The 55,930-nt window shown below is 67.6% G+C and carries 50 protein-coding genes (2 of these 50 only partly in view); 37 read left to right on the forward strand and 13 right to left on the reverse strand.

What is annotated here, in order from left to right:
* The 12 genes from aspS to AM586_RS17880 form a co-directional block, all read left to right on the forward strand.
* Positions 1 to 1,005 carry the 3' portion of an aspartate--tRNA ligase gene (gene aspS, locus AM586_RS17830; protein ID WP_047826884.1) on the forward strand. Its footprint begins 801 nt before the window's first position, so only the last 1,005 of its 1,806 coding nucleotides appear in the window; its start codon lies beyond the left edge, outside the window; the stop codon is at positions 1,003 to 1,005.
* Positions 1,006 to 1,065: 60 nt separating this feature from the next.
* Positions 1,066 to 1,527: a dihydroneopterin triphosphate diphosphatase gene (gene nudB, locus AM586_RS17835; RefSeq protein ID WP_047826883.1), complete on the forward strand. Its 462-nt coding sequence runs from the start codon at positions 1,066 to 1,068 to the stop codon at positions 1,525 to 1,527.
* A gap of 118 nt (positions 1,528 to 1,645) precedes the next feature.
* Positions 1,646 to 3,343, forward strand: coding sequence for a diguanylate cyclase (locus tag AM586_RS17840; RefSeq protein WP_052234495.1), 1,698 nt, complete (start codon positions 1,646 to 1,648; stop codon positions 3,341 to 3,343).
* 301 nt (positions 3,344 to 3,644) lie between these two features.
* The gene (locus tag AM586_RS28185; protein ID WP_156328281.1) at positions 3,645 to 3,830 is read left to right on the forward strand and encodes a hypothetical protein; all 186 of its coding nucleotides are present in this window, start codon (positions 3,645 to 3,647) and stop codon (positions 3,828 to 3,830) included.
* Between the two features lie 104 nt (positions 3,831 to 3,934).
* The gene (locus tag AM586_RS17845; RefSeq protein ID WP_047826881.1) at positions 3,935 to 4,753 is read left to right on the forward strand and encodes an endonuclease/exonuclease/phosphatase family protein; all 819 of its coding nucleotides are present in this window, start codon (positions 3,935 to 3,937) and stop codon (positions 4,751 to 4,753) included.
* 8 nt (positions 4,754 to 4,761) lie between these two features.
* Complete coding sequence (locus AM586_RS17850; RefSeq protein ID WP_047826880.1) at positions 4,762 to 5,919, forward strand: phosphatidylserine/phosphatidylglycerophosphate/cardiolipin synthase family protein; 1,158 nt, start codon at positions 4,762 to 4,764, stop codon at positions 5,917 to 5,919.
* An 18-nt stretch (positions 5,920 to 5,937) separates the two neighbouring features.
* Positions 5,938 to 6,324, forward strand: coding sequence for an RNA-binding S4 domain-containing protein (locus AM586_RS17855; RefSeq protein WP_047826879.1), 387 nt, complete (start codon positions 5,938 to 5,940; stop codon positions 6,322 to 6,324).
* A 188-nt stretch (positions 6,325 to 6,512) separates the two neighbouring features.
* On the forward strand, positions 6,513 to 7,109 hold the full coding sequence (locus AM586_RS17860) for a TetR/AcrR family transcriptional regulator (protein WP_047826982.1): 597 nt from the start codon (positions 6,513 to 6,515) through the stop codon (positions 7,107 to 7,109).
* Between the two features lie 36 nt (positions 7,110 to 7,145).
* On the forward strand, positions 7,146 to 8,936 hold the full coding sequence (locus AM586_RS17865) for an acyl-CoA dehydrogenase C-terminal domain-containing protein (protein WP_047826878.1): 1,791 nt from the start codon (positions 7,146 to 7,148) through the stop codon (positions 8,934 to 8,936).
* 73 nt (positions 8,937 to 9,009) lie between these two features.
* Positions 9,010 to 11,406: a 3-hydroxyacyl-CoA dehydrogenase/enoyl-CoA hydratase family protein gene (locus tag AM586_RS17870; protein WP_047826877.1), complete on the forward strand. Its 2,397-nt coding sequence runs from the start codon at positions 9,010 to 9,012 to the stop codon at positions 11,404 to 11,406.
* Positions 11,407 to 11,435: 29 nt separating this feature from the next.
* Entirely contained in the window at positions 11,436 to 12,632 is a 1,197-nt protein-coding gene (locus AM586_RS17875) for an acetyl-CoA C-acyltransferase (RefSeq protein WP_047826876.1), read from the forward strand.
* 73 nt (positions 12,633 to 12,705) lie between these two features.
* Positions 12,706 to 13,479 carry an enoyl-CoA hydratase gene (locus tag AM586_RS17880; RefSeq protein ID WP_047826875.1) on the forward strand — a complete coding sequence of 258 codons (774 nt, stop codon included), beginning with the start codon at positions 12,706 to 12,708 and terminating at the stop codon, positions 13,477 to 13,479.
* A gap of 3 nt (positions 13,480 to 13,482) precedes the next feature.
* Here AM586_RS17880 and AM586_RS17885 read toward each other — a convergent pair whose 3' ends face one another.
* The gene (locus tag AM586_RS17885) at positions 13,483 to 13,890 is read right to left on the reverse strand and encodes a hypothetical protein (protein ID WP_047826874.1); all 408 of its coding nucleotides are present in this window, start codon (positions 13,888 to 13,890) and stop codon (positions 13,483 to 13,485) included.
* A 112-nt stretch (positions 13,891 to 14,002) separates the two neighbouring features.
* On the opposite strand from AM586_RS17885, the gene AM586_RS17890 reads away from it, so the two are divergent.
* The 3 genes from AM586_RS17890 to AM586_RS17900 all read left to right on the forward strand — a co-directional run bounded on the left by AM586_RS17890 (position 14,003) and on the right by AM586_RS17900 (position 17,189).
* Positions 14,003 to 14,905: a LysR substrate-binding domain-containing protein gene (locus tag AM586_RS17890; RefSeq protein WP_047826981.1), complete on the forward strand. Its 903-nt coding sequence runs from the start codon at positions 14,003 to 14,005 to the stop codon at positions 14,903 to 14,905.
* Between the two features lie 101 nt (positions 14,906 to 15,006).
* A complete protein-coding gene (locus tag AM586_RS17895; protein ID WP_307165650.1) occupies positions 15,007 to 16,206 on the forward strand; it encodes a CaiB/BaiF CoA-transferase family protein in 1,200 nt (399 codons plus the stop codon).
* Positions 16,203 to 17,189, forward strand: a complete 987-nt coding sequence (locus AM586_RS17900) for a hydroxymethylglutaryl-CoA lyase (protein ID WP_229411293.1) — start codon at positions 16,203 to 16,205, stop codon at positions 17,187 to 17,189. The genes AM586_RS17895 and AM586_RS17900 overlap by 4 nt, the downstream gene beginning before the upstream one ends.
* Here the strand turns inward: AM586_RS17900 and AM586_RS17905 are convergent.
* Positions 17,146 to 19,626, reverse strand: a complete 2,481-nt coding sequence (locus tag AM586_RS17905; RefSeq protein WP_047826871.1) for a TonB-dependent siderophore receptor — start codon at positions 19,624 to 19,626, stop codon at positions 17,146 to 17,148. The genes AM586_RS17900 and AM586_RS17905 overlap by 44 nt on opposite strands.
* A 372-nt stretch (positions 19,627 to 19,998) precedes the next feature.
* On the opposite strand from AM586_RS17905, the gene modA reads away from it, so the two are divergent.
* From modA to AM586_RS17935, 6 genes are all read left to right on the forward strand, one after another.
* Positions 19,999 to 20,742 (forward strand): molybdate ABC transporter substrate-binding protein, encoded by a 744-nt coding sequence (gene modA, locus AM586_RS17910; RefSeq protein ID WP_109370483.1) that lies wholly within the window; start codon positions 19,999 to 20,001, stop codon positions 20,740 to 20,742.
* The gene (gene modB / locus AM586_RS17915; protein ID WP_047826869.1) at positions 20,739 to 21,413 is read left to right on the forward strand and encodes a molybdate ABC transporter permease subunit; all 675 of its coding nucleotides are present in this window, start codon (positions 20,739 to 20,741) and stop codon (positions 21,411 to 21,413) included. Before modA ends, modB begins: the two co-directional genes overlap by 4 nt.
* 9 nt (positions 21,414 to 21,422) lie before the next feature.
* Positions 21,423 to 22,073, forward strand: a complete 651-nt coding sequence (locus AM586_RS17920; protein WP_047826868.1) for an ABC transporter ATP-binding protein — start codon at positions 21,423 to 21,425, stop codon at positions 22,071 to 22,073.
* A 2-nt stretch (positions 22,074 to 22,075) separates the two neighbouring features.
* Entirely contained in the window at positions 22,076 to 22,894 is an 819-nt protein-coding gene (locus tag AM586_RS17925) for a TOBE domain-containing protein (protein ID WP_047826867.1), read from the forward strand.
* Positions 22,895 to 22,952: 58 nt separating this feature from the next.
* Positions 22,953 to 24,488 carry a CYTH and CHAD domain-containing protein gene (locus AM586_RS17930; protein WP_047826866.1) on the forward strand — a complete coding sequence of 512 codons (1,536 nt, stop codon included), beginning with the start codon at positions 22,953 to 22,955 and terminating at the stop codon, positions 24,486 to 24,488.
* A gap of 218 nt (positions 24,489 to 24,706) precedes the next feature.
* On the forward strand, positions 24,707 to 25,552 hold the full coding sequence (locus tag AM586_RS17935) for an alpha/beta fold hydrolase (protein ID WP_047826865.1): 846 nt from the start codon (positions 24,707 to 24,709) through the stop codon (positions 25,550 to 25,552).
* A gap of 4 nt (positions 25,553 to 25,556) precedes the next feature.
* On the opposite strand, the gene AM586_RS17940 is transcribed toward AM586_RS17935, so the two are convergent.
* Genes AM586_RS17940 through AM586_RS17950 form a run of 3 tightly spaced genes read right to left on the reverse strand, consistent with a single transcriptional unit; the run spans position 25,557 to position 28,751 of the window.
* Positions 25,557 to 26,765, reverse strand: coding sequence for an ABC transporter permease (locus AM586_RS17940; RefSeq protein ID WP_047826864.1), 1,209 nt, complete (start codon positions 26,763 to 26,765; stop codon positions 25,557 to 25,559).
* Complete coding sequence (locus tag AM586_RS17945) at positions 26,759 to 27,469, reverse strand: ABC transporter ATP-binding protein (RefSeq protein WP_047826863.1); 711 nt, start codon at positions 27,467 to 27,469, stop codon at positions 26,759 to 26,761. The genes AM586_RS17940 and AM586_RS17945 overlap by 7 nt, the downstream gene beginning before the upstream one ends.
* Positions 27,459 to 28,751: an efflux RND transporter periplasmic adaptor subunit gene (locus AM586_RS17950; protein WP_047826862.1), complete on the reverse strand. Its 1,293-nt coding sequence runs from the start codon at positions 28,749 to 28,751 to the stop codon at positions 27,459 to 27,461. The genes AM586_RS17945 and AM586_RS17950 overlap by 11 nt, the downstream gene beginning before the upstream one ends.
* Before the next feature lie 154 nt (positions 28,752 to 28,905).
* Here AM586_RS17950 and AM586_RS17955 point away from each other — a divergent pair, with 154 nt between their 5' ends.
* Positions 28,906 to 30,591 (forward strand): acid phosphatase, encoded by a 1,686-nt coding sequence (locus AM586_RS17955; RefSeq protein WP_047826861.1) that lies wholly within the window; start codon positions 28,906 to 28,908, stop codon positions 30,589 to 30,591.
* Between the two features lie 127 nt (positions 30,592 to 30,718).
* Positions 30,719 to 31,510, forward strand: coding sequence for a DUF4142 domain-containing protein (locus AM586_RS17960; protein WP_109370484.1), 792 nt, complete (start codon positions 30,719 to 30,721; stop codon positions 31,508 to 31,510).
* A 163-nt stretch (positions 31,511 to 31,673) separates the two neighbouring features.
* Here the strand turns inward: AM586_RS17960 and AM586_RS17965 are convergent, their stop codons facing one another.
* From AM586_RS17965 to AM586_RS17980, 4 genes are all read right to left on the reverse strand, one after another.
* Complete coding sequence (locus AM586_RS17965) at positions 31,674 to 32,885, reverse strand: PAS domain-containing sensor histidine kinase (protein ID WP_082439390.1); 1,212 nt, start codon at positions 32,883 to 32,885, stop codon at positions 31,674 to 31,676.
* Between the two features lie 5 nt (positions 32,886 to 32,890).
* Positions 32,891 to 33,694 (reverse strand): alpha/beta fold hydrolase, encoded by an 804-nt coding sequence (locus AM586_RS17970; RefSeq protein WP_047824226.1) that lies wholly within the window; start codon positions 33,692 to 33,694, stop codon positions 32,891 to 32,893.
* A 126-nt stretch (positions 33,695 to 33,820) separates the two neighbouring features.
* A complete protein-coding gene (locus tag AM586_RS17975) occupies positions 33,821 to 34,432 on the reverse strand; it encodes an FMN-binding negative transcriptional regulator (RefSeq protein WP_047824228.1) in 612 nt (203 codons plus the stop codon).
* A complete protein-coding gene (locus AM586_RS17980; RefSeq protein WP_047824229.1) occupies positions 34,432 to 34,893 on the reverse strand; it encodes an OsmC family protein in 462 nt (153 codons plus the stop codon). Before AM586_RS17980 ends, AM586_RS17975 begins: the two co-directional genes overlap by 1 nt.
* Positions 34,894 to 34,971: 78 nt before the next feature.
* On the opposite strand from AM586_RS17980, the gene AM586_RS17985 reads away from it, so the two are divergent.
* Entirely contained in the window at positions 34,972 to 36,462 is a 1,491-nt protein-coding gene (locus tag AM586_RS17985) for a PLP-dependent aminotransferase family protein (protein WP_047824231.1), read from the forward strand.
* Here the strand turns inward: AM586_RS17985 and AM586_RS17990 are convergent.
* Positions 36,437 to 37,318: a c-type cytochrome gene (locus AM586_RS17990; RefSeq protein ID WP_082439391.1), complete on the reverse strand. Its 882-nt coding sequence runs from the start codon at positions 37,316 to 37,318 to the stop codon at positions 36,437 to 36,439. The genes AM586_RS17985 and AM586_RS17990 overlap by 26 nt on opposite strands.
* 124 nt (positions 37,319 to 37,442) lie before the next feature.
* On the opposite strand from AM586_RS17990, the gene AM586_RS17995 reads away from it, so the two are divergent.
* The 4 genes from AM586_RS17995 to AM586_RS18010 are packed head-to-tail and all read left to right on the forward strand — an operon-like array spanning position 37,443 to position 41,597.
* Positions 37,443 to 37,820, forward strand: a complete 378-nt coding sequence (locus tag AM586_RS17995) for a cytochrome c family protein (protein ID WP_047824713.1) — start codon at positions 37,443 to 37,445, stop codon at positions 37,818 to 37,820.
* Positions 37,817 to 38,770, forward strand: coding sequence for a c-type cytochrome (locus AM586_RS18000; RefSeq protein ID WP_047824233.1), 954 nt, complete (start codon positions 37,817 to 37,819; stop codon positions 38,768 to 38,770). The genes AM586_RS17995 and AM586_RS18000 overlap by 4 nt, the downstream gene beginning before the upstream one ends.
* Positions 38,767 to 41,253, forward strand: coding sequence for a cytochrome c oxidase subunit I (gene ctaD / locus AM586_RS18005; protein WP_047824235.1), 2,487 nt, complete (start codon positions 38,767 to 38,769; stop codon positions 41,251 to 41,253). The genes AM586_RS18000 and ctaD overlap by 4 nt, the downstream gene beginning before the upstream one ends.
* Positions 41,254 to 41,255: 2 nt before the next feature.
* Positions 41,256 to 41,597 (forward strand): hypothetical protein, encoded by a 342-nt coding sequence (locus AM586_RS18010; RefSeq protein ID WP_047824236.1) that lies wholly within the window; start codon positions 41,256 to 41,258, stop codon positions 41,595 to 41,597.
* Between the two features lie 39 nt (positions 41,598 to 41,636).
* Here the strand turns inward: AM586_RS18010 and AM586_RS18015 are convergent, their stop codons facing one another.
* Complete coding sequence (locus AM586_RS18015; RefSeq protein WP_162600557.1) at positions 41,637 to 42,770, reverse strand: hypothetical protein; 1,134 nt, start codon at positions 42,768 to 42,770, stop codon at positions 41,637 to 41,639.
* Positions 42,771 to 42,941: 171 nt separating this feature from the next.
* Between AM586_RS18015 and AM586_RS18020 the strand changes: the two genes are divergently transcribed.
* The 4 genes from AM586_RS18020 (at position 42,942) to AM586_RS18035 (ending at position 47,664) form a co-directional block, all read left to right on the forward strand.
* Positions 42,942 to 43,502, forward strand: a complete 561-nt coding sequence (locus AM586_RS18020) for a DNA-3-methyladenine glycosylase I (protein ID WP_047824240.1) — start codon at positions 42,942 to 42,944, stop codon at positions 43,500 to 43,502.
* Positions 43,503 to 43,504: 2 nt separating this feature from the next.
* Positions 43,505 to 45,184: an FAD-dependent 5-carboxymethylaminomethyl-2-thiouridine(34) oxidoreductase MnmC gene (mnmC, locus tag AM586_RS18025; protein WP_047824242.1), complete on the forward strand. Its 1,680-nt coding sequence runs from the start codon at positions 43,505 to 43,507 to the stop codon at positions 45,182 to 45,184.
* A gap of 72 nt (positions 45,185 to 45,256) precedes the next feature.
* On the forward strand, positions 45,257 to 46,000 hold the full coding sequence (locus AM586_RS18030) for a sensor histidine kinase KdpD (protein WP_047824244.1): 744 nt from the start codon (positions 45,257 to 45,259) through the stop codon (positions 45,998 to 46,000).
* Entirely contained in the window at positions 45,997 to 47,664 is a 1,668-nt protein-coding gene (locus AM586_RS18035; protein ID WP_060566648.1) for a tetratricopeptide repeat-containing response regulator, read from the forward strand. The genes AM586_RS18030 and AM586_RS18035 overlap by 4 nt, the downstream gene beginning before the upstream one ends.
* A 21-nt stretch (positions 47,665 to 47,685) precedes the next feature.
* Here the strand turns inward: AM586_RS18035 and AM586_RS18040 are convergent, their stop codons facing one another.
* Positions 47,686 to 48,381 (reverse strand): PhaM family polyhydroxyalkanoate granule multifunctional regulatory protein, encoded by a 696-nt coding sequence (locus tag AM586_RS18040; RefSeq protein ID WP_060566650.1) that lies wholly within the window; start codon positions 48,379 to 48,381, stop codon positions 47,686 to 47,688.
* 76 nt (positions 48,382 to 48,457) lie between these two features.
* Here AM586_RS18040 and AM586_RS18045 point away from each other — a divergent pair, with 76 nt between their 5' ends.
* Both AM586_RS18045 and AM586_RS18050 read left to right on the forward strand, forming a co-directional pair.
* A complete protein-coding gene (locus AM586_RS18045; RefSeq protein WP_047826520.1) occupies positions 48,458 to 49,612 on the forward strand; it encodes a DUF3108 domain-containing protein in 1,155 nt (384 codons plus the stop codon).
* Between the two features lies 1 nt (position 49,613).
* The gene (locus tag AM586_RS18050; RefSeq protein ID WP_047826521.1) at positions 49,614 to 50,375 is read left to right on the forward strand and encodes a DUF3108 domain-containing protein; all 762 of its coding nucleotides are present in this window, start codon (positions 49,614 to 49,616) and stop codon (positions 50,373 to 50,375) included.
* A 21-nt stretch (positions 50,376 to 50,396) separates the two neighbouring features.
* Here the strand turns inward: AM586_RS18050 and AM586_RS18055 are convergent, their stop codons facing one another.
* On the reverse strand, positions 50,397 to 50,837 hold the full coding sequence (locus AM586_RS18055; RefSeq protein ID WP_052234451.1) for a hypothetical protein: 441 nt from the start codon (positions 50,835 to 50,837) through the stop codon (positions 50,397 to 50,399).
* Positions 50,838 to 51,121: 284 nt separating this feature from the next.
* Here AM586_RS18055 and AM586_RS18060 point away from each other — a divergent pair, with 284 nt between their 5' ends.
* The 3 genes in view from AM586_RS18060 to AM586_RS18070 are tightly spaced (at most 5 nt apart) and all read left to right on the forward strand, a layout consistent with a single transcriptional unit that may run on beyond the window.
* Complete coding sequence (locus AM586_RS18060) at positions 51,122 to 52,507, forward strand: hypothetical protein (protein ID WP_197416511.1); 1,386 nt, start codon at positions 51,122 to 51,124, stop codon at positions 52,505 to 52,507.
* Entirely contained in the window at positions 52,500 to 53,222 is a 723-nt protein-coding gene (locus AM586_RS18065) for a hypothetical protein (protein WP_047826522.1), read from the forward strand. The genes AM586_RS18060 and AM586_RS18065 overlap by 8 nt, the downstream gene beginning before the upstream one ends.
* A gap of 5 nt (positions 53,223 to 53,227) precedes the next feature.
* A protein-coding gene (locus tag AM586_RS18070; RefSeq protein WP_047826523.1) for an ATP-binding protein crosses the window boundary here: on the forward strand, positions 53,228 to 55,930 show its 5' portion. 126 nt of this gene lie beyond the right edge of the window; only the first 2,703 of its 2,829 coding nucleotides appear in the window; the start codon lies at positions 53,228 to 53,230; its stop codon lies off the right edge, out of view.

Here is a 55,930-nt window from a genome sequence, read left to right on the forward strand (position 1 = left end):
CTGCCGAACCCGTTCCCGGTGATGGACTTCGCCACCGCGATGGGTTCCTACGGTTCGGACAAGCCGGACATGCGCGTCAAGCTGCAGTTCACCGAACTGACCGAACTGATGAAGACCGTCGAATTCAAGGTCTTCAACAGCGCCGCCAACATGCCGAACGGACGCGTGGTCGGCCTGCGCGTGCCGCAGGGCGGTTCGATGCCGCGTTCGGAAATCGACGCCTACACCCAGTTCGTCGCCATCTACGGCGCCAAGGGCCTGGCCTACATCAAGGTCAACGAGAAGGCAAAGGGCCGTGACGGCCTGCAGTCGCCGATCGTGAAGAACCTCTCCGACGAGGTGCTGTCCCAGATCCTGGCCCTGACTGGCGCTGCGGATGGCGACCTGATCTTCTTCGGTGCAGATAAAGCCAAGGTCGTCAACGACGCCATGGGCGCGCTGCGCGTGAAGATCGGCCACTCGGAGTTCGGCAAGAAGGCCGGCCTGTTCGACGACGTCTGGTCGCCGCTGTGGGTGATCGATTTCCCGATGTTCGAGTACGACGACGAAGCCGACCGCTGGACCGCGACCCACCACCCGTTCACCGCGCCGAAGGACGGCCACGAGGACATGCTCGAGACCAACCCGGGCGCCTGCGTCGCCAAGGCCTACGACATGGTCCTGAACGGCTGGGAACTGGGCGGCGGCTCGATCCGTATCCACCGCGAAGAAGTCCAGAGCAAGGTGTTCCGCGCGCTGAAGATCGACGCCGAGGAAGCCCAGCTGAAGTTCGGCTTCCTGCTGGACGCCCTGCAGTACGGCGCGCCGCCGCACGGTGGCCTGGCCTTCGGCCTGGATCGCCTGATCACCCTGATGACCGGCTCGACCTCGATCCGCGACGTGATCGCCTTCCCGAAGACCCAGCGCGCGCAGGACCTGCTGACCAACGCGCCGTCGGAAGTCGACGAGAAGCAGCTGAAGGAGCTGCACATCCGTCTGCGTAACGAGCAGCCGAAGGTCGCGTAAGACCTGCCACGTCGTTCCCGCCGCCGCGGGAACGACGGCCAATAACGCTACAATGGCGTTATGCCCCACAAAATCCCCGAATCCGTCCTCGTCGTCATCCACACCGCCGACCTGGAAGTGCTGCTGATCGAGCGCGCCGACCGGCCCGGCTTCTGGCAATCCGTCACCGGTTCGCTCGACCGCGACGACGAGCCGCTGCCGGAGACCGCCGCCCGCGAGCTGTTCGAGGAAACCGGCATCGTCGCCGACGGCGAAACGATCCGGCTGCACGACTGGCATCTGTCGAACATCTACGAGATCTACCAGACCTGGCGCCATCGCTATGCGCCCGGCGTCACCCACAACACGGAACACGTGTTTTCCGTCTGCGTACCGCGCGACATCCCGATTACCCTGGCGCCGCGCGAGCACCTGCAATATGCCTGGCTGCCGCTCCTGGAAGCGGCCGACCGCTGTTTTTCCAGTTCGAACGCGGAAGCGATTTTACAATTGCCGCGCCATTTCGCCGCTTCATCCTGCTAGTTTCTGTAAACATAATCATTTCACGTAGACGATTGTGACAAGTGCGACACAGGCGCTGTTCAATATCTATGCTATGGTTGATTGCTCGTAACCAGGGTGTTTCCACCGCCCCAGCCGCATGCGCAGTCAACACCACATCAAGTTTGCTTTCCTGGCTGTGTTCCTCGTGATGGCGCTGGTGGCGGCCGTGCCGTTCTGGCTGGACCGCTCGACCACCATGATCGTCCGGCAACTGCGCGCGGAACTGGAGCAGCAGCAGCGCCTGGACAGTATCCTGGATGCCCTGCGCGACGCCGAGACCGGCCAGCGCGGCTTCATTATCACCGGCAATGAAGCCTTCCTCGAGCCGTATCAGCGGGCCCGGCAGACGCTGCCGGCCACGATCCACGAAGCCAAGGCCAGGGCGCGCAACGACGTCGAGCGCGCCGCCGTGTGGCGCATCGCCCGTGTCGCCGAACTCAAGCTTGCCGAACTCGACGACACGGTCGCCATGCGGCGCATCGGAGGCTTCGCAAAAACCGAAAAAGTGGTCGGCGCGATGCGCGGCAAAGCGTATATGGACGAGCTGCGCCGCATGATCGGCGCCCAGCAGTCGCAGGCCGAGACGCGGCGCGCGCAGTTGCGCACGGAGATGCTGGCGGCTTCGCACCGCATGTTCGCCGTCGGCCTGGCGGCGACCCTCATCAATGTCTGCGTGCTGGGCGCGCTGTTGACGGTGCTGGCGCGCATGCTGCGCGCGCGCCGCGAGATCGCCCTCCAGCTGGAGCAGAAGGCGGAACAGCTGGCCGCCGCGGTCGAGCTGACCGGCGGCCACAACCGCGAGCTCAAGGCCGTCGCCGAGATGCTGCGCGCAATCGAAGCCCTGCCATCCAGCCTGGACACCGGGCCGGTGGTGGCGCGCGGCTTCGCCAGATTGCTGCCGGGGACCGGCGGCACCTTCTTCGCGATGGGCGCCGGCGACGACCAGCCGCTGCGCCAGCTGGCGCGCTGGGGCGAGGCATCGAGCCAGCCGGCCGAGATGGCGCCCGAGGATTGCTGGGCCCTGCGCCATGGCGCGCGCTACCGGACCGTCGGCTACCACGGGCCGTCCTGTGCCCACTACCGCAGCCGCGGAAGCGACGGCGACGGCGACGGCGCCACCCGCCTGTGCATCCCGCTGGTCACGCACGACGAGCTGGTCGGCATGATCCACCTGGAAGGCATCGCATCGGAACCGGCGCAGCGCGACGAGCAGGAGCGTGTCGCCGTCACCGTCGCCGAACAGCTGGCGCTGGCGCTCGGCAACGCCAGGCTGCGCGAAGCGCTGCGCCGCCAGTCGGTGCTGGATCCGCTCACCGGCCTGTTCAATCGCCGCTACTTCGACGAGACCCTGAAGCGCGAGCTGTCGCGCTCACGCCGGATGGGCGTGCCGCTGTCGCTGGTAGTGCTCGATGTCGATCACTTCAAGCGCGTCAACGACGGCTTCGGCCATGCCACCGGGGATGCGGTCCTGCGCGCGATCGCCCAGCTGGTGCGGCAGTCGATCCGCGACTGCGACGTCGCCTGCCGCTACGGCGGCGAAGAGCTGGTCATCCTGATGCCGGACTGCGCGCAGGCGGATGCGGCCCGGCGCGCGGAAGCGCTGCGCGCCGACATCGCCGGCGCGCCGCCGATGCATGAAGGCGCCGGTCCCGCCGCCATTACCGCCTCGTTCGGCGTCGCCCAGTACCCGCTTCATGGTCCCGATGCCGAGGCCCTGTTCTGGGCTGCCGACAAGGCCCTGTACCAGGCCAAGCGGGAAGGGCGCAACCGTGTCGTTGCCGCTTCGCAAGCGTAATTGCCCGCAGTTGCCTGCACGTTCCCTGATTTTTACTGCTTTTAGGCAATAAATACCGAAAGATTGTTGGGCGAGCGTCACATTTCGATACATTTTGAGACAAATGTATGAGCATAATTCTTACGACTTTGTCAGCGAACGCCTACAGTTTTACAGGTAAATCGGAATTAAATTTGGAACAGATGAGATAACACAATAGATTACCTCGTTTGACAGTCGGAAACGATTTGATTAAGGTCAATAAATCGCCCAGAGGCGAATTATCTTTTTGCAACGTCCAACGAAGGTTACTGGAGGATTTATGAGCGAACAAAAGCACGAGCAGAAAGTAAAAGATGTCAGCGTTGACAATGATTATCTATGCATTGAATTGCTGAACGGCCTGCTCTTGACCGGTCCGCTGCGTACCAACCCGATTCACCGCGAATCCACCGAGTCTGCAAGCCAGGCACCGGCCGAACACTTCCTGCCGGCCATGAGCATCTGAGCCCTTTTGCGCCATTCCTGGCCTCAGACCGGGAATGGCGTGACGCGCCGCACGATTGGCGCGCTTAACGGAAGAACACGGAATGATGGGGTTAAAATGTTCCCATGAAAATTCGTGTTGCGACCTACAATATCCACAAAGGCGTCTCGTCCTTCCGCAGCACGCCGCGTGTGATGGCCCTGAAAAAAGCCATCGGCATGTTCGATGCGGACGTCGTGTTCCTGCAGGAAGTGCAGGGTCGGCACGACCGTTACCAGGCGCGCTACGGCGAAAAGCTGCGCAGCCCGCATCACCACTGGCCGGAAAAAGCCCAGCACGAGTTCTTCGCCGGTGAAGCGCTGCATGCCGCCTATGGCATGAACGCGGTGTATGACCACGGCCACCATGGGAATGCGCTGCTGTCCTGCTACCCGATCGCGAACCAGCACAACCATGACATATCCGATCACGCCTACGAGCAGCGTGGAATCCTGCATTGCGTGCTGGAGACGCCGGTCGGCCAGGTGCACTGTTATGTGGTGCACCTGGGTCTGTTCGAAGGCAGCCGCCGGCGCCAGACCGACGCCCTGATCAGCGCGGTCAACGAGTCGGCGTCGGACGGCGAGCCGGTCATCATCGCCGGCGACTTCAACGACTGGCGCAATACCCTGAGCGATTGCCTGCGCCTGAAGCTGGGCGTGGTCGAGGTGTTCGACGAACTGGAGCGGCGTTCTTCGCGGATCGGCGAGCTGGTGCGCAATGTGGCGGGACGCGAGCGGCGCCTGGTGCCGGCGCGGACCTTCCCGGCCGCCTTGCCCTGGTTCCGTCTCGACCGGATCTATGTACGCGGTTTCAAGGTCGAACAGGCGGAAGTCCTGCACGGGCCGCAATGGGCCCGTTTGTCGGACCATGCTCCCATCGTTGCCAACTTGCAGTTAGCTTAGCCCGGCCCATGCGTTCAGTTACTTACGTCGCCAACAACGACGTCAAGCTATTGGAAAGCGGTACTTACTTCAAAGAACTGCTGGCTGCGATCGATTCGGCGAAACACGAAATCCTCTACGAGACGTATATCTATGCCGGGGACGAGACCGCGCGCGCCGTCACCGAGGCCCTGAAGCGCGCCGCGAAACGCGAGGTCAAGGTGCGCGTGCTGGTCGACTGGTTCGGCACCGGCCGCCGCACCTGCTGCCAGCTGGGCGAGGAATTCGCCGAGGCTTGCGTGCACTACCGGATGTTCAATCCGTGGTTCCGGCGCGGCGCGGCGCGCAGCCACCGCAAGATCGCGGTGATCGACGGCGAGACCGCCTTCGTCGGCGGCATCAACACGAATGACAATTCGCTGTGCGACTACGCGCCCTATAAACCGCTGCCGGCGCCGCGCTGGGATTTCGCGGTGCGGGTGCGCGGTCCGCTGGTGGACAGCATCCACCGCGAGTCGCAGGCCCAATGGACCCGCGCCGGGCACCTGGACCTGAAGCATCGCTACCACCTGTTCCGCGAATCGCGCAGGCAGCCCGCCGGCCTGGGCGAGCGTCCGATGCGCGCCGGCTTCGTGGTGCGCGACAACCTGCGCAACCGCCGCACCATCCAGCGCGCCTACCTGCAGGCGATCGGGCGGGCCCGCAAGCGCGTGCTGATGGCCACGCCGTATTTCGCGCCGGGACGCAAATTCCGCCAGGCCCTGGCGGAGGCGGCGCGGCGCGGCGTCGACGTCTGTCTCCTGATCGGCGTGGGCGAGTTCCGCATGCAGGATGCGGTCGCGAATTCCTTCTATCCGCAGTTGCTGGCGGCCGGCGTGCGCATCGTCGAATACCGCAAGACGCAATTGCACGCCAAGGTGGCGGTGGTCGACCACGACTGGGCCACGGTCGGTTCCAGCAACTGCGACGGCCTGTCGCTGTTCGTGAACCAGGAAGCCAACGTGGTGGTGCGCGACGCGGCCTTCGCCTCCAGCATGGCGAAGCAGATCGAGGGCGGCATCGCCGACGGCATTCCGGTCGGCATGGATGACTTGAAGCAACTCAGTTGGGTGCGCCGCACCGGACACGGAATAGCCTATCTTTTGTATAAACTGACGATGCGGATCTTTACTATCGGCTATGCCTGAGCAGAAAACGTATTATTCATGAGCGAAAACGACAACGTACGGATCGACAAATGGCTGTGGGCGGCACGCTTCTTCAAGACGCGTTCGCTGGCGGCGGAGGCGGTCGACCGCGGCAGGATCAAGATCAATGCCGAGAACGTCAAGCCTGCACGTTCGGTGAAAATCAAGGACAAGATTCTCATCGACAATGGCTCGACGCGCTGGGAAGTGATCGTGCTGGGCCTGTCCGGCACGCGCGGCCCGGCGCCGGTGGCGCAGGCCCTCTACCGCGAGACCGAAGCCAGCGTCCAGAAACGCGCGAACGACCAGGAAGCGCGCCGCCTGTTCCCCGAACCCGGCAGCACGATCAAGGGACGGCCCACCAAGCGCGACCGCCGCGCGATCGAACGCGCCGGCGATTCGTAGGGTGGGGCAATCCGGGCCAGTGGCCTGAATTGCGTGCCCACGGGTGACGCACGAAAGCAGTTGGCTAGAACGCCAACTCTAAACTTCCCGTTTGACATTTCAAGGCTGGTAGATAATAGTACGAGCGTTCGGATTTTTTCTCGATCCACTGGGAGCATCGTATTAATACTTCAGCCAAATCCATGGTCATGCGCAAGGGCGAGATGACGCGTGCAGCGATTCTCGACGTTGCGCTCGAACTCGCCAGCCGCGACGGTCTCGAAGGTCTCACGATCGGCCTGCTGGCCGACCGCATGAGCATGAGCAAGTCTGGCGTCTTCGCCCACTTCGGTTCGCGTGAAGACCTGCAGATCGAAGTGCTGAAACTCTACCACCGCCGCTTCGAGCAGGACGTATTCGTCCCCAGCATCACGGAACCGCGTGGCCTGCCGCGCCTGGAAGCGATGTTCAGGCACTGGCTCAAGCGCGTCTCGGTCGAGATCGCGTCGGGCTGCATCTATATCAGCGGCGCGGTCGAATACGACGACCGTCCGGGTCCGATCCGCGACGAGCTGGTCGGCATGGTGCGGATCTGGCAGGGCGCCCTGGTGCGCTGCGCCCAGCAGGCCATCGACTGCGGCGACCTGAAGGCGGACACCGATCCGCAGCAGCTGGTGTACGAGATGTACGGCCTGGTGCTGGCGGTGCACCACGATGCGCGCTTCCTGCGCATCCCCGGCGCTCCAGACCGCGCGCACCGCGGCTTCGCACGCCTGATCGAGAACTACCGCAATCCCGCTAACTAAATCATCACCAATCATTACCTTCGTCAGGAGATCAACATGGGTCAGTACGTCGCGCCAATTCGGGATATGCAGTTCGTTCTGCACGAGTTCCTGAACGTTACCGAGGAGTTCAAGAACCTGCCGGCCTACCAGGAAATCGACGCCGACATCATCAACCAGGTGCTCGAAGAAGGTGCGAAGTTCACGCAGGAAGTGCTGTTCCCGCTGAACCACTCCGGCGACCGCGAAGGCTGCCACTACGACGCCGCGACCAAGGCCGTCACCACGCCGAAGGGCTTCAAGGAAGCCTACAAGCAGTATGTGGAAGGCGGCTGGGCCGCGCTGGCCTGCGATCCGGAATACGGCGGCCAGGGCCTGCCGGTCTCGCTGAACAACTCCTTCTACGAGATGCTGAACTCGGCCAACCAGGCCTGGACCATGTACCCGGGCCTGTCGCACGGCGCCTACGAGTGCCTGAAGGAACACGGCACCGAAGAGCAGAAGAAGTTCTACCTGCCGAAGCTGGTCTCGGGCGAATGGACCGGCACCATGTGCCTGACCGAAGCCCACTGCGGCACCGACCTCGGCCTGCTGCGCTCGAAGGCCGAGCCGCAAGCCGACGGCACCTACAAGATCACCGGCTCGAAGATCTTCATCTCGGCCGGCGAGCATGACTGCGCCGAGAACATCGTCCACCTGGTGCTGGCGCGCCTGCCGGACGCACCGGAAGGCTCGAAGGGCATCTCGCTGTTCCTGGTGCCGAAGTTCCTGCCGAACGCCGACGGTTCGATCGGCGAGCGCAACCCGATCTTCTGCGGCGCGATCGAAGAAAAGATGGGCATCCACGGCAACGCCACCTGCCAGATGAACCTGGACGGCGCGGTCGGCACCCTGATCGGCCAGCCGCACAAGGGCCTGAACGCGATGTTCGTGTTCATGAACGCCGCCCGCCTGGGCGTCGGCATGCAGTCGCTGGGCCTGACCGAAGTCGCCTACCAGAACGCGCTGGTGTATGCGAAGGACCGCATCCAGATGCGCAGCCTGTCGGGCCCGAAGGCGCCGGACAAGCCGGCCGACCCGATCATCGTGCACCCGGACGTGCGCCGGATGCTGCTGACCGCCAAGGCCTACGCAGAAGGCGCGCGCGCCCTGACCTCGTACGTGGCGCTGCAGATCGACCGCGAACTGAACCACCCGGACGAAGAAGTGCGCAAGGAAGCCGCCGGCGAAGTCGCGCTGCTGACCCCGATCGTCAAGGCCTTCATCACCGACAACGGCTGGATCGCCACCTCGGAAGCGATGCAGGTGTACGGCGGCCACGGCTACATCAGCGAGTGGGGCATGGAGCAGTACGTGCGCGACGCCCGCATCAACATGATCTACGAAGGCACCAACACCATCCAGTCGCTGGACCTGCTGGGTCGTAAGATCCTGATGGACAACGGCGCCAAGCTGCGCGCCTTCGGCGAGAAGATCAAGGCTTTCGTGGAAGACAACGGCCTGGACGAGCAACTGTCCGAGTTCGTGAGCCCGCTGGGCGAACTGGGCGAGAAGGTCGGCAAGCTGACCATGGAAATCGGCATGAAGGCCTTCCAGAACCAGGACGAAGTCGGCGCCGCCGCCGTGCCTTACCTGCGCGTGGTCGGCCACCTGGTGTTCAGCTACTTCTTCGCGCAGATGGCGAAGATCGCGCTGGCCAAGCAGGATTCCGGCGACAAGTTCTACGAAGCCAAGCTGGCCACCGCCCGCTTCTATTTTGCCCGCCTGTACCCGGAAACCGCGATGCTGATCCGCCAGGCGCGTTCGGGCGCGTCGAACCTGACGGCGCTGGATGCAGACCTGTTCTAAACACGCGCCATCACGTTGACTAACCGTCGTCCCCGCCTGCGCGGGGACGACGACCAAACAAGGAATACATTACATGTCCAACTTCATCGTCAAGAAAGTCGCCGTGCTGGGCGCCGGCGTGATGGGTGCGCAGATTGCCGCGCATTGCGTCAACGCCAAGGTCCCGGTCGTGCTGTTCGACCTGCCGGCAAAGGAAGGGAACAAGAACGGCATCGTCCTGAAGGCCATCGAGAACCTGAAAAAGCTGTCGCCGGCTCCGCTGGGCAACAAGGAAGACGCTGCCCTGATCGAAGTCGCCAACTACGAGGACAACCTCGACGTGCTGGCCGGCTGCGACCTGATCATCGAAGCCATCGCCGAGCGCATGGACTGGAAGCATGACCTGTACAAGAAGGTCGCGCCGCACATCGCGCCGAACGCGATCTTCGCATCGAACACCTCGGGCCTGTCGATCAACAAGCTGGCCGAAGGCTTCGACGAAGAACTGAAGGCGCGCTTCTGCGGCGTGCACTTCTTCAACCCGCCGCGCTACATGCACCTGGTCGAGCTGATCCCGACCACCAGCACCCGCCCGGAGATCCTGGACCAGCTGGAAACCTTCCTGACCTCGACCCTGGGCAAGGGCGTGGTGCGCGCCAAGGACACCCCGAACTTCATCGCCAACCGCGTCGGCATCTTCGGCATGCTGGCCACCATCCATGAAGCCGAGAAGTTCGGCCTGTCGGTGGACGTGGTCGACGACCTGACCGGCGCCAAGCTGGGCCGCGCCAAGTCCGGCACCTTCCGCACCGCGGACGTGGTCGGCCTGGACACCATGGGCCACGTGATCAAGACCATGCAGGACACCCTGCAGGACGATCCCTTCTTCAGCGTCTACAAGACCCCCGCGGTCCTGTCGAAGCTGATCGAGAAGGGCGCGCTGGGCCAGAAGACCGGCGCCGGCTTCTACAAGAAGGTCGGCAAGGAAATCCAGCGCCTGGACTTCGCCACCGGCGACTACGTGCCGGGCGGCGCAAAGGCCGCCGATATCGTCGGCCGCATCCTGAAAGAGAAGGACCCGGTCAAGAAATTCAAGGCGATGCGCGAGTCGACCAATCCGCAGGCGCAGTTCCTGTGGGCGATCTACCGCGACGCCTTCCACTACATCGCCTACCACCTCGATACCATCGCCGACAACGCGCGCGACGTCGACTTCGCGATGCGCTGGGGCTTCGGCTGGAGCGTCGGTCCGTTCGAGACCTGGCAAGCCGCCGGCTGGACCCAGATCGCCCAGTGGGTGAAGGAAGACATCGACGCCGGCAAGGCGCTGTCCAGCGCACCGCTGCCGGCCTGGGTGTTCGAGGCGCCGGTCGCCGAGAAAGGCGTGCACAGCGCCGAGGGTTCGTACTCGGTGACGAAGAACGCCTATGTGCCGCTGTCCGACCTGCCAGTCTACAAGCGCCAGCAGTTCCGCGCACCGGTCGCGGGCCTGGGCGGCGCCGATCCGAAAACCGCCGGCACCACCGTGTTCGAGGACGACTCGGTGCGCCTGTGGCATTCGGACGACGAAGTGCTGGTCATCTCGCTGAAGACCAAGATGCACGTGATCGGCGACGGCGTCATCAAGGGCATCAAGCGCGGCCTCGAAGAAGCGGAAAAGGGCTACAAGGGCCTGGTCATCTGGAATACCGACGCAGCCGAAGGCGGCGCCTTCTCGGCCGGTGCCGACCTGCAATCGGCCCTGCCGGCCTTCATGACCGGCGGCGCGAAGGCGATGGAGCCGATCGTGCGCGAGCTGCAGGACACCTTCATGGCCATGAAGTACTCGAACATCCCGGTGGTCGCTGCCGTGGCCGGCCTGGCCCTGGGCGGCGGCTGCGAGATGGCGCTGCACGCCTCGAAGCGCGTGGCCTCGATCGAGTCGTATATCGGCCTGGTCGAAGTCGGCGTCGGCCTGGTGCCGGCCGGCGGCGGCCTGAAGGAAGCCGCGCTGCGCGCCGCCAACGAAGCCAAGGGCAACGACATCCTGCAATTCCTCAAGGTCGGCTTCACCAACGCGGCCACCGCGCAGGTGTCGAAATCGGCGCTCGAAGCGAAGGCCATGGGCTACCTGAAGGACGACGACGTCATCGTGTTCAACCCCTACGAACTGCTGCACGTGGCGAAGGTCACCGCGCGCGCCATGTTCGACGCCGGTTACCGCGCCCCGGCGCGCCGCCCGGTCCAGGTCACCGGCCGCTACGGCTGGGCGACCATCCGCGGCCAGCTGGTCAACATGCGCGACGGCGGCTTCATCTCGGCCTACGACTACCACCTGGGCGACACCATCGCCGAGATCGTCACCGGCGGCGACATCGACCAGGGCAGCTTCGTCTCCGAGCAGTGGCTGCTGGACATGGAGCGCCGCGCCTTCATCTCGCTGCTGAACAATCCGAAGACCCAGGAACGCATCATGGGCATGATGCAGACCGGTAAGCCGGTGCGCAACTGATCGCGACGCGGACATTAAGGACTAATGACATGAGCAAACAACTTCAAGACGCATACATCGTCGCAGCGACCCGCACCCCGATCGGCAAGGCGCCGCGCGGCTTCTTCAACAAGACCCGTCCGGACGACCTGCTGATCGCCGCGATCAAGGGGGCGATGGCCGCCGTGCCGAACCTGGACCCGGCCCTGATCGTCGACGCGATCGTCGGCTGCTCCTTCCCGGAAGCCGAGCAGGGCTTCAACGTGGCGCGCCAGGCCGTCGTCATGGCCGGCCTGCCGAACACCGTCGGCGGCGTCACCGTCAACCGCTACTGCGCCTCCGGCATCACCGCCCTGGCGATGGCGGCCGACCGCATCCGCGTCGGTGAAGCCGACGTCATGATCGCCGGCGGCGTCGAGTCGATGTCGATGGTGCCGATGATGGGCCACCACCCGTCGATCAATATGCGCGTGTTCGACGACGAGAACGTCGGCCTGGCCTACGGCATGGGCCTGACCGCCGAGAAGGTCGCCGCGCAGTGGAAGATCTCGCGTGAAGACCAGGACGCCTTCGGCCTGGAATCGCACCGCCGCGCCATCGCCGCCCAGCAGGCCGGCTACTTCAAGGACGAGATCACCCCGGTCGAGATCGTGACCCGTACGCCGAACCTGGCGACCGGCGAAATCGATGTCAAGCGCCGCACCGTCGACCTGGACGAAGGCCCGCGCGCCGACGCCAGCGTGGAATCGATGGCCAAGCTGAAACCGGTGTTCGCCGCCAAGGGCAGCGTGACCGCCGCGACCTCGTCGCAGATGTCGGACGGCGCCGGCGCGCTGATCGTCGTCAGCGAGAAGATCCTGAAGGAGCACAACCTGACCCCGCTGGCCAAGTTCTCCTCCTTCGCCGTGCGCGGCGTGCCGCCGGAGATCATGGGCATCGGCCCGAAGGTCGCGATTCCCGCCGCCCTGGCCGCCGCCGGCATCACCCAGGACCAGCTGGACTGGATCGAGCTGAACGAAGCCTTCGCCGCCCAGGCGCTGGCCGTGATCCGCGACCTCGGCCTGGACACCAGCAAGGTCAACCCGATGGGCGGCGCGATCGCCCTCGGCCACCCGCTGGGCGCCACCGGCGCGATTCGCGCCGCCACCGTGGTGCACGCCCTGCGCCGTAACAACCTGAAGTACGGCATGGTCACCATGTGCGTCGGCGCCGGCATGGGCGCTGCGGGTATCATCGAACGCGTGTAATCCACACGTGTCAACGAAAGGGTGGGCGCGGCACAACCGTTCCCACCCTTTTTTTACAATAAGGAGACCCTGAATGGACATCCAGACCACCACCGCCGACGGCGTCCTGAGCATCGCATTCAACCGCCCGGAGCGCAAGAACGCCATCACCGGCGCGATGTACACCACGATGGCCGAAGCCTTGCGCAAGGCCGACCAGGACAACGCGGTGCGCGTCGTCCTCATCACCGGCCGCCCCGAGATCTTCACCGCCGGTAACGACCTCGACGACTTCCTGAATAACGTCGGCGAAGGCGCGATGACGGAAGACCGCCCGGTCTTCCAGTTCATGCAGGCGCTGGAAAGCTGCACCAAGCCCGTGATCGCGGCAGTCGCCGGCGCCGCGGTCGGCATCGGCACCACGATGCTGATGCACTGCGACCTGGTCTATGCCGCCGACACGGCGAAATTCTCGATGCCCTTCAGCCAGCTCGGCCTGTGCCCGGAATTCGCGTCGTCGCTGCTGGTCGCGCAAGCCGCCGGCTACACCCGCGCCGCCGAAAAGCTGATGCTGGGCGAAGCCTTCCCGGCCCAGGAAGCCTTCGAGATGGGCATGGTCGCGAAAGTGCTGCCGGCCGCCGAGCTGCTGGCCTTCGCGCAGGGCCAGGCGGCCAAGCTGGTCAGGCTGCCGGCCGCCTCGATCCGCACCACCAAGGCGCTGATGAAGCGTTCGCGCGCGGCGCTGGTCAAGGAGACCATTGCGGTGGAGAACGAGCGCTTTTCCGCGATGCTGGTGGGCGCCGAGGCGAAAGAGGCCTTTACCGCCTTCTTCGAGAAGCGCAAGCCGGATTTCAGCAGGTTCGACTGAGCCTCAGCGGCGGCAGGGGAAGCGCAGCGTCTCGCCTTCGCGCGCGAACGCCCGCGCCGGTTCGCTGTCGCCGCAACGGTAGACGACGCGCAGGCGCTTCTCTTCGCCGGGCGCCGGATCGCCGCACAGCTGGTTGCGGGCAACGACAGCGCCGGTGCGCTCGATCTCGTCGCGCACGCCCCGGCGCGCATCGCATACGGCGCCGCGCACGCCATATTCCGCTTCCTCGATATGCAGGCGGCCCAGGCCCGGCCGGCCGCCGTGATCGTCGCGGCCGGCGCGCAGGCCCGCTTCGTAACCCGCGTCGTAACCGCGGCGATACTCGGCGCTCTGGGCAAACGCGGACGTGGACGCGGCGGTCAAGGCCAGCACCGTGGCGATCCGGATGATGTTTTGGTGTGCGATCTTCATTTTTTCCTCCCGAGGCAGTCGATGAGCCATGCTAGCGTGCTGCCCGGCACGCTTCCGTGCGCATGCGTACATACGGCATGCTCTCTGCAAGGAAACGTGTAGCATGTCGGCCATGAACCTCCACCGCCTCGACCTCGTCTCGCTCTCGCTGTTCATGCACGTGGTGCGCTCCGGCAGCATCAGCAAGGGCGCGCAGGCGCTCAACCTGGCGGTCGGGGCGGCCAGCAAGCGGATCTCCGACCTCGAGGCGGCGGTCGGCGCCGGGCTGCTGGAGCGGCACTCGCGCGGCATCACGCCCACCGCCGCCGGCGAGGCGCTGGCCCACCACGCCCAGCGCATCCTCGGCGACGTCAACCTGCTGGCGGCCGAGCTGCGCGACCACGCCCGCGGCATCGTCGGCGTGGCGCGGCTGTGGGCGAACACCTCGGCGATCACCCAGTTCCTGCCGGCCGACATCGCCGCCTTTGCGCGCGCCACGCCGGCGATCCGCATCGAGCTGGCGGAGCTGAACAGCGGCGACATCGTGATGGGCGTGCTGGAGGGCAGGGCGGACATCGGCATCTTCGCCGACCGCACCCCGGCGCTCGGCCTGCAGCTGATGCCCTACCGCGAAGACCGGCTGGTGCTGGTGGCGCCAAGCGGGCACGCGCTGGCGCGGCGGCGCGCGCTGCGCTTCGAGGAAGCCGTCGAGTTCGATTTCGTCAGCCTGTCGCACGGCACCTCGCTGGCGCAGCGCCTGCAGGCCGAGACCGAGGCCATGGGCCAGCGCCTGAAATTGCGGATCCAGGTGCGCAGCTTCGACGCGATGTGCCAGATGGTGGCGGCCGGGCTTGGCGTGGCGGTGCTGCCGGCCGACGCCGTGCGGGCGCTGGTGCGCTCGCTGAACCTGCGCCAGATCCCGCTGCAGGATGCCTGGGCGCGCCGCCAGCTCTTGATCGGCGTGCGCGACATCGAGACCCTGCCGCGCCACGCGCGCCTGCTGGTCGAGCATCTGGCGGCATCTTCCCGGGGCTAGCTTTCGCAAACCACGAAAGCCGGGTTCCTGTCCCGGTCATTCCATGGCGCCGGCAAAAATGCCAGAATCGCAGCATGACATCGATGAATGACGGGGACAGCATGAGCACTTCACATCAGGCCCTCAAGGGCGTGCGCGTGATCGAGATGGGACAACTGATCGCCGGGCCCTTCGCCGGCAAGACCCTGGGCGAATTCGGCGCCGACGTGATCAAGATCGAGGCGCCCGGCGCGGGCGACCCGCTGCGCAACTGGCGCATGATGAAGGACGGCACCTCGGTCTGGTGGCAGGTTCAGTCGCGCAACAAGCGCTCCGTGGCGCTCGACCTGCGCAGCAGCGAAGGCCAGGAGATCGCGCGCAAGCTGATCGCCGAGGCCGATGTGCTGGTCGAGAATTTCCGGCCCGGCACCCTGGAAAGCTGGGGCATGGGCTGGGACGAGCTGTCCGCGCTGAACCCGGGCCTGGTCATGCTGCGCATTTCCGGCTACGGCCAGACCGGCCCCTACCGTGACCTGCCGGGCTTCGGCGCGATCGGCGAGGCGATGGGCGGCCTGCGCCACCTGACCGGCGAGCCGGGACGCGTCCCGGTGCGCTGCGGCGTCTCGATCGGCGACACCCTGGCCGCCCTGCACGGCACCATCGGCGTGCTGACCGCGCTCTATCACCGCAAGGTCAACGGCGGCAAAGGCCAGGTGATCGACGTGGCCCTGCACGAAGCCGTGTTCAACGTGATGGAAAGCCTGATTCCCGAGTACAGCGCGTTCGGCGCGGTGCGCGAGGCGGCCGGCAGCGCACTGCCGGGCATCGCTCCCTCCAACGCCTACCGCTGCGGCGACGGCTACGTGCTGGTGGCCGGCAACGGCGACAGCATCTTCAAGCGCCTCATGACGGCGATCGGCCGTCCCGACCTGGGCGAGGCCCCGGACCTGGGCAGCAACACCGGCCGCGTCGCACGGGTGGACGAGATCGACGCCGCCATCGGCGCCTGGACGCTCGAACGCAGCGTGGACCAGGTGCTGGCGGTGCTGGGCGAGGCGCGGGTCCCGGCCGGCAAGGTGTACACCGCGAAGGACATCGCCGAAGACCCGCACTACCGGGCGCGCGACATGATCCTGACCCAGCAGACGCGCGAGGGCTACGAGGTCGAGGTGCCGGGCATCGTGCCCAAGCTGATGGGCACGCCGGGCGCGGTGCGCTCGCCGGCCCCGCGCCTGGGCGAGGACACCGACGCGGTGCTGCGCGAGATCGGCCTCAGCGAAGAGCAGATCGCCGCGCTGCGCGCACGCAAGGTGGTCGCATGAGCGCTCCTTTGGACATGAGCGCCTGGAACGGCGCCGGCCGCCGCATCCACATCCAGGAAGTGGGGCTGCGCGACGGACTGCAGGCCGAGAGCCGTTTCGTGCCGACCGCGGACAAGATCGCACTGGCCGACATGCTGTCCGGCGCCGGCCTGGCCAAGATCGAAGCCAGCTCCTTCGTCTCGCCCAGGGCGGTGCCGGCCCTGGCCGACGCCGCCGAGGTTTTTGCAGGGATCGCACGCCAGCCGGGCGTCGTGTACAGCGCCCTGATCCCCAACCTGCGCGGCGCCGAGCGCGCCATTGGCGCCGGCGTCGGCGAGATGAACCTGGTGATGTCGGCCAGCGAAAGCCACAACCTGAGCAATCTGCGCATGACGCGCGAGCAGTCCTTCGCCGGCCTGGAGGAAGTGGCCGCGCTGGCGCATGGCCGCGGCGTGCGGGTCAACATCTCGCTGTCCTGCAGCTTCGGCTGCCCGATGGAAGGGGAGGTGGCGCAGCAGACGGTGCTGGACTGGTGCGCGCGCTATGTCGACCAGCTGAAGGTGCAGGGCATCACGCTGTGCGACACCACCGGCATGGCGTTTCCGACCCAGGTGCACGCGCTCACCCGCGAAGTGCGCGAGCGCTGGCCGGCGCTGGAACTGACCCTGCACTTCCATAACACGCGCGGCATGGGCCTGGCCAATGTGCTGGCCGCGATCGATGCCGGCGCCGACCGCTTCGATGCCTCATTGGGCGGCATCGGCGGCTGTCCGTATGCGCCCGGCGCCACCGGCAATGTCTGCACCGAGGAAGTCGTGCACGCGCTCGGGCTGATGGGCTACGAGACCGGCGTCGACCTGCCCCTGCTGCTGCAGGCGGCGCGGCGCCTGCAGGACCTGGTGGGCCACGAGGTACCCAGCCAGATCGTCAAGGCCGGGCGCCGGCTCGACCTGCACCCGCTTACAGGCTCACGTCAACCCGTGCATACCACGAACGGCCGTTGATGCCGAACGGGCAGGTCTCCCAGCAGTAGGTGAAGCCGAGCTGGGGGAAGGGCGCGGCCTTGACCGGATCCCACTTGGTCGGGAAGGTGTTGAACAGGTTGTTCGCGCCGAGCGTCACGCTGGTCGCCTTGCTGAAGTTGTAGCGCAGCGTGGCGTCGAAGATCCACTTGGCGTCCCAGGTCTGCACGAAGGGGGCCGTAAAGCCCTGGCCCTGCACTTCGCCGTAGTAGTTGGCGCGCAGGTTGCCGTTCCAGGCGCCGGTCGTGTAGTCGGCCGACAGCACGTGGTGCTGGCGCGGCTGGCCGCGTTCGATCAGGGTCACCTGGGAATCGTCGAACAGCTGGGTGCCGCTCAGGACCGGCGAATCGGAGTGGCGGCCCTTCACCTTGGTGCGGTTGAAGTCCAGCTGGCCGGACAGCACCAGGGTCGAACCCGGCAGGCGGGTGGTGTGCTCGGCCACGATGTCGAGGCCGCGCGTCTGGGTGTCGATGGCATTGGTGAAGAACTGCGCCTGGCCGACCTTCAGCGGATCGAGGATGGCCTTGATCGGGCAGGCCGCAAGGGTGGCGCAAGGGCCCGATTCCGGCGCGATGTTCGACGAGAACACGATGCGGTTGTCGATGTCGATGCCCCACAGGTCGGCCGTCAGCGAGAAGTTCGAGGCCGGACGCAGCACGATGCCGACGCTGGCGTTCTTCGACGTTTCCTCCTTCAGGTTCGGGATGCCGAAGGCCTTGGTGACGGCGCTGCCTTCGCGCGCGGTCAGGGTCTCGGTCAGCACGCCGGCCGCGTTCAGGTTGGTCGAGACCGAACTGTAGAACTTCTGCTGCACGCTCGGCGCACGGAAGCCGGTCGACACCGTGCCGCGCAGGCCCACGGTTTTCGAGGGATCGTAGCGCAGGCTCAGCTTGCCGGTGGTGGTGCTGCCGAAGTCCGAGTATTTTTCCCAGCGCACGGCCGCGCCCAGCAGCAGTTCGTTGGTCAGCTTGTGTTCGAGGTCGGCGTACAGCGCGATGTTGTGGCGGCTGTCGTCCACCGCGGTGCCGGGCGTGTAGCCGGGGAAGCCCTGGGTGCCCGAGGCCGCCGCGCCGCCGGTCTGGTCGCGGATCACGATGGCCGGATTGTTGGTGCGGCCGTACTGGTAGGAGACCGGATCGCCGGCGTCGATCGCATAGCCGTCGCGGCGGTATTCGAAGCCGGTGGCGAAGGAGATGGCGCGGCCGCCGATCTCGAGCGGGCCGCGCAAGTCGGCGTTGACGGTGGTCTGCTTGAATTTCAGCTTGCCGGTGTCGGCTTCCAGCGGCGATTCGGCGTAGATGCCGCCGCCCGGCTTCGGCTCGTACCAGTAGCTGACGTTGATGGTTTCCTTTTCGTGGAAATCGAGCTCGCTGCGGCCATGGTTGACCGAGAAGTCGACTTTCCACTGGCCGGCCAGGTCGCGCCGGTAGCCCAGGGCCAGCGAAGCATCCTTGACCGTGGTGCGGATGTTCGGCAGGAAGCCGTTCGGGTACACGGCCGGCACGTTGCGGCCGTCGCCGGCGGAGCGGAAGAAGCCGGCCGAGTCGCCGGTGCGGTGCGAGACGCCGCCGAAGGTATAGAACTCGCCGTCGTTCCCGGTCGGCAGCGCCGAGTTCCACCAGAAGTACTTGTCCTTGGCCAGGCTGTCGCCGATGCGCTGGGTCACGCGCGGCGGGTCGACCCGCAGGCTGTCCACGCCGGCGCGGTTGGTCTCGCCGCGGTGGCGGCCTTCGACGGTCAGGTTGACGTAGCCGCCGTCGCCGATCGCCCAGCCCCGGTTGGCGCTGCCGGAGTAGAGCTGGCCGCCGCCTTCGCTGGTGCCGCCGGCGGTGCCCGACAGCTGGGTTTCGCCGGTCTGCTGCTTGAGCACGATGTTGATCACGCCGGCGATCGCATCCGAGCCGTATTGCGCGGCCGCGCCGTCGCGCAGCACCTCGATGCGCTGGATCGCCGACATCGGGATCGCATTGATGTCGGTGCCGGCCGAGCCGCGGCCGATGGTCTGCTGCACGTTGACCAGCGCCTGCTGGTGGCGGCGCTTGCCGTTGACCAGCACCAGCAACTGGTCGGGTCCGAGCGAACGCAGGGTCGCCGGGCGGATGATGTCGGTGCCGTCGCTGATGAAGGTCGACGAGAAGTTGAAGGACGGGTCCAGGGTCTGCAGCAGCTTGCCGAGTTCCAGCGGCCCCGCCATCTGCATGTCCTTGGCGCTGATCAGGCCGACCGGCGCGGAGGCGTCGAGGGCCGTGCGCGCCGCGCCGCGCGAGCCGAGCACCACGACCGAGGGCGCGGTCGGATCGACGGCGGACTGGGTCGGGGCGGTGTCGGCCGTCTGCGACCAGGCGGGCGCAAAGGCAAGCAGGAGGGAAGAAGCGAGGAGGGTGCGGGTAAAGCCGGGCAAGACGGTCTGTTTGGTCATCCTGGTTCTCTCGTCGATAGGGTTCGGATACTGGCGGCGCGGGCAGGGCGCGCATCCAACCGGACGAGTCTAACGAGTCAAGATGAGTATGGACAATTGTTAACGCAAGGGATGCATACGCTATGTACCATTCCGGCAACATTGCTTGTATAGTCAGGCCGAATTCGGCTACTCTTGAGAGAGCGCCCGCGCCATCCCGGCCGGTTTTCGGGATGGCGCATCCCGGTCAATTGTGACATTTCGAGAGAATGTCCGCGCGTTCCCCTCACCCACTCTGCGGCCGGCTCCAGCCTTGCGCCGCGAAGCGTTATATATTCGTGTATATTGCGTTTTCGTTCCCAAGGATCCGGAGATGTCGTGCGCATTACTGTCATGCAAAAGGTCGCTACCGCCACCGCTTTCAGCCTGGCGGCAAGCCTGGCGCAGGCAGGCGACCTGCACGTTTCCGCCGCGGCCAGCCTGACAAATGCCTTCAAGGACATTGCCGCGAGTTATGAAGCCCGGCATGCGGGCACCAGTGTCCTGCTGAACTTCGGCGCATCCGGCGCCCTGCTGCAGCAGATGGCCAAGGGCGCGCCGGTCGACGTGCTCGCCTCCGCCGACATGGAAACGATGGACACGGCCGTGAAGCAGAAGCTGGTCGCGAACGGCGAGCGCCGCAACTTCGCGCGCAACAGCCTGGTCCTGGTCGTGCCGTACGACAGCAAACACAGCCCGAAGCGCCTGCAGGACCTCGGCCAGCCGAGCGTGCGGAAGATCGCCATCGGCAATCCGGCCAGCGTGCCCGTCGGCCGCTATACCCGGCACGCGCTCGACGCGGCGCAGCTGTGGTCCGGTGTCTCCGCCAAGGCCATCCATACCCAGAACGTGCGCCAGTCGCTCGACTACGTGGCGCGCGGCGAAGTGGATGCCGGCTTCGTCTACGGCACCGATGCCGCCCTCATGAAGGACAAGGTCAAGGTCGCGTTCGAGGTGCCGCTCGATATCGCCATCGGCTATCCGATCGCGCGTACCGCCGCCAGTACCGATCCGCTCGAGGCGCAGCGCTTCATCGATTTCGTGCTGTCGCCGGCGGGGCAGGCGGTGCTGGCGAAATACGGATTCCGGAAGCCATGAACGCGGACGCGTGGTCGGCGCTGGCGCTGTCGCTGAAGGTCGCGGGCTGCGCCACGCTGATCAATCTCGTGCTGGGCGTCGGGATCGGCTTCCTGCTGGCGCGGCGGCGCTTTCCGGGCCGTGAACTGCTGGACACCCTGCTGACCCTGCCCATGGTGATGCCGCCGACCGTGCTGGGCTACTACCTGCTGGTGCTGGTCGGCCGCCATGGCTGGCTCGGCGCCTGGCTGCAGGACCGCTTCGGCATCAACCTGATCTTCACCTGGCAGGGCGCCGTGATCGCCGCCGCCATCGTCATCTTCCCGCTGGTGTTCAAGCCGGCGCGCGCCGCCTTCGAGGCGGTCGACGGCCAGCTGGAGCAGGCCGCGCGCGTGCTGGGCATCTCGGAGGCCGCGCTGTTCTTCCGGGTCACGCTGCCGCTGGCCTGGCGCGGCATCCTGGCGGGCGTCCTGCTCGGCTTCGCGCGCGCGCTGGGCGAGTTCGGCGCGACCCTGATGGTGGCCGGCAGCATTCCCGGCCGTACCCAGACCCTGTCGATCGCGGTGTACGAAGCGGTGCAGGCCGGGCAGGACGATACCGCCAACCTGCTGGTGCTGCTGACCTCCTGCGTCTGCGTCGCCGTGCTGCTGACCGCGGGACGGCTGGCACCGGGCCGCCTGGCCGGCCGCTAGGGGACGGCGATGCTGCTCGATCTCGATATCCGCAAGACCCTGGGCGCCGGCAGGCAGACTTTCCGGCTCGACGTGCGCCTGCGCACGGACAGCCAGCGCACCGTCATCCTCGGTCCGTCCGGTTCCGGCAAGAGCCTGACCATGAAGGCGATCGCCGGCCTGCTGCGTCCGGACGCCGGCCACATCAGGCTCGACAACCAGGTGCTGTTCGACGCCGCCCGGGGCATCGACCTGGCGCCGCAGCAAAGGCGGCTGGCCTATGTGTTCCAGGACTATGCACTGTTCCCGCACCTGACCGTGCGCCAGAACATCGCCTTCCCGCTGGTGCGCGGCTGGTTCAACCCGCGCCGCCGCCAGCACCGGGAACAGGTCGATTACTGGTGCGAGGCCTTCCAGCTCGGCCATGTGGCCGACCAGTACCCGGACGAACTCTCGGGTGGACAGAAGCAGCGCACGGCGCTGGCGCGCGCCCTGGTGACGCATCCGCGTGCGCTGCTGCTGGACGAACCCTTCGCCGCCCTCGACCGCGATTTGCGCGTCCTCATGCGCGCCGAACTCAAGGAGCTGCAGCATCGCCTGCAGGTGCCGATGGTGATGATCACCCACGATCCGGAAGACGCCGAGGTGTTCGGCGACCACGTGCTCGAATTCACAGGATGAACATGGACGTCATGCAAGAAAAAACGGCGATCGGGCTCGACGGCGAGATCTGGATGACGGTCGGCGGCGAAAACCTCGGCGGCCCGGGACGGATCGCGCTGCTGGCGAAGATCGGCGAGTGCGGCTCGATCACCCAGGCGGCGAAAGCCATCCGGATGAGCTACAAGGCGGCCTGGGACGCCATCGACGCGATGAACAACCTGGCCGGCGAGCCGCTGGTGGCGCGCCTGGCGGGCGGCAAGGGCGGCGGCGGCACCCGCCTGACCGCGCGCGGCGAGCAACTGGTGGCCAACTTCCGGCTGATCGAACGCGAGCACCGGAACTTCGTCCAACGCCTGGGCGAGCAGGCCGCCGGCATCGCCGACGATTACTTATTGGTCAGGAAAATGAGCATGAGAACTAGTGCACGCAACCAGTTTTCCGGAAAAGTCACACGGCTTGCCCGCGGCGCCGTCAACGACGAGATCGAGCTGGCGGTGGCCGGCGGCCACGCCATCGTCGCCATCGTCACGCATGAGAGCGTCGACAGCCTCGGCCTGCAGGTCGGGGCGGACGCCTTCGCCCTCGTCAAATCCTCCTCCATCATCCTGGCGGCGCAGGACGAGGGCGCGCGCTATTCCGCCCGCAACCGCCTGACCGGGACCATCGCCCGTATCGAGCCCGGCGCCGTCAACACCGAGGTCGTGATCGACCTGCCGGGCGGCGGCTCGGTGGCCGCCATCGTTACCCGGGAAAGCAGCAATGCGATGGGCCTGGCGGTGGGCGGCACGGTGACGGCGATGTTCAAGGCATCGAGCGTGATCGTCGGCGTACCCGCCTGAGCGGTGTGCCTGCGGCGCGCGGAACGCGCTACAGTAATGCGGTGTGAAGGAGGAAAAAATGGAATGCGAAATCAAGCTGGGCCTCGACGGCGCCAGCGCAAGCCAGGTCAAGAAAATACCGCTCCTGCGCCCGCCCGGCGGCGCCAAACCGGAAGAGCACGAACACGTCGATCGTTATTTCGACACCGCCGACTTCACCCTGTGGCAGCACGGCTATGCGCTGCGCGTGCGCAGCGAGGGCATGCGCCACGTGCAGACGCTGAAGGGCGGCGGCACCGTGGTCGCCGGCCTGCACCGGCGCGTCGAGCTGGAAGCGGATATTGCCTCGGACGAACCGGACCGCGCGCTGTTCGCACGCCAGCTGCGCGAGGTCCTGCCGGCGCTGGCGAAACAGTTCGAGCGCCATGCGGCGCCGCTGGAGCCGGTGTTCGTCAACAAGAGCAAGCGCAGCGCCTGGATGCTGGAACTGGACGGCGGCGCGCAGGTCGAATGCGCCCTCGACACGGGGGAACTGCAGCGCGGCGACCGCACGGTGCCGGTGCGCGAGCTGGAACTGGAAATGAAGGACGGCGACCCGGCGCGTTTATATGAGCTGGCGCGCCAGGTGCACGCAGCGGTCCCGGTGCGGATCGAGAACGTCAGCAAGGCCGAACGCGGCTATGCACTGGCCGGCGCTGTCGCGCCGCGCGCGGTGAAGGCGACCGCGGTGAGCCTCAGGCGCAAGGCCAGCATGGGAGAAGCCCTGGCAGGCATCCTGCGCAACTGCCTGGAGCAGATGCAGGCCAACGAGCAGGGCGTGCTGTCCGGCGAGGTCGAGAGCCTGCACCAGATGCGCGTCGGGCTGCGCCGCCTGCGCGCGGCGATGGCGATGGTGAAGGGCATGGTGCAGCTGCCGGCGCCGCTGGCGGACGAGGTCGAATGGCTGGCGGGCGAACTGGGCGACGCGCGCAACTGGGACGTCTTCATCGAATCGCTGCTGCCTGGCCTGCCGGTGCCGGACGAGCACAAGCCGGCGCTGGCGCGGGTCGCGGTGGCGGCGCGTGAAGAGGCGGAACGGCATCGCGCCCGCGTGCGCGCGGCGGTCGGCAGCCCGCGCTACACGGGCCTGATGCTGGGCCTGGGCGCCTGGATCGCCGGGCAGGGCTGGAAGCAGGCCGACTCGATTCCGCAGGATGCGCCGGCGGATGCGCTGGAGCAGAAGGTGCTCAAGGCCGCGCCGCGCCTGGTGCAGCATGCAGCCGCGCGGGTGCGCAAGCGCGCCCGGGGCTTCGACCTGAAACAGCCCGAATCCCTGCACAAGGTGCGCATCGCCGCCAAGAAGGAACGCTATGCGCGCGAGTTCTTCGAGGCCCTGAGTCACGGCAAGAAGGAAGCGCGCCGCCACGACCTGCTGACCGGCATGCAGGACGAACTCGGCCTGCTGAACGACAGCGTGGTCGCGCGCGGACTGGTCGCCCAGCTGCGCGAGCGCGTGCCGCAGGAGCAGGCGCTGCTCGGTTTCATCGAAGGCGTGCTGGCCGTGCGCGCTCTCGATGCCTTGCCGCGCGCGGGCAAGCATGTGCGGCGCAAGCTGCGGGCGCGGGCGGCGTTCTAGGCCGCCTGCTGAAATTGATGCCGGTATCTTTCCCGACCGCCGGCTCCGGTAGGGCGGCTGGGCCGCCGTGCTCTTTTCCCTAGGAGCGAGGCGTATTGTGCGGGCCGAATGTGACAGGCGTTTGACGCCACCGCAGGCACATGGCGCATGCATTGTGCATTGACATTGTTGCAATGTGAAACGACCATGCGGGTGGATCAATGCGAAAGGATCGTCACATGCAACGCCTGCCGGCTGCCTTGCTGTCGCTGTTCTCCCTGCAGGCCATGGCTGCCGAAGCGCCCGGCGAGCAATTCGCGCAGGTCGGCGCCAACAAGCTGGCCTTCGAATGCCGCGGCGAAGGCAGCAAGACGGTCGTGCTGATCGCCGGCATGGGGCTGGACGCGCACGCCACCTACAAGAACACCTTCCGCAACTTTGCGCTGCCGGGTTACCGGGTCTGCCTGTACGACCGCGCCGGGGTGGGCAAGAGCACGCCGCAAACGACGGCGCGGCCCCTGCGCGCGCTGGCCGATGAACTCGACGGCCTGGTGAAGGAGCGCGGCTGGCGCGACGTGGTGCTGGTGGCCCACTCCTTCGGCGGCCTGATCGCCCGCGCCTATGCCCAGGCCCATCCGGCAGCGGTGAAGGGCGTGGTGTTCGTCGACTGCGTGCACGAATCCTGGTACCAGGCCATGAAGCAGGCGATGACGCCGGACGGCTGGCGCATCATGGACATGGTCATCAGCTGGGAACGGGACAGGAATTCGCACGAGGATTTTCCGGAAGCCGTGCAGGCCTTGACGGCCAGGCCGGGCAAGCTGGACGTGCCGGTCACGGTGCTCAGCCGCGGGCTTCCCTATACGGCCATCCGGCAGGCGAAGATGAGCTACGAAGACGTCGACGCCTTCAACACGACCTGGGATGCGGCCCAGTTCGAGCTCGCGAAAGTCGCCGCCGACATGCGCCATGTACGCATGCGTTATGCGGCGCACCTGTTCGACGAACAGGACCCGTGGCTGGTCCTCGACGAGATCGGCCTGCTGGTCAAGCGCGTCGAGGCGCGCCCGGCTTCCGCGCCCTAGGCGGCTATTCGTGCCGCAGCGCCTCGATCGGATCGAGGCGGGCGGCGCGGCGCGCCGGAAAGTAGCCGAACACGATCCCGATCGCGGTCGAAAAGACGAAGGCCGTCAGATTGATCGAGGGACTGAAGAGAAAAGGCATGTGCATCAGGTTGGCCAGGCCGATACAGGCGAGCAGGGCCAGCGCGATGCCGATCAGGCCGCCGAAACCCGACAGCACCACGGCTTCGATCAGGAACTGCCACAATACCTCGCGTTCGAGGGCGCCGATCGCCAGCCGGATGCCGATCTCGCGCGTACGCTCGGTCACCGAGACCAGCATGATGTTCATGATGCCGATCCCGCCGACCAGCAGGCTGACCGCCGCGACCGCACCCAGCAGCCCGGTCATGGTGCGGATGGTGCCCGACAGCGTTTCCGCGATCTGCCGCGTGTCCATCACGCTGAAATTGTCGTCTTCATTGTCGGCCAGCTTGCGGCGCTCGCGCAGCAGGCCGGCGATCTGGCGCATGGCCTGGCCGGCGCTGGTGGCGTTCTTCAGCGACACCAGGATCGTCGAGATATCGGTCCTGCCGGTGAGCCGGCGCTGCACGGTGGCCAGCGGCATCACGACCACGTCGTCCTGGTCCATGCCCATCGCGCCCTGGCCCTTGGGCGCAAGCAGGCCGATCACCTCGCACGAGAAGGTCTTGATCCGCATCGTGTCGCCAATCGGGTTGCGGTTGCCGAACAGCTGGCGCCGGATGGTATCGCCGATCACGCAGACCGCCTTGCCGGCGAGCAGCTCATCGTCGCTGAAGCGGCGGCCCGCGGCCAGTTTCCAGTTGCCGGTGACGAAATAATCGTTGGTCGTCCCGGTGACGCTGGACGACCAGTTGTTATTGCCGGCCACCAGGGTCAGGCCCTGGCCAACGGCCGGCGCCACCGCCTTGATCCCGGCCAGCTGGGCCCGCACTGCATCGACATCGGCCTGCTTGAAGGCGGGCGCGCCGGCGCTGTCGCGCCCGGGACCGAGGCGCTGGCCCGGGCGCACGATCAGCAGATTGCTGCCGAGGCTGGAAATCTGGTCGGCCACCGCGCGGGTGGCGCCGTTTCCCAGCGTGACCATGGTGATGACCGCCCCGACCCCGATCACGATGCCCAGCACCGTCAGGAAGGAACGCAGCAGGTTGCGGCGGATTTCGCGCAGGGCAAGCTGCAGGGCGTTGCTCAGCATGCTGCCTCCGTGCGCTCCCGATCGCTGTCGATCGTGCCGTCGACAAAATGTACGATGCGCTGCGCATAGGCCGCCATGTCGGGCTCGTGCGTCACCATCACGACGGTGATGCCCTGCTCACGGTTGAGGTCGGACAGCAGGCGCATGATTTCGTGGCTGCGCTTGCTGTCCAGGTTGCCGGTGGGCTCGTCCGCCAGCAGCACCAGCGGATTGGTGACGATCGCGCGGGCGATCGCGACCCGCTGCTGCTGGCCGCCCGACAGTTCGGCCGGCGTGTGTCCCTCCCAGCCGCTCAGGCCGACGCGCGCCAGCGCGGCGCTCGCCGCGCGATGCCTGGCCTGGGCTGGCAGCCCCCGGTACAGCAGGGGAAGCTCGACATTTTCCTGGGCCGAGGTACGCGCCAGCAGGTTAAAGCCCTGGAAGACGAAGCCGATGCATTCGCGGCGCAGCAGGGCGCGCTGGTCGCGGTTCAGGCGCTCGACGTGGATGCCGCGGAACAGGTACATGCCGCTGCTCGGCGTATCCAGGCAGCCGAGCAGGTTCATCGCAGTCGACTTGCCCGAACCGCTCGGCCCCATCACGGCGACGAACTCGCCGGCCGCGATGCGCAGGTCGATGCCGCGCAGCGCCTGCAGCGCGGCATTGCCTTGTCCATAGGTCTTGCTGATGCCGCGCAGCTCGATCAAAGGCGCGTCAGCGGCCATCGGCGGCCTCCTGGACATCGGTGATGACGGCCATGCCGGGTTTCAGTCCGCCGCCCAGGATCTCGGTCTGGCGCCCGTTGCTGACGCCGGTCCGCACCGGCACCGGCTGCGGGCCGTCGGCGCCCGCTATCCAGACCTGCCGCCCCGCGCTCGCCGCCGGCGCGGTCCGGCGCGGCGCCTGCGGCACGCGCGGCAGCAGCCGGGACACGAAACCGGAGGGGGCGGCGGCCTTGCCGGCCGGCGGGCTGAAGCGCAGTGCGGCATTCGGCACCAGCAGCGCATGGTCGCGCCGCGCCGTGACGATCGAGGCGGTGGCCGTCATGCCCGGGCGCAGCGCCAGGTCGCGATTGTCGACCTCCAGGATGGTCTTGTAGGTCACCACGTTGTCGGTGATGGTGGAACCCAGCCCGACGCGTTCGATGGTGGCGGGGAAGCTCCGGCCGGGCCAGGCGGACACCGTGAAGTCGGCATGCTGGCCCGGCCGGACGCTGGCGACGTCGGCCTCGTCGACCTTGACCTGCAGCTGCATGCGCGTCAGGTCTTCGGCAACCACGAACAGCACCGGCGCGTTCATCGCGGCGACCACCGTATTGCCGGGCTCCACCTTCCGGGTCAGCACCACGCCATCCACCGGCGACAGGATGCGGGCCTTGGCGAGGTTGGTCAGGTCGGTCTTGAGGGCGGCGCGCGACTGCGCTTCCTGGGCGCGCGCGGTCGCTTCGTTGGCCTGGGCGCGCAGCAGGGCCGCCTCGGCCGTCTCGAGGTCGTGGCGGGCCGGCTCCTGGCCGCCCGACATCGTCGACAGGCGCCGCAGGCGCGCCATCGAGGCTTCGGTCTCGGCGACGGTGGCGCGCGCCTGGGCCACCAGCCCCACGGCGGCCTGCACCGCCGACTGGGAGCGGATCACGGCATCCTTCAGCCGCTCCGTGTCGAGCTCCGCCATCAGCTGGCCGTGCTTGACGACATCGTTCTCGTCGACCAGCACCCTGGCGACCGTGCCCGACAGTTCGCTGCCGACGTCGACCGACTTGGTCGGCTGCAGGGTGCCGGTGGCCGTGGCGCTGACGACCAGGTCGCCCTCGACGACCGGCTCGGTGAGGTAGCGCACCGAGGCGCCGCCGGGCGATCGCGCGAACAGGAACAGGAGCAGGGCGGCGCCCGCTACCAGCGCCAGCGCGACGGCGCCGGCTCGCCGCCAGCCGATCCTGCCGCCACTGCCGGATTGCGCGGCCTCGAGCAGCCGGTTGAGCTTGTCATGGGTATCGGGGTTCGCGTCATTCATACAAAGCCTCTGTCTGAAAGCCTCGTCCGCAATACCGATATTGGCACAACGCGGACAGCTTGCGTTAGTCCTCAGCACGGTTTTTTAGCTTGTTTCCCAAACCAAAAAACACAGATAATCATTGTTTCTGCTAAGACAGTTTCAGGAGTACGCTGTGCACGATAAAGATCACGACCACGACCACGAGCAGCCGGAAGCCGGCCAGCCCGCCAACCCTTCGCGCCGCAAGATCTTCCAGGCCGCCGCCGCGGTCGGCCTGTCGGGCGCGCTGCCGGCCGCCAGCGAAGCGGCGCCCGCCAGCAGGCATCCCAGGGCCGGGAAGGCGGCCATGGGTTCGCTCGACGCCAAGCTCAGGGAGCACGTCAAGAACGTGGTCGTGATCTACCTCGAGAACCGCAGCTTCAACAACCTGTTCGCCGATTTCCCGGGCCTGGCCCAGCCGCTGTCCGAGCTGCCGGCATCCGCTGCGGCGCAGAAGGACCGCGACGGCACGGTGTTGCCGGAACTGCCGAAGGTCTGGGGCGGCATGGTGCCGGCGCGCCAGAACCTGGGCGGCAAGGATTACCTGATCAAGGAAGACGACATCCAGCACCTGCCGAACGCGCCCTTCAAGCTGAGCGACGGGCAGGGCAAGCCGCTGCCGGAAGGGCTGGTCACGCGCGACCTGGTGCACAACTTCTACCACAACCAGATGCAGATCAACGGCGGCAGGAACGACGGCTTCGTCGCCTGGGGCGACAGCGGCGGCCTGGTGATGGGGCACTACGGCGAGACCTCGAAGAACCTGGGCCTGTACCAGATCGCGCGCGAGTTCACCCTGTGCGACAACTTCTTCATGGCGGCCTTCGGCGGCTCCTACCTGAACCACCAGTTCCTGGTCAGCGCCCGCACGCCGGAATTCTTCAACGTCGCCGACACGCCGGCGAAGAAGAAGATCGCGGTGCTGGAAGACGGCCCGCAGGGCGTGCGCCTGGCGGTGGCGCCGGACTCGCCGAAGTCGGCGCTGGAGGGCAAGCCGAAGTTCGTCAACAACGGCCCCATCACGCCGGACGGCTACGCAGTCAATACCATGGCCCCGCCTTACCAGCCGAGCTGGGTACGTCCGGCACCGGGCGGCGACCCTGCCATGGCCGACCCGCAAGACCCCGGCGTGCTGCCGCCGCAGAGCTATGCCACCATCGGCGACCTGCTGTCGGAACGGAAGGTGGACTGGGCCTGGTACGGCGGCGCCTGGCAGGCGGCGCTGGATGGCCGCGGCGAAGGTTCGCGCCCGAACTTCCAGCACCATCACCAGCCCTTCAATTACTTCAAGCAATTCGCGCCGGGCACCAGGGCGCGCCAGGAACACATCCGCGACGGCGGCCTGGGCGACAGCCCGATCTCGAACAGGTTCATCGCCGACGCGGTGGCCGGCCGCCTGCCCGCAGTCAGCTTCTACAAGCCGCAGGGCAACCTGAACCTGCACGCCGGCTACTCGGACATCGAGGCGGGCGACGCCCACGTCGCCAACGTGATCGAGCACCTGAAAAAGTCGCCGCAGTGGCGCAACATGGTGGTCGTCATCACCTTCGACGAAAACGGCGGCTGGTGGGACCACGTGGCGCCGCCCAAGGGCGACCGCTGGGGCCCGGGCTCGCGCATTCCGGCGATCGTGGTGTCGCCGTTCGCGAAGAAGGGCGCGGTCGATCACAACTTCTACGACACGACCTCGATCCTGCGCTTCATCACCCGCCTGCACGGCCTGCCGCTGCTCGAAGGCCTGGCGTCGCGCAACGCCGCTTTCGAGGCGCGCGGCGCGCGTCCGCCGGGCGACCTGACGGCGACGCTGCGCTTCCGCTGAACATAAAATTTCCTGATGGCTAACGCGCGCTGTACGGTAAAGCACGGCGATACACTCTGCTCCTGCCGTTGTCATTTGAATACGGACTTTTACCGCGAACTTTCACACAAGCGATCAGGAGAGTGAGATGCAAAAGAATAAAACTTTGAAAGGGCTGCTGGCCGTGTCGGCAGTGGCTGCGATGTTCAGCGCCTTTGGCGTCCAGGCCCAGACCTCGGTCGGCTCGAGCCCGTCCCAGACCGGCACCAGCAGCACCAATCCCAACCAGGCCGGCAAGACGACCAAGGAAGGGACGATGGACAACACCAACAGCACCGGCATGGAAAACCGCGGCAACCAGATGATGAACAAGAAGGGCATGCACGGTTCGACCGGCTCCAGCTCGTCGGGCATGGCCGCCACTGGCGGCAGCGCGGCCGGCCAGAGCGCGGCGGCCGGTTCGTCGTCGGCCACCGGCGCCAAGCTGAGCAGCGGTGACCAGAAGATCCTGAAGGACATCGCGATGGCCGACATGGCCGAAGTCGAGGGCGGCAAGCTGGCCCAGAGCAAGGGCCAGAGCGCCGAGGTGAAGGCCTTCGGCCAGCAGATGATCGACGACCACAGCGCCAACCTGAAGGATGTGCAGGCCCTGGCCCAGGCCCGCGGCGTGACCCTGCCGACCGAGCCGGACGCCAAGCACAAGGCCATGGCCGCCAAGCTCGAGAAGATGAGCGGCGCCGACTTCGACAAGGCCTACATGAAGCAGGCCGGCGTGCAGGATCACAAGACCGTCCACGCCAAGCTGATGACCGCCCAGAAGAAAGCCAAGGATCCGGAAGTGAAGGCCCTGGTCGACAAGACCGAGCCGGTGGTGGCCCAGCACCTGAAGTCGGCGCAGCAGATGCCGGCCGAGAAGTCGGGTACGACTGCGGGCAAGTAAGCAGAAGCCTTAGCGGGTAAGCGTAGCTCCCGCAAGTTTTACCGTCGCCCCCGCGCGGGCGGGGGCCCAAGTTCTGCAGGCGTTATCGAAACGTTTGCAAACTTGGGTCCCCGCCTTCGCGGGGACGACGTTTTTTGGGCCGCGGGGACGACGTGTTTTTGATCTAATAACTCCTGCACGCCGTTCCCGCAGGATGCGCGTCGCCGGGGTGCGGCGTCTCCGCCAGCAGCGGCAGGCGCACGGTGAATTCGCTGCCGCGGCCCGGTCCCGCGCTGGCGGCATGGATGCTGCCGCCGTGCAGTTCGACGATGCCGCGCACCAGCGCCAGGCCGATCCCGAGGCCGCCCTTGGCCCGGTCCAGCGCCGGCTCCAGCTGCGAGAACATATTGAAGACGCTCTCCAGCGCGGCGGCCGGGATGCCGATCCCGGAATCGCGCACGCGTAGTTCGGCGAAGCCGTCGACGGCTTTCAGGCGCAGCTCGATGGTGCCGCCGTCCGGCGTGTACTTGATGGCGTTGGTCAGCAGGTTGAGAGCGACCTGCGACAGCCGGGTGGCGTCGCCGTCGACCAGCAGCGGCGCCGCGCCGAGGTCCAGGCGCAGCGTGTGGCGCGCGGCGCGCATGGCCGTGCCCAGGTCCTGGACCACGCCCTGCGCGAGCGCTCCCAGCTCGACCGGCCCGCGGCGCAGCTGCATCCGGCCCTGGGTGATGCGCGAGACTTCCATCAGGTCGTCGACCAGGCGGGTGAGGTGGCGCAGCTGGCGGTCGAAGGCCTGCAGCAGGCGTTCGTCGGCGGCGTGGCGACCGCCGAGCTGCAGGATGTCGAGCGCGTTGCGCATCGGCGCCAGCGGGTTGCGCAGCTCGTGCGACAGGGTCGCCAGGAACTCGTCCTTGCGGCGGTCGGCCGCCGACAGCTGGTCATTCAGGAACTGCAGCCGGGCTTCGGCGCGCTGGTGCGCGGCCAATGCCGCCTCGGCCGTCCGGCGCGCCGCCAGCAGTTCGCATTCATAGGCATGGCGGTCGGCGGACTGGAACAGGGCCCACTGGTCGATCACCTGGTCGGCCTGGCGGGTGCGCACGATGTTCACCAGCACCGGCAGGCGCCGCTCGCGCCGGTCGCGCAGGTCGAGCTGGATCTCCGCCACCGCGCCCTTGTCCTGCAGCAGCGGCAGGCAGTGAGTGTGGTGGAACAGGCGCGCGCCCATCGGCAGCAGCTCGGGCATGCGCAGCTTGCCCGCCAGTTCGGCTTCTTCATAGCCGAGCCAGGCGCGCACGGTGGCGTTCGCGCGCAGGATCAGACCGTCGGCATCGGTCAGCAGCAGGCCGCAGGCGGCCTGTTCGAACAGGGCGTCGGTGCAGGGCAGGATGGTGTCCATATCGGTCAGCGCAGGGCTTGCGTGAGGAAGGCGTCGATCGCGCGCGAACTCTCGGCCGGCGCGCTCATGTGCGGGCAGTGGCCGACGTTGCGGATCACGCGCAGCGTGCTGGTCGGGAGGTGGCGGTGCAGCCAGACGCCGACTTCCTGCGGCGCGATCAGGTCGTCGCTGCATTGCAGGATCAGGGCCGGCGCCGTCGAGTGCGGAACGTCGGCGCGGTGGTCCGACATGAAGGTCACGCGCGCGAAGTGGCGGGCGATGCCGGGATCGTTCCGGCAGAAGCGCTCGGTGAGTTCGTCGCGCAGCAGCGGCTGGTTCGGCGCGCCCATGATCATCGGCGCCACGCTGCGCGACCAGCCGAGGTAGTTCGCGTCCATGGTGTCGAGCAGCTCGTCGATGTCCTCGCGGTTGAAGCCGCCCACATAGCCGCCGTCGTTGAGGTAGCAGGGCGAAGGGCCGACCATGACCTGGGCGGCAAAGCGCTGCGGCGCCGCGATCGTGGCCAGCATGCCGATGGTGGCGCCGACCGAATGTCCGACCAGCACCGCCGGCCCGGCCCCGATGGCGTCGAGGATCTCGAGCAGGTCGGCGGCATGGCCGTGCAGGCTGGCGTATTTGCTGCGGTCGTAGGCCGCGAGGTCGGACTGGCCGCAGCCCGTCAGGTCATAGGTGACGATGCGAAAGCGATCGGCGTAGGCCGGCGCAAGGAAACGCCACATGGTCTGGTCACAGCCGAAGCCATGAATGAAGACCATGGTGGCCGCACCCTTGCCGTTGACATGGATGCGATTGCGCGTCTGTATGGACATGACTTCCTCCACTTGCCTTTGCGGCAGAAAGGAATCCTGCTAATTGGAAATTGCGTCTGCGTAATAAAAAATCACATTTATTGTGCGCCGCAATCGGAATCCATGTCCAGAAAAAAATTGCAATTTTTATGGCCAGCCCGGCGCCTGGAAGGCTGCCATGCCGGTCGCATGCGCGATGCGCGCGCGCTCGGCTTCGCCGCGGTTCTGGCTGGCTTTCCACTTGCCCTGCAGGCGTTCGATCACGATCTCGATGCCCACCGTGGCCCGCACCAGTTTGTCGATATAGTCGCGCGGCGCATCCTCGACCTCCCAGCCGTGGCCGTGGTCCCGGCCTTCCTGGCGGCGCGTCATCCGGCCCATGTGGGCCAGCAGCCAGGCGGCGTCGTCGACGCTGCGCAGGCGCCCGTGCGCGTGCACGACCGCGTAGTTCCAGGTCGGGACCACCCGCCCGTCGACGGCCCTGGCATCGTAGAGCGCCGGCGAGACATAGCCGGACGGTCCCTGGAACAGCACCAGCACCGCCGCGCCGTCCTGGCGCCACAGCGGATTGGATCGCGCCACGTGGGCGCGCAGCAGGCCGTACGGCGCCTCGCCGGAGGGCGGCGCGAGCTCGAAGGGGAGATGGTCGGCGGCCAGTCCGTCTTCCTCCAGGCGCACCAGGGCGCCCAGCGGATGGGCTTCGATCAGGCCGTGCAGGACCTCGAGGCGGTCCTCGGCAAAGTGCTGCGGAACGTACATCAGGCTTCCTCCTCGACCACGACTTCGCCGCGCAGCGAGCTGGCGATGTAGCAGCGCGCATGGGCCTCCCGGTGCAGGCCGGCCAGTACGGCGGCCTCCGGCGGCGCGCCGGCGAAGGCGATGCGCGGACGCAGCACGATGCGCACGATCGCCTGGCGTCCGCGCTCGTCGCCGTCGAGGATGCCGGTGGCGCGGTCGCGGTAGCTGTCGACCACCAGCCCGCGCGCCGCCGCCAGCGACAGGAAGAACAGCATGTGGCAGCTGCTCGCGGCCGCCACCAGCGCCTCTTCCGGATCGACCGCGGCCGGATCGGACATCGGCAGCGGCACCGACAGCGGCGAGGACGAGGCCGGCACCGACAGGCCGCCGTCGAATTGCCAGGTATGCGCGCGGCTGTAGCGCTGGTCGCCGAAGGGCTGGGCGCCGCGGTCCCAGGCCAGCGTGGCTTCGAAGGTTTTCATGGGCCCATCTTAGGGGCAATAATGGCTTGCTGGAATAACCAATAAGGCCGAAGATGGGCGTACCAATCCGGGAGGCTCATGCACGTCCACGACATCCTCGCCGCCATCCCGCTCGAACGGGATGGCGCCGCACCGCTGTTCCGCCAGCTCTACCAGCGCATGAAGGAAGCCATCCTGGCCGGCGACATCGCCCCGTCCGCGCGGCTGCCGGCCACGCGCGAGCTGGGCCGGCTGTTGACGGTCTCGCGCCAGACCGTGCTGGCCGCCTACGAGCAGCTGATGGCCGAGGGCTACCTGGAGGGCGCGGTCGGGAAGGGGACCTTCGTGAGCGCCTCGCTGCCGGCGTCGGCCAGCCGTGCGCCGCCTGAAGACGGCGCGCCGCCGCTGCTGCGTCCCTTATCGGCGCGCGGCGAAGCGATGGCGGCGGCGATGGCGCGCGTGCGCCACCACGAGGGCCCGCTGCGCACTTTCCGCATCAGCATGCCGGGCCTGGACCTGTTCCCCTTCGAGGTCTGGCGCAAGCTCGAGGCGCGCCACTGGCGCCGCCGTGAAATCCCGCTGGGCTATGGCGCGGCAGCCGGCCATCCGCCGCTGCGCGAACTGCTGTGCGCCTATCTGAAAGCGTCGCGCGGGGTGCGCTGCGCGCCGGAGCAGATCGTCGTCACCACCGGTTCCCAGCAGGCCCTGTACCTGCTGGCCCAGCTGCTGCTGGCGCCGGGCGAGGGCGTGTGGCTGGAGTCGCCCGGCTACCAGGGCGCGCTGGCGCCGTTCGCGGTGGCCGGGGCGCGGATCTGCCCGGTGCCGGTCGACGCCGAAGGCATGGATGTGGCGTATGCCGCGGACCGCTATCCGGACGCGCGCCTGGCGTTCGCGACACCCTCGCACCAGCTGCCGCTGGGCGTGACCATGAGCCTGGGGCGGCGCCTGGAACTGCTGCGCTGGGCCCAGGCGAAACGCGCCTGGATCGTGGAGGACGACTACGACAGCGAATACCGCTACACCGGCCCGCCGCTGGCCTCGCTGCAAAGCCTCGATCGCGCGGGCTGCGTGATCTACGTCGGCACCCTGTCGAAGGTGCTGTTCCCGGGGCTGCGCCTGGGCTATATCGTGGCGCCCCCGGGCCTGGTCGAGCCGCTGGCGCGCGCCAAGGCGGTGGTCGACCGCCACAGCCCGATCGTGCCGCAGGCGGTGCTGGCCGACTTCATCCAGGAAGGCCACTTCGCGCGCCACATCCGGCGCACCCGCGACGCGTATGGCGAACGGCGGCTCGCGCTGCTGGAAGCGCTGCAGGGCCGCCTGGGCGGCGTACTGGCCTGCGGCCCGTCCGACGCCGGGCTGGATTTGTGCGTGGGCGTCACAAATGGCCTGGGCGAGCCTGAAGCGGTCGCGCGCGCCGTCGCCGGCGGGGTCGACGTGCGGCCGCTGTCCTATTACACGAACCCGGACGCCGGCCCCGATTGCGCGGTGCCGCCCGGGATGCTGCTCGGCTTTTCGGCATTTACGCCGGCGCAGATCCGCACCGGGGTGGCGCGCCTGGAAGCGGCTATCTGCTCAGCAGGTAGGCGCTGATGTCCAGTGCATCGCGCTCGGTCACGCCCATGTTCGGCATCGCCGTATCCGGGTCGACGGCCTGCGGGTTGCGAATCCAGCGCACCAGGTTGTCCTGGCCGTTGGGCAGCAGGCCGGCGATGATGCGGCGCTTCGCCAGGTCGTCCAGCGTGCGGCCGACGTTCACATCGGACCCGGTGATGCCGGGGATGCGGTGGCAGGACTGGCAGGCATACTGGGCCAGCACCCGCTTGCCGCGGCCCGCGTCGCCGCGCAGCAGTTCGCCGTGGGCCGAGACGGTGCGAGGCGAAGCCGGCAGCGGCAGGTCCTGCGCCCCGGGACCGGGCCGGGTCCTGGTCATTTCGCGGTAGGCGCCGGCATCGAGCCCCGGCAACTGCGTGAGGAAGGCCACCACCGCCCAGGTGTCGGCCTCGTTCAGGCGCACTTCCCAGGCCGGCATTCCGCTCATCTTGATGCCGTGGCGCGTGATCCAGTACAGCTCGCGCGGCTTCCAGCGCGCGCTGGCGTCGACCAGCGGGCCGGGTGCCGGCTGCATGCTCATGCCGTGCGCCGCCGGCGCCGTGCCCGGGCCGCCGTGGCACTGGGCGCAATGCTCGCTGTAGAGGCCCGCGCCGCGCAGCACCTGGGCCGACTCGCCCAGGCGCGGCGCGGCGACCGTGCTCGCATGGTGCTCCACCGAGTAGCGCATGGCCCGTTCGAGCAGGCTGTAGACGGCCTGGAGGTGCGGGGTGGTGGCGGCGACGTTGTACAGGCCGGAGCGGAACAGCGCAAAGCCGGCGGCCGCGCCCACGCCGGCCGCGGCGAGCAGCGTGAATACGGCGGTCTTGAGGACCAGGCGGGTGCGGGAGGAGGGCACGGGTTCGCGAATCGTATCGTGTTAAAAAAATTATATCGATTCCGGTATTATAAAAGTCATCCGCTCAAGCGGCCCGATGAGTGAATTCAACTGTGCGAGCCTTGAACCAGCGATGCCGATGCCGATGCCATTCCGATCCTTCCGCCTGCCCGCCTGCGCGATCCTGTGCGCGGCCTTGATGGCCGCCTGCGGCGGCAAGGAGGACGAGCGCAAGGTGGCGGGCGGCGATGCATCGACCGGCAAGCGCCTGGTGACCCAGTACCAGTGCGGCGCCTGCCACAGGATTCCGGATATCCCGGGGGCGGGCGGCGAGGCCGGGCCGGACCTGGAACATTTCGCAAAGCTGAGCTATATCGCGGGACGCATCCCCAACCAGCCGGACCGGCTCACCGCCTGGCTGCTCGATCCGCCCGCCCTGAAGCCCGGCACCGCGATGCCGGCCATGGGCCTGACCGAGCAGGAAGCGCGCCATATGGCGGCCTTCCTGTACACGCGTAAATGACGGCGCCGGAGAGCGCGCCGCTGCAGTCGGTGCTGCACCCGGCCGGCGCCGATGCGCACCTCATCGGCCAGTTCGCCTGGGTGCTGTTCGGCGCCGGCGCCCTGATCTTTGTCGCCATGATGGCCCTGCTGGCGCTCAGCCTGCGCCGCCATGCGCAGCCGGTGCGTCCCGGCCTGTGGATCGCCGGCGCCGGCGTGGCCCTGCCGGTGCTGCTGCTGACCGCCCTGCTGGGCTGGAGCACCTGGCGCAGCGCCGGGCTGGCGCCGCAAGGCTCCGCCCAGCTTTCCGGTAACGCACTGGCGATATCCGTGACCGCCAGGATGTGGTGGTGGGAAGTCCGCTACCGCGACCCGGCGAGCGGACGCGAGATCGCCGCCGCCAACGAGATCCGCATCCCGGCCGGGCGCACGGTCTACCTGGGCCTGAATGCGGCCGACGTGATCCACAGCCTGTGGGTGCCGTCGCTGGCGGGCAAGCGCGACATGATCCCGGGCCGCGTCACCGGCCTGACCCTGCGCGCCGACAAACCGGGCGTCTACCGCGGCCAGTGCGCCGAGTACTGCGGCATCCAGCACGCGCACATGGCATTGCACGTGGTGGCGCTGGCGCCGGCCGAATTCGAGGCCTGGCTGGCGCAGCAGGCCAGGCCCGCGCAGGCGCCCGCAGCGGGGCTGCCGGCGCGCGGGCGCGCCGCCTTCTTCGAACAGCGCTGCCAGAACTGCCACACGATCCGCGGCGTGGCCGAGAGCGCGCAGCTGGGGCCGGACCTGACCCACGTCGGCAGCCGCCTGCAGATCGGCGCCGGCCTGCTGCGCAACCATCGCGGCGCGCTGGCCGGCTGGATCGCCGACCCGCAGGCCCTGAAACCCGGCGTGTTCATGCCCGCCGCCTCCGGCATCGACGGCGAATCGCTGCGCGCGCTGGCGGCTTATCTGGAGGGGCTGAAATGATGCGGCCGGGCGGCGAACTGGAACAACTGGAAGAAGTCTGGCGCACCCGCAGCGGCTGGCGCTTCTTCTCGTCGGTGAACAACACCAACATCGGCCTGCTGTACATCGGCACGGCCCTGCTGTTCTTCCTGCTGGCCGGGGTGCTGGCCCTGCTGATGCGCCTGCAACTGGCGGTGCCCGGCAACACGCTGCTGAGCGCGGAGACCTACAACCAGGTGTTCACCATGCACGGCACGGTGATGATGTTCCTGTTCGCGATTCCGGTGGTCGAGGCGATCGCCGTCTACCTGCTGCCGAACATGCTGGGGGCGCGCGACCTGCCGTTCCCGCGCCTGTCCGCCTATGCCTACTGGGCCTATGCCTTCGGCGGCCTGGCCTTCTTCTGCACCCTGTTCGTCGGCCTGGCCCCGGACGGCGGCTGGTTCATGTACCCGCCGCTCACCGGCCTGAAGTACTCGCCGGGACTGAACGCCGACTTCTGGCTGCTCGGGATCGGCTTCATCGAGATCTCGGCGATCGCCGGCGCGATCGAACTGATCGTCGGCATCCTGTTCACCCGCGCGCCCGGCATGACGCTGGGCCGCATGCCGGTGTACGCCTGGGCGATGCTGGTGGTCGGCCTGATGATCGTATTCGCCTTCCCGGCCGTGATCGCCGGCACCGCGCTGCTCGAACTGGAGCGCGCCTTCGACTGGCCCTTCTTCATCGCCGAGCGCGGCGGCGACCCGCTGTTGTGGCAGCACCTGTTCTGGTTCTTCGGCCACCCCGAGGTCTACATCATCTTCCTGCCCGCCGCAGGCATGGTCTCGACCATGATCCCGACCATCGCTGCAACAAAGCTGGTCGGACGGCGCGCCATCATCGCGGCCCTGCTGGGCGTGGGCGTGTTCAGCTTCGGCCTGTGGGCGCACCACATGTTCACCGCCGGCCTGGGCGTGCTGGAGATGAGCTTCGTCTCGGCCGCCAGCATGGCGGTGGCGGTGCCGACCGCGATCCAGGTGTTCGCCTGGATCGCCACCCTGTGGAAGGGCAAGGTCCAGCGCGGCGCGCCGGCCCTGTTCCTGATGGGCTTCATGTTCATCTTCGTGCTGGGCGGCCTGACCGGGGTGATGGTCGCGGTGATCCCCTTCGACTGGCAGGTGCACGACACCTATTTCGTCGTCGCCCACTTCCACTACGTGCTGATCGGCGGGATGGTGTTCCCGGTGTTCGCCGCAATGTACTACTGGCTGCCGCTGGTGAACGGGAACCGCCTGTCGGAGCCGCTTTCGCGCTGGGTGTTCTGGCTGATGTTCATCGGCTTCAACCTGGCGTTCTTCCCGATGCACATCACCGGCCTGCTGGGCATGCCGCGCCGTGTCTACACCTATGGGCCGGAGATGGGATGGGATGGCCTGAACATGGTGTCGACGGTCGGCGCCTTCCTGTTCGCGCTGGGGGTCGTGCTGTTCGCCGTCGACGCCTTCCGCGCCCTGCGCCGGCCGGAGCGGGAGGTCGGCAATCCGTGGAACGCATCGACGCTTGAATGGCTGCCGTCCGAAGACTACGGCAACCGCAGCATCGCGCGCGTGGACTCGCCCGATCCGCTGTGGGACAGGCCGGAACTGGCGCGCGAAGTCGAAGAAGGCCGGCATTACCTGCCGCACAGCGCCTTGGGACGGCGCGAAACCATCGCCACCAGTCCGGTCGCGGCGGAACCGCGCTACCTGCTGGTGCTGCCCGGCGACAGCTGGCTGCCGATGGTGGCCGCCTTCGGCACCTCGGCCTTCTTCCTGCTGCTGACCGTGAAGCTGTATGCGCTGGCCTGGCTCTTCGGCCTGGTGGCGGTCGGGGGCGTGCTGGGCTGGATGTGGGAATCGGACCGTGAAGCCGGGCAGGAGGAGGTGGAGGCCGGCGCCGGGCTGCGCCTGCGGGTCGGGGCGCAGGGCCGTGCATCGCATTCCTGGTGGGCGACCGTCATCATGCTGGTGGTCGACGCCAGCATTTTCGCCTCCTTTGCCTTCGCCTACGTCCACGTGTCGATGCGCCTGCAGGTGTGCCCGCCGCCCGGTGCGGCGCTGCCGCCGCTGGCGCCGGCGCTGTGGTCCTGCGGCCTGCTGGCGCTGGGCTCCCTGCTGGTGTGGCTGGCGCGGCGCAGTCTCGGCAAGCAGCGTAATGAGCGGCGCCTGCCCTGGCTGGTGCTGGCGGCGCTCGGCTGCGCGCTGGGCTCGCTGGTGCTCGACCTGCTGGGCTGGCGCAGCAGCCTGGAGCCGTCGGCCAGTGCCTGGGCGGCGGCGATCGCGGCCCTGGCCAGCTACCAGGGCCTGCACATCGCCTTGCTGGCCGTGCTCGCCCCCTACCTGGCGCTGCGCGCCTGGCGCGGCCACCTGGGCCCGCGCAGCCGCGCCACGCTCGACAACATCGCCCTGGTCTGGCACTACACGACCCTGCAGGGCATCGCGGCGGTGGCCGTGGTGCGCCTGATGCCGCTGCTGATGGAGTGAGGATGGAAACCCGCCCGCACAAGGAAGGCTTCTGGCGGCGCGCGTGCCTCGTGACGCTGCCGCTGATGGTCTGGATCGTCCACTTCGCCTTCAGCTTCGGGCTGGCGGCGGCGCAGTGCTCGCCGGCCGGCCTGCGTCCCGGCGGACCCGACCGCCTGCTGCTGGGCGTGGTGACGGCGGCGGCGCTGGCGGTCTGCGCGCTGCTGGCCTGGCGTCGGCGCGGCCTCCTGCTCGACCGCCAGGCCGGGCTGGCGCAGCGGGCGGGTGCATGGCTGGCCGTGCTGGCGCTGGTGGGGGTTGCCTGGGTAGGACTGCCGCTCCTCCTCGTCAGCGGCTGCGCCTGACGCGGCTGACAGAGCCCCCATGGCGGCCGCTTTTAAAAGTCAGCGCTTGCAGCGCGCCCGCAGCCTGCGCTGCAGCAGCAGGGCGGCGGTGGCCAGGCCGGTCAGCCACAGGCTGCCTGGCTCGGGCAGCTCGTGGGGCTTGGCCGGGGGCGTGAGGACGGGGAGGGGATCGGGAGGCATGCCCGGCGCAGGCGGCGTGCCGGGGTCGCCGCCGTCGGGCGTGCCGCCGGGTTTGTCGCCGCCGCCGGTGGTAGTGCCGGTCGCGCCGCCCGGGCCGTCCGCCGGCGTGCCGCCGCCGCCGCTGCCGGTATCCCCGATCGTCACGCCGCCGCTGCCGCTTGCCGGTTCGCCGGCCGTCCCTGGCGCGCCACCGTCCGTGGCGCCATGCGTCGCGCCGTCCGATGCCGGCTTGTCCAGGCTGGCGAGCAGGGTCCGCGCGCGCGAGGTGGAGGAGGGCAGGATGCCGAGGTTTGCCCGCGCCGTGTCGAGCGCGCCCGGGCCGGCCTGGCTTGCGCCGGCATGCGCCTGGGCGGCGGCCAGCAGGCCGGCGCCGTTCGGGAAGGAGCGCAGCACGAAAGGTTCGCCGCCGTCCTGCTCGTCCAGGTCAGCCGACACCTGGCGCAGCGCGCCGTCCTCGCCCTGCTCGCTCGGAGTATCGAGTTCCTGCTCGCCGGGGCCCTTGGCCTCGACCGGCAGCTGGGGGGTGTCGGAGATGCGGTTGCCGCAGCGCCCGCGAATATCGTTCTGGCCATCGGACAGCACGGTCTCGCCTTCGGCCAGCCTCACCTTGTGCGCGGTCCAGTACACCTGCTCGCCCTTGCGGTACGAGACGTAGACGGCGCGCGCCCTGTCGACGGTGCGCAGGCTCGCCTTCTCCACCGCGAAACCGGCGTAATGCGCGGCCACCACCTTGTCGGCCATGACGGCGCGCGCCAGTTCGGCGCGGCTGCTCACGCCGCCGGGCACGATCGAATACGGGTACACGCGCCGCGGCGCCGCCGGAGCTGCCTGGTCGGCAACGCGCAGCACTTCCGGCACTGCCGGTACCGGCGCGACCGGCGCCGTGGATGGCTTATCCTTGTGCGGCGCTTCGGCGTGCAGCAGGAAAGCCGCGCAGGCGCTCGCGGCGACCACGGCAGTGACGGCAACGCGCTGTTGCAGGGATCGACGCATGTTGAAGGTCTGGGCTTGAGGAAGTAGGAAAGATCCTACATATTATATCGCCGCAGTTGGCAAAAATATATCTTCCCAGGAAATCTTTGTTTCAATGTAGACATTTTGCTACACCCCGGACGACGCCGGCATGCCATTCATCTGGAGGACGGCGAGGTTTATACTGTCATCATGAACCCCACCCGCTGCACCTGGGCCAATATGGCCAACCCGCGCTACATCGCCTATCACGACCATGAGTGGGGCGTGCCCTGCCATGACGAGACCACGCTGTTCGAGATGCTGAACCTCGAGGGAGCGCAGGCCGGGCTGTCGTGGGAAACGATCCTGAACAAGCGCGACAACTACCGCATCGCCTTCGACGGCTGGGATGCGGAAAAGATCGCGCGCTATGACGACGCCAAGGTGGCCGAGCTGCTGGCCAACCCCGGCATCGTGCGCAACCGCCTGAAGGTCGCGGCCGCCATCAACAATGCCAGGGCTTACCTGGCCCTGCGCGAGCAGGGCTCGAGCCTCGACCGCTACCTGTGGTCCTTCGTCGACCGCAAGCCGATCGTCAACGACTGGCCGGACGGCGCCCGCCCGGCGCGCACCGAGCTGTCGGACCGCATCTCGAAAGACCTCGGCAAGCGCGGCTTCAAGTTCGTCGGCTCGACCATCGTGTATGCCTACATGCAGGGGATCGGCATGGTGAACGACCACGACCGCGGCTGCATCTGCCGCCAGGACTGACCATGGACTATCGTGACGCATGGCGCAGCCAGGCGCGCTATACCGTCTTCGACGCCGGCTATGGCGACGGCGCTGCCTGCAGGGTGCTGGCCGATGTCTGGCGCACCGACCCGCACCGCTCGCCGCACCTGCACATGATTGCGCGCTGCGAGCACCTGATGCCGGGTTTCCATCGGATGCCGCAGGCCGAGCCCGGCGTGACCCTGGATCTGATCAAGGCGCCCATCGAGGATGCGCTGGGCCAGTTGTCGGCGCGCGTCGACCTGTTCCGCCTGCACGGCCTGGAACATGCCGGCGCCGGCTTTGCGCGCGTGCTGGCGCGCGTGGCCGCGCCCAAGGCCAGGCTGCTGGGCGAGGGCCTGACGGCGGAGCAGGTGGCGGCGCTGGAAGCCCAGGGTTTCGTGTTCGAGCCGGTCGCGGAAGGCGGGAAGCAGAATGCGCGCTTCGCCAGCCGCAAGCCGCAAAAGCCCTTGCCGCCCTTGCCGGAGCGGCGCGCCATCGTGCTCGGCGCCGGCATCGCCGGTTCGGCCGCCTGCGAGCGCCTGTGCGCGCGCGGCTGGGACGTGACCCTGGTCGAGCGCCACGAGTGCCCCGCCATGGAGGCGTCCGGCAACCGCGCCGGCATCTTCATGCCGCTGGTCTCCAGGGACGACAACATCCCGACCCGCCTGACCCGCGCGGCCTACCTGTACGCGCTGCGCCACTGGGAACGCCTGGGCGGCATCGGCCCGGGCCGCGCGATCGAAGGCGAGGCCTGCGGCGTGCTGCAGCTCGCGCGCGACCCCGGCCACGCCGAGGTGCAGCGCGCGATCGCCGCCAGCGGCGCGCTGCCCGCCGACTTTGCCGAGTGGCTCGAGCAGCCGCAGGCCGAGGCGTTGCTGGGCCTGCCCGCGCCGGACGGCGGCTGGTTGTTCCGCCAGGGCGGCTGGGCCCGTCCCGGCAGCGTGTGCGAAGCCATGCTGGCGGCCTGCGGCGGGCGCCTGCAGCAGCGCTTCGGCGTCGGCGACGTCCATATCGCCTGGCAGGACGGCCACTGGGAAGTCAGCGGCCAGCACGGCGAGGTGCTGGGCCGCGCCCCTGTCCTGATCCTGGCCAACGGCGCCGGTGCGATGCAGGTCCCGCACGCCGCGCCGCTGCCGCTGACCGCCATGCGCGGCCAGGTCAGCCACCTGCCGGCGGAGATGCTGCCGGCCCTGCCGGTGGTACTGTGCCGCGAAGCCTACCTGACCCCGCCCTCGCACGGCGTCGCCAGCGCCGGCGCCACCTACGACCTCGACGACAATCCCGAGCTGTCGCCCGCCAGCCACGAGGAAAACCTGCAGCGCCTGCGCGGCCTGCTGTCCGATCCGAAGCTTGCGCAGGGCGCGCCGTTGCAGGGACGCGTGGGCTTCCGCTGCATCGCGCCGGACCGCCTGCCGCTGGTCGGCCGCCTGCCGGACTTCGCCGCCGCCGGCAGTACCGAACGCCTGCGCGACGTGCCGCGCCATCCCGGCCTGTACGCGCTGCTGGGCTATGCCTCGCGCGGGCTGATCTGGGCCGGCTGGGCCGCCGAGCTGCTGGCCGCCCAGCTCGAGGGCGAACCGCTGCCGCTGGAGTCCGCGCTGGTCGACGCGCTCGACCCGGCCCGCTTCGTGTTGCGCGCGCGCCGCACCGGCAGGGGACCACAAGCCACGGCTATTTGATTTCCTGTAAGAAATTTTATCGACTGAAGGTATAATTGGCGTCCAGCAACATTTCACATATGAAAGGTTGAAATGGACGACCTCCTGGCGGATGCGCCGCCCGACACGCCCAACACGCACGACCTGTTCCTGTTTCTCGCCTCGACCGCGCACGACATGAAGAACTCGATCAGCGTCCTGTCAGGGACGCTGGAGCATCTGCTCGCCGCGAATCCGTCTTCCAGCTCGCCGCAGGCCGAACCGGCCTATGCGCAGATGGCGCACATGCTGTACCAGACCAAGCGCCTGAACGACAACCTGATGCAGCTGCTGGCGCTGTACAAGCAGGTCGGCAAGCCCGAGTATCCCTTCGACGTCCAGCCGCTCGAGCTGGGCCAGCTGGTCGAGCAGGTGGTGGCGATCGGGCGTGTGCTGCTCAAGTCGCGCGGCATCAGGCTCGAACTGGACTACGACCCGCAGCTGATCTGGCACTTCGACGAAGACCTGGTCGTCGGCGTGCTCTCGCATGCGATCAACAACGCCATCCACTACACCTGCGACACGGTGCGCCTGGCGATCCGCGAGCGCGAGGGCTGGCTCGAGCTGCGCGTCGAGGACAACGGCCCCGGTTATCCGCCGTCCCTGCTGAAGGCGGGCGCGATCGCCACGCGCGAGGTGGCGGGCGGGGTCAACTTCCTGACCAACAGCGCCGGCCTGGGCCTGTATTTTTCGAGCGAAGTCGCGAAGATGCACCGCCACCGCGGGCGCAGCGGCAGCCTGCGCCTCGAGAATGGCGGCGCATACGGCGGCGGCTGCTTCGTCCTGAAACTGCCATGAACCTCGCGAATCCGGCCGCGCTTGCCGCGGCGGCCGACCAGGTCGACTGGGCCGACAAGAACTACCTGGTGGTCGACGATTTCGTCGGCATCCGCCAGCTGCTGCGCGAGAGCCTGCGCAGCCTGGGCGCGAAAAACATCGACCAGGCATCGAGCGGCGGCGAGGCGATGGGCCTGTTGTCCCGCATCCGCTACGACGTGGTCCTGTGCGACTACAACCTCGGCGAGGGCAAGAACGGCCAGCAGGTGCTGGAAGAGGCGCGCGTGCGCAACCTGGTCAACCCGAGCACCGTGTGGCTGATGGTGTCGGCCGAGAAGAGCGTGGAATCGGTGATGGGCGCGGCCGAGCACCAGCCGGACGCCTACCTGATCAAGCCGATCACCGAAGGCGTGCTGCTGACGCGCCTGAACCGTGTCTGGCACAAGAAGCAGGTGTTCCGCATGATCGACCAGGCCTGCGCCGAAAAGGACTACCTGCGCGCGGCCAGGCTGTGCGACGCCCAGATCGAGACGCAGCGCGTGCACGAACTCGACCTGCTGCGCATGAAGGCCAGGCTGATGGAAAAGAGCGGCCAGCCGGCGCGGGCGCGCGAAGTCTACGAGCAGGTGCTGGAGCAGCGCGAATACCAGTGGGCGCGCGCCGGCCTGGCCAAGATCCGCATGGCCAACGGTGAATTCGAGCAGGCGCGCCAGATGTTCCAGGGCGTGATCGCGGAAAACCGCTACTACATCGACGCCTACGACCAGCTCGCCAGCGCCTACCAGAACATGGGCAAGCTGGAAGAAGCCTGCGCGATCCTGGAACGCGCCGCCAAACTGTCGCCGAACTCGGTGCCGCGCCAGCGCAGCCTGGGGAATGTCGCGCTCAAGCTGGGGAATACGCAGATGGCCGAGAAGGCCTTCCGCAAGTGCATCGCGATCGGCGAGTATTCGATCATGAAGACGCCCGACGCCTATCTCGGGCTGGCGCGCGTGTGCGGCCAGAAGAACGACCCGAAGGAAGCGCTGCAACTGCTGCTGGCGGTCCAGCGCGAGTTCGCGCAGGAGCATCCGGACATCCAGCTGCGCGCCAAGATCACCGAAGGCCTGGTCTATCACGAGAGCGGCGACTACCGGCGCGCGCGCAAGGCCGGCGACGAGCTGGAAGCGATGTTGCAGCTGAGCTCGGCGCGTCCGGACACCGTCACCTGCCTGGAGCTGGCGACCCTGCTGTTCGCGGTGGGGGTGAAGGATGCGCCGGCCGAGCTGCTGTGCTACGTGATCCGCAACAACCACGACAATCCGCTGCTGCTGGACGAGGTGCAGGCGATCTTCGAGAAGGCGCGCTTGAAGGACGAGGGCATGGCCCTGATCCGCAGCGCGAAGAAGGAAGCGGCGGACCTGATGAACCAGGGCGTGCTGCTGTGGAAGACCGGCAAGCTGGCCGAGGCGGTGGAGTGGATGCGCAATGCGAGGAAGAGCGTGCCGAACAACCAGCGCATCCTGTTCAACGCGGCCCAGATCCTGGTCTCGCACATGCAGCAGCATGGCTTCGATGCGGACATGTGGGCCGAAGCCCAGGAAGTGCTGCACCATGTCGACCACCTGCTGCCGGGCCAGCAGCGCTTCGCGCAGCTGATGGAACAGCTGGCGCAGCTGCAGCCGCAGCCGGCGCCGGCGCCGTAGGGTGGGCACCGGGTGCCCACGCTACGCTTTATCGGCCTTCGGCTTGGCGCCGCGGGCCCGGCCGTTGCCGCTCGGCGCGGCGGCCGCCGATGCGCCGGGCGCCGGTTCGGCTGCGCCGGCTGGCGCCTTGGCCTGCGCATCGCCCTGCGGCGCCTTGGCCGCGCCATCCGCCGGCGCCGGCGTCATCGCATTCGTTACTGCCTGCGTGAACTGTTCCTGAAGCATATTCCACCACGCCATTGCCGTCGACATGCCCAGGGCGGCAGCCTGGTCCTGCGACGGCGCGCCCGCGCCGGGCTGGGCCGATCCGCCACCGGCATCCGCTGCCGTGGGCGAGGGCGTGGACGGCGCCGCGGCGCCCGTCGGCGGCTGGCCGAAGAAGGCGGAAAAAGGCGTGCCCGCCATCTTCTCGGCGCTGACGCCCGACTGGCGCATCGCCTCGGCCATCGAGGCGCCCATCGACTTCAGGGTGGACAGGGTGGCGCGCTGGACTTCCATGGTCTGGATCGTCCCGCGCAGCATGGTGAGGTTCAGGTTCAGCCAGGATTCGACGGCCTTCAGGTCGGCGATCCGTTTGTCGAGGTCTTCGACCGACATCGGCGGCGCGGCCATGCCCGACATATTGGTGCCCGGAAGGTTCATCGAACCCCATAGGTTCTTGACGAAGTCCAGCGTATCGGTCATCCCGGGCATATTGGCTGCAGGTGGTTTAAGCATGGTGGTCGTCTCCTGTTTTGGGTCCCGCCTAGCGTAGCAGATAAACAATGGGCCTCATAGACGTTACACTAGACGCATGAGCCTCGCTATCGCCTCGAACCGCCACCGCAGGAAAATCGTGCTGGGGACGGTCACGGTCCTGCTGCACCTGCTGGTGCTGGACTGGTTCAGGGGCCAGCTCGGCAAGCCGCGCATGGACGCGGCGCGGCCCGAGGCGTCGCTGGCGCTGGCGGAGCTGATCCAGGTCCCTGCGCAGCAGCAGCAGCAGCCGCAGCCCGCAGCGCCGCCGCAGCCGGCGCTCGCACCGCCGCCGCCGCTGCCCCAATTGCCGACCGAGCCGGTGGCGGTGGCGGCGCCCGACGCCGGCGCGCCGCCGGCGGCCGGCCCCACCGACGGCGCGCAGTCCGCTGCGCCCGATGCCGCGCCCGGGGCCGATGCGGCCGGGCAGGGGGGCGCCGCGCTCGCCGCTGCCGACGTACAATCGCCCCAGGCTGCTCCGCAGGCGCAGCCGGCGCCCGCAGCTGCGCCGGCCAGGACCGCACCCGAGGCGCGCCATTACAAGCTCGATCTGCCGCCGGCGGCCGACATCCAGCTGGACGTCGCCCGCACGGATGCGAACGGCACGCAATGGAGCGGCAACGCGCTGCTGTCGTGGACGCTGACGCCGACTTCGTACAAGATCCGCGTCGAAGCCGGCATCACTGTTGTTTTCGCACACGTGAACCTGTTGACGCTGACCAGTGAAGGCGCAATCGGCGAGGAGGGTTTCACGCCGACCCTGATGACGGAAAAGCGGCGCGGGCGCTCGATGACGGCCACCCACTTCAACCGCAAGGACGGCAGGCTGAGTTTTTCGGCCTCGGAGGCGAACTACCCGCTGGTCTGGGGGGCGCAGGACAAGGCCAGCGTGCCGCTGCAGCTGACGGCGATCGCGCGTGGCGATCCCCGGCAACTGTCGGGAAATATCGACATTCTCGTCGGCGAAGACCGCGACGCCAGCATTTACAGCTTTACAGTGCTGGGCCAGGAGCAGATCGACACGCGACTGGGTAAGATCGCGGCATGGCACCTCGCGCGTCCGCCCAAGCCCGGTTCGTACAATGCGCGGCTGGACCTGTGGCTGGCGCCCGACTACGGCTGGGTGCCGGTCCAGATCCGCAACCTCGAAGCGAACGGGGCGGTGACGACCCAGACCGTGAACAATATCGTGATGAAGAATTCAGGAAGCTGACATGAACAAGATGTGGAAACTGGCCGGTGCAGGCGTATTGCTGGCGGCGACGATGACGGTGAACGGTGCGCCCGCGGCCGACGATCACCCGGCGCAGCTGCGCCCCTTCAACCTGCCGCCTTCGGCCGACCTGTCCTACTCGATCAGCGCCCGCCAGCGCGGCTTCACCCTGAGCGGCGACGCCACCCTGACCTGGCGCCAGGGCGACGGCAAGTACACGATCAATACCGAGTCGCGCGTGGCCCTGCTGGGCAAGCTGACGGAAAACCGCAGCCAGGGCACGATCGACAGCTTCGGCCTGGCGCCGAACGAGTACTACGACAAGCGCTTCCGCAAGGATGCGGTCACCGCGAACTTCGACCGCGAAGCCAAGACCATCAGCTTCAGCGACGGCAAGCAGGTCTACCCGATCAAGGGCGGCGAGCAGGACCGGGTGTCGATCTCCTGGGAGCTGATCGGCATCGCGCGCGCGGCCAAGGACAAGTTCAAGGCGGGCTCGGCATGGAACTTCTTCGTGGTCGGCCCGCACGACGCCGACCCCTGGACCTTCCGCGTGATCGGCCGCGAGAAGGTGCAGGCCGGCGCCGCCATCGGCCAGGTCGACACCGTGCACGTGCTGCGCGAACCGCCGCCGGGCTCGAAAGACCAGACCCTCGACATCTGGCTGGCGCCCTCGCTGGAGTGGTATCCGGTCAAGCTGCGCTTCGTCGATAACGACCGCGATTATGTCGAGCAGACGCTCGAAAGGATCGTGCGCAAGTAGTTCGGCAGCTCAAGCAGAACTTTATTCCTGCACCCCCGGATCATCCGGCGAATCGTTCTCCCAGTGCAAAATCAGCTCCTTCGGCGCCGTGCCCAGCTTGACGCTGCGCTTGAAGGTCTTGCCCTCGGCCGCAGCGCTGATCCGGTAGGTGCCCGGCGGCAGCTTGGCGAAGAACATCGGACCGGTGTCAGGCACGCTCAGCACATTGTTGCCCTTGGCGTCGGCGATGTCGAGCTGGACGTCGGAGCGGTAGGCGCCGGTCTGCCTGGTGGCGAAGGTCAATTGCAGGTTGTAGTCGGCGCGCAGGGCGCGCATGGCGTTCTGCTCGTCCTGGCCGACGCCGCCGTTGATGTAAGCGATGCCATTCTGTTCTTTCGGCTGCTGTGCGGCAAAGCCCGAGACCGGTATCAGGCAGGCAGCGAAAGCGAAGGCCAGGGCCGTGTTGGCAAGTGCGCGGTGCATGGCATTCCTCCTCTTTTGTGATGTAAATATCGCAAGATCAATTATCCAGCGGCGTATAAATAGGGGGCGCGCGACTGACGGATATTTGTGACTGGAAGTCATAAATATCCTGTGCTTTGCAAGTCAAGCCTTTGTTTCCTGTGCGTTGCTTATTAGCCAGATGTGAAGTCCCCGGTTTCCATTCCTTATAAGTTGCCTAGTCTTAACTGATATACTGACGCCCCCGCGCCCGCCGCCACGACTGCAGCGCGTCATAAGCAATTTGGCAACTGGTAAGCCTTACGATGATCGACAACTTGGCAGGCGCTGTCGCCGCCGACTCCCATTCCATAGCGCAGGACGAGCTGGCTCATGTTCTCGACCCCTTGCAGGCCCACTTCCATGAAGGAGTGGCGCCGGACGAGATCGAGCAGGTCTATCACCTCAAGCGTGCGCAGCCCATGCTGCAGGCGTTCACGGCGCTCTTCCACGGCTCGCAGGACGGCGTCATCGTGCGCCTGCTGGTGCTGCGCGAACTGGCGGCCGACACCGACGACTCGGCCTTCTCGCGCGCCGACATCAACCAGAAGTTCGCCTACCTGATCCCGGAAAGCCTGGAGACGGTGCTGGGCCGCCTGCGTTCGCACGGCCTGCTGGCCTGGGACAACCCGGCGGCGGTGTACCGCATCACGCCGCTGGCGCGCAATGTGCTGGCCGCGCTCGACACCCTGCTGGCGCTCGGCCGTCCGGAAGAGGACGAGGCCGAGATGGGCTTCCTGCTGTCGCAGGTGGCCGGCGCCCAGGCGGTGGGCGGCGTGACCGTCGACCAGCTCAAGCACCTGCTGGGCCGCCTGCTCGAGCTGCACGAGGAGTTCCGCGACGCCATCGCCTCGGGTTCCGAATTCCGCCTGCGCGCCTCGCAGGCCAAGTGGCACATGGCCTGCGACTGGGTCGAGAAGGGCTCGGCGATCCTGCGCGCGATCACGTCCAGCGATCAGGCCGACGCGGCCACGCACAAGGCGGCGCAGGCGATCGGCCGCGCCCAGTCCTCGCTGCTGAACATGCAGGGCATGTTCTCGCGCGCCCTGAACCAGATCGAGCGCCAGCGCGTGCACCTGGGCCAGTCGGGGCTCTCCACCACCGACATCAAGCGCTGGCTGCTGGCGCACGACGACCTGGCCAGCCTGGCCGAAGGCGCGATCGAGCGCCCGGTGCTGCCGCTGTTTGTCACGCCGGCCGAGATGATCGACGTCGCCGAGACCGAGCTGATGGCGGAACGCGCCGTCAACGTCGCTCCGGGCGGCCTGCCGAGCGGCGAGGACGCCCCGCTGACCGTCAACGACAACCCGGCGATGCAGGCCGAGCTGGACGACTGGATCAAGCGCCTGGCGGACTTTGCCAACCTGGACAACTTCCCCGTGATGGCCGAGGGCGCGCCGAAGAGCGTGCCGATCCAGGACTCGCTGCTGCCGGCCAGCTTCGCGGTGGCGTCCTACCGCGCCTCGCTGCTGCCGCTGCTGGGCGATCCCGCCGAGGCCAGCCTTCAGGGCCCGACCGCCGAACTGGCGCGCCTGCCGGTGCGCTTCAACTCCGAAGACGAAATGGTTCCCCTGGACGACCCGCATGTGGCGGCGATGTCGCGCGCGACCCTTTCCCTGAATTTAGACCTGGACGGTAAAGAAGATGAATGACGACGCACAGATCCTGATTGCGCGGCTGCTTACGCACCAGACCCTGCGCCGCGACGACAAGATGGTCAAGCGCGCGCTGTCCGACGACACCTTCCGCGCCGAGATCGACAAGCGCCTGCTGGAATCCGGCCTGAAGCTGATCGACAACGTGTATGCCGACCACGTCACGCTGGCCCTGCACCGCAACGTCGAGCCGAAGATCTTCGGCGCCAAGGACATCTGGCAGAACAATAACTTCGGCCTGACCCGCGACGGCGTGGCCCTGCTGGTGGTGCTGTGGGCGCAGATCATCCTGCCCAAGCGCCAGCGCCAGGAAACCCACCAGGCCATCGACGTCGACCAGTCGGACATGTTCGACAAGGACAACCCGATCCCGCGCGCCGAGGACACCTCGATCGGCATCTCCTACACAGCGCTGCTGGCCGACTTCGGCGACAAGCTGGGCAAGAAGACCCGCATGGACATGAACCTCGGCCTGCTGTCGAAGCTCGGCTTCATCGAGCGCCGCGGCGACGTGGTCCTGGAAGGCCCGCTGCTCGACCTGCTGATGGACACCGACCTGCTGAAGGAGCGCATCATCAACGGCGCCCTGGCCGAGGTGTTCAAGCGCGCCCCGCTGACCACCATCCGCCGCGTGGCCAGCGAAGCGGCCAACGATGCGGGTTCGACCGAACCCGTATCGGCCGAGCCGGCCGTGACCGAACCCCAGGAGTAAAGCGCATGTTCCACATCAAATCTCTCGAGCTGGTCCACTGGGACTACTGGCAGCGGATCAAGAACATCCCGCTCGACGCCAAGATCATCACCATCGCCGGCCAGAACGGCTCCGGCAAGACCACGCTGCTGGACGCGCTGCGCACCCTGTTCGGCCTGGACTGCTCGATGGGCCGCACGTATAAACACTATGCGCGCCACTCGGGCCAGCAGAGCGCCTGGATCCGCGCCGTGGTCGACAACAAGCCGTCCGGCCGCCAGCTCTCGAACCGTCCGTTCCGTCACAGCGGTTTCTTTTCCGACGACGAAGTCACCCTGTTCTGCCAGGTGCAGAAGAACGGCGGCGACTGGAAGCGCCAGTACCTGATGCGACCGGGGAATATCGAGATCGAGGAAGTCACGGAAGCCAGCGACTGGATGGGCGTGGAAAACTACCGCAAGCGCCTGGCCTCGGCCGGCCTGTCGCCGGCGATGTCGAAGGTGCTGGCGCTGGAGCAGGGCGAGACCGACAAACTGTGCGAATACTCGCCGCGCCAGCTGCTGGACCTGGTGTTCCAGGTGTTCGGCGACAAGGAAGTGCTGGACGCCTACGACGAAGCCAAGCGCCACCAGCGCGACACCGAGACGGAGCTGAAGCGCTTCGAGGCCGAACTCGAAACCTCGCGCATCAACCTGGAAGGCCTGCGCCTGCGCGTCGCCAACTACCACCAGTGGGAAGACCTGAACAAGGAGCGCCAGGCCCTGGTCGAAGAGGCGCTGCCCAGCCTCGAATACCACGAGGCGCGCGAAAAGGCGGCCCAGGCCAGCCGTGCGCTGCGCGAGGCGAAGAAGCCCCTGATGCAGGCCGACAGCCAGCTGGCCGAGAAGCGCCACGCGCTGGCGGCCCAGCAGCGCGCGCTGACCGAGGCCCAGCAGCAGGAAGTCCAGCTGGAGCAGGAAGCGAACACGCTGGCCGCCCGCCTCACCGACATCAACCGCAAGCTCAAGCCGCTGGAAAGCCTGCTCGAGCAGAAGGAACGCCTGCAGAAGCTGGCCGCGGATTCCGGCGCCGACATCGCCGAGGTGCAAAGCCAACTCGAAACGAAAGAGGCGCAGCTCGCCAAGAAGAAGACCGAGCGCGACAACCTGGCGGCAAGGATCGCCGGCGAGCTGTCGACCATCTCGGCCCTGCAGGGCAAGAGCTCGATGCCGGAACCGGAAGCGCAGCGCCAGATGCGCCGCGCGCTGAACGAGGCGAACATCCCGCACGCGATGCTGTCGGATATCGTCGAGGTGACCGACCCGAAATGGCAGGGCGCCGTCGAGGGCGTGCTGGGCGGCTATGCCTCGGTGGTGCTGCTGGAGAGCGCCAAGGACGCGCCGGCGGCCTATAAACTGGCCGAGAAGGAGCGCTACCGCCACTTCATCGTGCCCGACTGCGTCAGCGCGCCGGTGGTCAAGGACGATACCCTGCTGTCGGTAGTGCGTTTCAGCTCGAAGGCGCCGTCCTGGCTGATCGACCAGCTCGAACGCATCGAGCGCGTCGAATCGGTCGATGCCGGCTTCAAGAGCGATGCCGACGAGTGGATCACGCCGGACGCGTATCACCGCGAACGTCGCGGCGGGCGCTCGCTGTTCGTCGAGCCCTCGCGCTACCGCTTCGGCGCGGCCGGCAAGACCCAGCGCCTGGAAGCGATCCAGAAAGCGCTGCCGGCGCTGGAAGCCCAGGAAGACACGCTGACGCTCGCGATCAGCAAGCTGGCGACCGAAGTGTCGGCCCTGCGCGTGCGCATCGCCGGCGTCGACGCGGTCAAGGAACTGAGCGCGCGCCAGGCCGAGTTCGAGGAAGCCACGCGCGCCATCGAGCCGCTCAAGACCGAGCGCCTGGAAGTCGGCGCGCGCCTGGGCGAGCTGCAGGTGCTGACCAAGAACGCAACCGTCACCCGCACCCGCGCCGACACCGTGTGGCAGAACGCCCGCATGGCCCTGTCGGAAGCGGAAGCCGGCATGCGCCTGAACCACCGCCGCCAGATCGAGCAGCGCAGCGAGCATGCGCGCGCGCTGCTGGAGCTGCGCCGCAACTGGCGGCATGTGCCGAAGGCCTGGCGCCAGCCGGAGCGCCGCGCCGCCCTGGTGGCCGCGCACCAGAACACCCACCAGGTCAAGCTGCGCGTGGGCTCGCTCGACAGCTCGCTGGCGCGCAGCGACTGGGAACACGACCCGACCGTGATCGACCAGTACGCACGCCTGAACGACCAGCTCTCGAACCGCCAGAACGAGACCGAGGAGCGACGCTACCAGAACAACCGCGCGATCGAGGCCACCGACAACGCGCGCGGCGCCTATATCGAGCGCCTGCGCTACACGATCAAGACCTACTCGAAGAACATCAGGGAACTGGGCGAGCTGGCCAACATCGAAGTCACGGTCGACCCGGTGCGCCTGGAGAACGACGACCTGCAGCTGGCCCAGGCCGGCCTGCACGTGCGCTTCAAGTTCGACGGCAAGGGCCAGATCGGCATGAACGACGGCGAAGCCTCGGGCGGCCAGCAGGTGATGAAGTCGCTGGTTCTTCTCATCGGCCTGCTGAAATCGGAAGAGGGCTCGGGCGGCTTCGTGTTCATCGACGAACCCTTCGCCCACCTGGACATCCGCAACATCCAGCTGGTCGGCGAGTTCCTGAAGAACACCGACGCCCAGTACCTGATGACGACGCCGCTGACCCACAAC

This window comes from Massilia sp. WG5, from assembly GCF_001412595.2.
GTDB lineage: Bacteria > Pseudomonadota > Gammaproteobacteria > Burkholderiales > Burkholderiaceae_D > Telluria.

Excerpts from the sequence above, each read along its gene's own strand:
- modB (WP_047826869.1), top strand. The coding sequence starts at position 20,739 with ATGAACGCGGACGCGTGGTCGGCGCTGGCGCTGTCGCTGAAGGTCGCG.
- modA (WP_109370483.1), top strand. The coding sequence starts at position 19,999 with ATGCAAAAGGTCGCTACCGCCACCGCTTTCAGCCTGGCGGCAAGCCTG.
- AM586_RS17860 (WP_047826982.1), top strand. The coding sequence starts at position 6,513 with ATGCGCAAGGGCGAGATGACGCGTGCAGCGATTCTCGACGTTGCGCTC.
- AM586_RS18015 (WP_162600557.1), bottom strand. The coding sequence starts at position 42,770 with ATGCGTCGATCCCTGCAACAGCGCGTTGCCGTCACTGCCGTGGTCGCC.
- AM586_RS17920 (WP_047826868.1), top strand. The coding sequence starts at position 21,423 with ATGCTGCTCGATCTCGATATCCGCAAGACCCTGGGCGCCGGCAGGCAG.
- AM586_RS18010 (WP_047824236.1), top strand. The coding sequence starts at position 41,256 with ATGGAAACCCGCCCGCACAAGGAAGGCTTCTGGCGGCGCGCGTGCCTC.
- mnmC (WP_047824242.1), top strand. The coding sequence starts at position 43,505 with ATGGACTATCGTGACGCATGGCGCAGCCAGGCGCGCTATACCGTCTTC.
- AM586_RS18030 (WP_047824244.1), top strand. The coding sequence starts at position 45,257 with ATGGACGACCTCCTGGCGGATGCGCCGCCCGACACGCCCAACACGCAC.
- AM586_RS17950 (WP_047826862.1), bottom strand. The coding sequence starts at position 28,751 with ATGAATGACGCGAACCCCGATACCCATGACAAGCTCAACCGGCTGCTC.
- AM586_RS18035 (WP_060566648.1), top strand. The coding sequence starts at position 45,997 with ATGAACCTCGCGAATCCGGCCGCGCTTGCCGCGGCGGCCGACCAGGTC.
- AM586_RS17900 (WP_229411293.1), top strand. The coding sequence starts at position 16,203 with ATGAGCGCTCCTTTGGACATGAGCGCCTGGAACGGCGCCGGCCGCCGC.
- AM586_RS17850 (WP_047826880.1), top strand. The coding sequence starts at position 4,762 with ATGCGTTCAGTTACTTACGTCGCCAACAACGACGTCAAGCTATTGGAA.
- AM586_RS18060 (WP_197416511.1), top strand. The coding sequence starts at position 51,122 with ATGATCGACAACTTGGCAGGCGCTGTCGCCGCCGACTCCCATTCCATA.
- nudB (WP_047826883.1), top strand. The coding sequence starts at position 1,066 with ATGCCCCACAAAATCCCCGAATCCGTCCTCGTCGTCATCCACACCGCC.
- AM586_RS18000 (WP_047824233.1), top strand. The coding sequence starts at position 37,817 with ATGACGGCGCCGGAGAGCGCGCCGCTGCAGTCGGTGCTGCACCCGGCC.
- AM586_RS28185 (WP_156328281.1), top strand. The coding sequence starts at position 3,645 with ATGAGCGAACAAAAGCACGAGCAGAAAGTAAAAGATGTCAGCGTTGAC.
- AM586_RS17840 (WP_052234495.1), top strand. The coding sequence starts at position 1,646 with ATGCGCAGTCAACACCACATCAAGTTTGCTTTCCTGGCTGTGTTCCTC.
- AM586_RS17880 (WP_047826875.1), top strand. The coding sequence starts at position 12,706 with ATGGACATCCAGACCACCACCGCCGACGGCGTCCTGAGCATCGCATTC.
- AM586_RS17925 (WP_047826867.1), top strand. The coding sequence starts at position 22,076 with ATGGACGTCATGCAAGAAAAAACGGCGATCGGGCTCGACGGCGAGATC.
- ctaD (WP_047824235.1), top strand. The coding sequence starts at position 38,767 with ATGATGCGGCCGGGCGGCGAACTGGAACAACTGGAAGAAGTCTGGCGC.
- AM586_RS17930 (WP_047826866.1), top strand. The coding sequence starts at position 22,953 with ATGGAATGCGAAATCAAGCTGGGCCTCGACGGCGCCAGCGCAAGCCAG.
- AM586_RS17995 (WP_047824713.1), top strand. The coding sequence starts at position 37,443 with ATGCCATTCCGATCCTTCCGCCTGCCCGCCTGCGCGATCCTGTGCGCG.
- AM586_RS17980 (WP_047824229.1), bottom strand. The coding sequence starts at position 34,893 with ATGAAAACCTTCGAAGCCACGCTGGCCTGGGACCGCGGCGCCCAGCCC.
- AM586_RS17895 (WP_307165650.1), top strand. The coding sequence starts at position 15,007 with ATGAGCACTTCACATCAGGCCCTCAAGGGCGTGCGCGTGATCGAGATG.
- AM586_RS17845 (WP_047826881.1), top strand. The coding sequence starts at position 3,935 with ATGAAAATTCGTGTTGCGACCTACAATATCCACAAAGGCGTCTCGTCC.
- AM586_RS18040 (WP_060566650.1), bottom strand. The coding sequence starts at position 48,381 with ATGCTTAAACCACCTGCAGCCAATATGCCCGGGATGACCGATACGCTG.
- AM586_RS17970 (WP_047824226.1), bottom strand. The coding sequence starts at position 33,694 with ATGTCCATACAGACGCGCAATCGCATCCATGTCAACGGCAAGGGTGCG.
- AM586_RS18020 (WP_047824240.1), top strand. The coding sequence starts at position 42,942 with ATGAACCCCACCCGCTGCACCTGGGCCAATATGGCCAACCCGCGCTAC.
- AM586_RS17960 (WP_109370484.1), top strand. The coding sequence starts at position 30,719 with ATGCAAAAGAATAAAACTTTGAAAGGGCTGCTGGCCGTGTCGGCAGTG.
- AM586_RS17865 (WP_047826878.1), top strand. The coding sequence starts at position 7,146 with ATGGGTCAGTACGTCGCGCCAATTCGGGATATGCAGTTCGTTCTGCAC.
- AM586_RS17935 (WP_047826865.1), top strand. The coding sequence starts at position 24,707 with ATGCAACGCCTGCCGGCTGCCTTGCTGTCGCTGTTCTCCCTGCAGGCC.
- AM586_RS17985 (WP_047824231.1), top strand. The coding sequence starts at position 34,972 with ATGCACGTCCACGACATCCTCGCCGCCATCCCGCTCGAACGGGATGGC.
- AM586_RS17855 (WP_047826879.1), top strand. The coding sequence starts at position 5,938 with ATGAGCGAAAACGACAACGTACGGATCGACAAATGGCTGTGGGCGGCA.
- AM586_RS17890 (WP_047826981.1), top strand. The coding sequence starts at position 14,003 with ATGAACCTCCACCGCCTCGACCTCGTCTCGCTCTCGCTGTTCATGCAC.
- AM586_RS17885 (WP_047826874.1), bottom strand. The coding sequence starts at position 13,890 with ATGAAGATCGCACACCAAAACATCATCCGGATCGCCACGGTGCTGGCC.
- AM586_RS17965 (WP_082439390.1), bottom strand. The coding sequence starts at position 32,885 with ATGGACACCATCCTGCCCTGCACCGACGCCCTGTTCGAACAGGCCGCC.
- AM586_RS18065 (WP_047826522.1), top strand. The coding sequence starts at position 52,500 with ATGAATGACGACGCACAGATCCTGATTGCGCGGCTGCTTACGCACCAG.
- AM586_RS17975 (WP_047824228.1), bottom strand. The coding sequence starts at position 34,432 with ATGTACGTTCCGCAGCACTTTGCCGAGGACCGCCTCGAGGTCCTGCAC.
- AM586_RS18050 (WP_047826521.1), top strand. The coding sequence starts at position 49,614 with ATGAACAAGATGTGGAAACTGGCCGGTGCAGGCGTATTGCTGGCGGCG.
- AM586_RS18055 (WP_052234451.1), bottom strand. The coding sequence starts at position 50,837 with ATGCACCGCGCACTTGCCAACACGGCCCTGGCCTTCGCTTTCGCTGCC.
- AM586_RS17940 (WP_047826864.1), bottom strand. The coding sequence starts at position 26,765 with ATGCTGAGCAACGCCCTGCAGCTTGCCCTGCGCGAAATCCGCCGCAAC.
- AM586_RS18045 (WP_047826520.1), top strand. The coding sequence starts at position 48,458 with ATGAGCCTCGCTATCGCCTCGAACCGCCACCGCAGGAAAATCGTGCTG.
- AM586_RS17945 (WP_047826863.1), bottom strand. The coding sequence starts at position 27,469 with ATGGCCGCTGACGCGCCTTTGATCGAGCTGCGCGGCATCAGCAAGACC.
- AM586_RS17870 (WP_047826877.1), top strand. The coding sequence starts at position 9,010 with ATGTCCAACTTCATCGTCAAGAAAGTCGCCGTGCTGGGCGCCGGCGTG.
- AM586_RS17905 (WP_047826871.1), bottom strand. The coding sequence starts at position 19,626 with ATGACCAAACAGACCGTCTTGCCCGGCTTTACCCGCACCCTCCTCGCT.
- AM586_RS17875 (WP_047826876.1), top strand. The coding sequence starts at position 11,436 with ATGAGCAAACAACTTCAAGACGCATACATCGTCGCAGCGACCCGCACC.